Source organism: Paenibacillus sp. ClWae2A (assembly GCF_032452295.1).
Lineage (GTDB): Bacteria > Bacillota > Bacilli > Paenibacillales > Paenibacillaceae > Paenibacillus.
This window is the reverse complement of sequence record NZ_JAULSQ010000008.1, coordinates 1-57,671: the sequence shown is the minus strand read 5'-3', so window position 1 is coordinate 57,671 and position 57,671 is coordinate 1. Positions and strand designations below refer to the sequence as shown.

At 46.5% G+C, this 57,671-nt stretch carries 54 protein-coding genes and 3 tRNA genes (1 of these 57 running past the window's edge); 7 read left to right on the top strand and 50 right to left on the bottom strand.

The features are described 5' to 3' along the window. From QVE09_RS21530 to QVE09_RS21475, 12 genes are all read right to left on the bottom strand, one after another. Nucleotides 1-921 carry the 5' portion of a peptidase U32 family protein gene (locus tag QVE09_RS21530; protein WP_315938428.1) on the bottom strand. It extends 408 nt beyond the left edge of the window, so the window shows 921 of its 1,329 coding nt (coding positions 1-921); it begins with the start codon at nucleotides 919-921; the stop codon falls past the left edge of the window. A gap of 17 nt (nucleotides 922-938) precedes the next feature. Beyond that, complete coding sequence (locus QVE09_RS21525; RefSeq protein WP_315938427.1) at nucleotides 939-1,868, bottom strand: peptidase U32 family protein; 930 nt, start codon at nucleotides 1,866-1,868, stop codon at nucleotides 939-941. Nucleotides 1,869-1,882: 14 nt separating this feature from the next. Further along, on the bottom strand, nucleotides 1,883-2,923 hold the full coding sequence (gene mltG, locus QVE09_RS21520) for an endolytic transglycosylase MltG (RefSeq protein WP_315938426.1): 1,041 nt from the start codon (nucleotides 2,921-2,923) through the stop codon (nucleotides 1,883-1,885). A gap of 75 nt (nucleotides 2,924-2,998) precedes the next feature. After that, complete coding sequence (locus tag QVE09_RS21515) at nucleotides 2,999-3,313, bottom strand: DUF1292 domain-containing protein (protein ID WP_047844066.1); 315 nt, start codon at nucleotides 3,311-3,313, stop codon at nucleotides 2,999-3,001. After that, nucleotides 3,314-3,613: a DUF1292 domain-containing protein gene (locus QVE09_RS21510; protein WP_017686820.1), complete on the bottom strand. Its 300-nt coding sequence runs from the start codon at nucleotides 3,611-3,613 to the stop codon at nucleotides 3,314-3,316. Between the two features lie 12 nt (nucleotides 3,614-3,625). Next, the gene (ruvX, locus tag QVE09_RS21505; protein WP_062835871.1) at nucleotides 3,626-4,042 is read right to left on the bottom strand and encodes a Holliday junction resolvase RuvX; all 417 of its coding nucleotides are present in this window, start codon (nucleotides 4,040-4,042) and stop codon (nucleotides 3,626-3,628) included. 125 nt (nucleotides 4,043-4,167) lie between these two features. Beyond that, nucleotides 4,168-4,428 (bottom strand): IreB family regulatory phosphoprotein, encoded by a 261-nt coding sequence (locus QVE09_RS21500; protein WP_036616950.1) that lies wholly within the window; start codon nucleotides 4,426-4,428, stop codon nucleotides 4,168-4,170. A gap of 129 nt (nucleotides 4,429-4,557) precedes the next feature. After that, nucleotides 4,558-7,179, bottom strand: a complete 2,622-nt coding sequence (gene alaS / locus QVE09_RS21495; protein ID WP_315938425.1) for an alanine--tRNA ligase — start codon at nucleotides 7,177-7,179, stop codon at nucleotides 4,558-4,560. Nucleotides 7,180-7,614: 435 nt separating this feature from the next. After that, nucleotides 7,615-8,682: an AI-2E family transporter gene (locus tag QVE09_RS21490; RefSeq protein WP_315938424.1), complete on the bottom strand. Its 1,068-nt coding sequence runs from the start codon at nucleotides 8,680-8,682 to the stop codon at nucleotides 7,615-7,617. A 295-nt stretch (nucleotides 8,683-8,977) separates the two neighbouring features. Continuing rightward, nucleotides 8,978-9,187: a hypothetical protein gene (locus QVE09_RS21485; RefSeq protein WP_017686815.1), complete on the bottom strand. Its 210-nt coding sequence runs from the start codon at nucleotides 9,185-9,187 to the stop codon at nucleotides 8,978-8,980. 10 nt (nucleotides 9,188-9,197) lie between these two features. Continuing rightward, the gene (locus tag QVE09_RS21480; RefSeq protein ID WP_017686814.1) at nucleotides 9,198-9,719 is read right to left on the bottom strand and encodes a PRC-barrel domain-containing protein; all 522 of its coding nucleotides are present in this window, start codon (nucleotides 9,717-9,719) and stop codon (nucleotides 9,198-9,200) included. Between the two features lie 164 nt (nucleotides 9,720-9,883). Beyond that, nucleotides 9,884-11,035, bottom strand: a complete 1,152-nt coding sequence (locus tag QVE09_RS21475) for a cysteine desulfurase family protein (RefSeq protein WP_315938423.1) — start codon at nucleotides 11,033-11,035, stop codon at nucleotides 9,884-9,886. Nucleotides 11,036-11,169: 134 nt separating this feature from the next. Between QVE09_RS21475 and QVE09_RS21470 the strand changes: the two genes are divergently transcribed. After that, complete coding sequence (locus QVE09_RS21470; RefSeq protein ID WP_315938422.1) at nucleotides 11,170-11,586, top strand: hypothetical protein; 417 nt, start codon at nucleotides 11,170-11,172, stop codon at nucleotides 11,584-11,586. Between the two features lie 249 nt (nucleotides 11,587-11,835). Here the strand turns inward: QVE09_RS21470 and cymR are convergent, their stop codons facing one another. Next, on the bottom strand, nucleotides 11,836-12,255 hold the full coding sequence (gene cymR, locus QVE09_RS21465; protein WP_076212458.1) for a cysteine metabolism transcriptional regulator CymR: 420 nt from the start codon (nucleotides 12,253-12,255) through the stop codon (nucleotides 11,836-11,838). A 321-nt stretch (nucleotides 12,256-12,576) separates the two neighbouring features. On the opposite strand from cymR, the gene mnmA reads away from it, so the two are divergent. After that, nucleotides 12,577-13,701 carry a tRNA 2-thiouridine(34) synthase MnmA gene (gene mnmA / locus QVE09_RS21460; protein ID WP_315938421.1) on the top strand — a complete coding sequence of 375 codons (1,125 nt, stop codon included), beginning with the start codon at nucleotides 12,577-12,579 and terminating at the stop codon, nucleotides 13,699-13,701. A 131-nt stretch (nucleotides 13,702-13,832) separates the two neighbouring features. Here mnmA and crcB read toward each other — a convergent pair whose 3' ends face one another. From crcB to QVE09_RS21440, 4 genes are read right to left on the bottom strand one after another with little or no spacing between them, the layout of a single operon-like run. Beyond that, the gene (gene crcB / locus QVE09_RS21455) at nucleotides 13,833-14,192 is read right to left on the bottom strand and encodes a fluoride efflux transporter CrcB (RefSeq protein ID WP_315938420.1); all 360 of its coding nucleotides are present in this window, start codon (nucleotides 14,190-14,192) and stop codon (nucleotides 13,833-13,835) included. Beyond that, nucleotides 14,189-14,590, bottom strand: a complete 402-nt coding sequence (locus tag QVE09_RS21450; protein ID WP_315938419.1) for a fluoride efflux transporter FluC — start codon at nucleotides 14,588-14,590, stop codon at nucleotides 14,189-14,191. The genes crcB and QVE09_RS21450 overlap by 4 nt, the downstream gene beginning before the upstream one ends. A gap of 33 nt (nucleotides 14,591-14,623) precedes the next feature. Beyond that, nucleotides 14,624-15,931, bottom strand: coding sequence for a replication-associated recombination protein A (locus tag QVE09_RS21445; RefSeq protein WP_315938418.1), 1,308 nt, complete (start codon nucleotides 15,929-15,931; stop codon nucleotides 14,624-14,626). 42 nt (nucleotides 15,932-15,973) lie between these two features. Next, complete coding sequence (locus QVE09_RS21440; RefSeq protein ID WP_315938417.1) at nucleotides 15,974-16,864, bottom strand: LysR family transcriptional regulator; 891 nt, start codon at nucleotides 16,862-16,864, stop codon at nucleotides 15,974-15,976. Between the two features lie 136 nt (nucleotides 16,865-17,000). Between QVE09_RS21440 and QVE09_RS21435 the strand changes: the two genes are divergently transcribed. Together QVE09_RS21435 and QVE09_RS21430 are read left to right on the top strand one after the other, a co-directional pair. Then, nucleotides 17,001-17,744 carry an SDR family NAD(P)-dependent oxidoreductase gene (locus tag QVE09_RS21435; protein WP_315938416.1) on the top strand — a complete coding sequence of 248 codons (744 nt, stop codon included), beginning with the start codon at nucleotides 17,001-17,003 and terminating at the stop codon, nucleotides 17,742-17,744. Beyond that, nucleotides 17,741-18,643: a DMT family transporter gene (locus QVE09_RS21430; protein ID WP_315938415.1), complete on the top strand. Its 903-nt coding sequence runs from the start codon at nucleotides 17,741-17,743 to the stop codon at nucleotides 18,641-18,643. The genes QVE09_RS21435 and QVE09_RS21430 overlap by 4 nt, the downstream gene beginning before the upstream one ends. A gap of 123 nt (nucleotides 18,644-18,766) precedes the next feature. Here the strand turns inward: QVE09_RS21430 and QVE09_RS21425 are convergent, their stop codons facing one another. From QVE09_RS21425 to QVE09_RS21355, 15 genes are all read right to left on the bottom strand, one after another. Then, nucleotides 18,767-20,947, bottom strand: coding sequence for a HelD family protein (locus tag QVE09_RS21425; protein ID WP_315938414.1), 2,181 nt, complete (start codon nucleotides 20,945-20,947; stop codon nucleotides 18,767-18,769). A 136-nt stretch (nucleotides 20,948-21,083) separates the two neighbouring features. Next, nucleotides 21,084-21,254, bottom strand: coding sequence for a hypothetical protein (locus tag QVE09_RS21420; protein WP_315938413.1), 171 nt, complete (start codon nucleotides 21,252-21,254; stop codon nucleotides 21,084-21,086). Nucleotides 21,255-21,295: 41 nt separating this feature from the next. Then, a complete protein-coding gene (locus QVE09_RS21415) occupies nucleotides 21,296-22,087 on the bottom strand; it encodes a DUF4097 family beta strand repeat-containing protein (RefSeq protein WP_315938586.1) in 792 nt (263 codons plus the stop codon). A gap of 35 nt (nucleotides 22,088-22,122) precedes the next feature. Then, nucleotides 22,123-22,788, bottom strand: coding sequence for a TetR/AcrR family transcriptional regulator (locus tag QVE09_RS21410; RefSeq protein WP_315938412.1), 666 nt, complete (start codon nucleotides 22,786-22,788; stop codon nucleotides 22,123-22,125). A 146-nt stretch (nucleotides 22,789-22,934) separates the two neighbouring features. Next, a complete protein-coding gene (locus tag QVE09_RS21405; protein ID WP_315938411.1) occupies nucleotides 22,935-24,734 on the bottom strand; it encodes an ABC transporter ATP-binding protein in 1,800 nt (599 codons plus the stop codon). A gap of 85 nt (nucleotides 24,735-24,819) precedes the next feature. Continuing rightward, nucleotides 24,820-26,118, bottom strand: coding sequence for an NCS2 family permease (locus QVE09_RS21400; protein WP_315938410.1), 1,299 nt, complete (start codon nucleotides 26,116-26,118; stop codon nucleotides 24,820-24,822). Nucleotides 26,119-26,590: 472 nt separating this feature from the next. After that, nucleotides 26,591-27,349: a tRNA threonylcarbamoyladenosine dehydratase gene (locus QVE09_RS21395; RefSeq protein WP_076320351.1), complete on the bottom strand. Its 759-nt coding sequence runs from the start codon at nucleotides 27,347-27,349 to the stop codon at nucleotides 26,591-26,593. 18 nt (nucleotides 27,350-27,367) lie between these two features. After that, nucleotides 27,368-29,146, bottom strand: coding sequence for an aspartate--tRNA ligase (gene aspS / locus QVE09_RS21390; RefSeq protein WP_036616911.1), 1,779 nt, complete (start codon nucleotides 29,144-29,146; stop codon nucleotides 27,368-27,370). Between the two features lie 213 nt (nucleotides 29,147-29,359). Further along, entirely contained in the window at nucleotides 29,360-30,613 is a 1,254-nt protein-coding gene (hisS, locus tag QVE09_RS21385; protein ID WP_315938409.1) for a histidine--tRNA ligase, read from the bottom strand. Nucleotides 30,614-31,424: 811 nt separating this feature from the next. After that, nucleotides 31,425-32,693 (bottom strand): SEC-C metal-binding domain-containing protein, encoded by a 1,269-nt coding sequence (locus QVE09_RS21380; protein ID WP_315938408.1) that lies wholly within the window; start codon nucleotides 32,691-32,693, stop codon nucleotides 31,425-31,427. A gap of 624 nt (nucleotides 32,694-33,317) precedes the next feature. Continuing rightward, a complete protein-coding gene (locus QVE09_RS21375; RefSeq protein WP_315938407.1) occupies nucleotides 33,318-33,764 on the bottom strand; it encodes a hypothetical protein in 447 nt (148 codons plus the stop codon). A 104-nt stretch (nucleotides 33,765-33,868) separates the two neighbouring features. Beyond that, nucleotides 33,869-34,375 carry a type 1 glutamine amidotransferase domain-containing protein gene (locus tag QVE09_RS21370; protein WP_315938406.1) on the bottom strand — a complete coding sequence of 169 codons (507 nt, stop codon included), beginning with the start codon at nucleotides 34,373-34,375 and terminating at the stop codon, nucleotides 33,869-33,871. A gap of 266 nt (nucleotides 34,376-34,641) precedes the next feature. Next, on the bottom strand, nucleotides 34,642-34,809 hold the full coding sequence (locus QVE09_RS21365; RefSeq protein ID WP_156946186.1) for a hypothetical protein: 168 nt from the start codon (nucleotides 34,807-34,809) through the stop codon (nucleotides 34,642-34,644). Between the two features lie 76 nt (nucleotides 34,810-34,885). Then, a complete protein-coding gene (dtd, locus tag QVE09_RS21360) occupies nucleotides 34,886-35,347 on the bottom strand; it encodes a D-aminoacyl-tRNA deacylase (protein ID WP_315938405.1) in 462 nt (153 codons plus the stop codon). A 12-nt stretch (nucleotides 35,348-35,359) separates the two neighbouring features. Beyond that, nucleotides 35,360-37,537 carry a RelA/SpoT family protein gene (locus tag QVE09_RS21355; protein ID WP_062835889.1) on the bottom strand — a complete coding sequence of 726 codons (2,178 nt, stop codon included), beginning with the start codon at nucleotides 37,535-37,537 and terminating at the stop codon, nucleotides 35,360-35,362. A gap of 373 nt (nucleotides 37,538-37,910) precedes the next feature. Here QVE09_RS21355 and uraA point away from each other — a divergent pair, with 373 nt between their 5' ends. Next, nucleotides 37,911-39,227 (top strand): uracil permease, encoded by a 1,317-nt coding sequence (uraA, locus tag QVE09_RS21350; RefSeq protein WP_315938404.1) that lies wholly within the window; start codon nucleotides 37,911-37,913, stop codon nucleotides 39,225-39,227. Between the two features lie 154 nt (nucleotides 39,228-39,381). On the opposite strand, the gene QVE09_RS21345 is transcribed toward uraA, so the two are convergent. The 6 genes from QVE09_RS21345 to QVE09_RS21320 all read right to left on the bottom strand — a co-directional run bounded on the left by QVE09_RS21345 (nucleotide 39,382) and on the right by QVE09_RS21320 (nucleotide 45,892). After that, complete coding sequence (locus tag QVE09_RS21345) at nucleotides 39,382-39,894, bottom strand: adenine phosphoribosyltransferase (protein WP_017686780.1); 513 nt, start codon at nucleotides 39,892-39,894, stop codon at nucleotides 39,382-39,384. A gap of 37 nt (nucleotides 39,895-39,931) precedes the next feature. Beyond that, nucleotides 39,932-42,340 (bottom strand): single-stranded-DNA-specific exonuclease RecJ, encoded by a 2,409-nt coding sequence (gene recJ / locus QVE09_RS21340; RefSeq protein ID WP_315938403.1) that lies wholly within the window; start codon nucleotides 42,338-42,340, stop codon nucleotides 39,932-39,934. A 40-nt stretch (nucleotides 42,341-42,380) separates the two neighbouring features. After that, nucleotides 42,381-43,340 carry a cation diffusion facilitator family transporter gene (locus QVE09_RS21335; RefSeq protein WP_315938402.1) on the bottom strand — a complete coding sequence of 320 codons (960 nt, stop codon included), beginning with the start codon at nucleotides 43,338-43,340 and terminating at the stop codon, nucleotides 42,381-42,383. A 72-nt stretch (nucleotides 43,341-43,412) separates the two neighbouring features. After that, nucleotides 43,413-44,321 carry a protein translocase subunit SecF gene (gene secF / locus QVE09_RS21330; protein WP_091027615.1) on the bottom strand — a complete coding sequence of 303 codons (909 nt, stop codon included), beginning with the start codon at nucleotides 44,319-44,321 and terminating at the stop codon, nucleotides 43,413-43,415. Next, on the bottom strand, nucleotides 44,311-45,561 hold the full coding sequence (gene secD / locus QVE09_RS21325) for a protein translocase subunit SecD (protein ID WP_315938401.1): 1,251 nt from the start codon (nucleotides 45,559-45,561) through the stop codon (nucleotides 44,311-44,313). Before secD ends, secF begins: the two co-directional genes overlap by 11 nt. 91 nt (nucleotides 45,562-45,652) lie before the next feature. Next, a complete protein-coding gene (locus tag QVE09_RS21320) occupies nucleotides 45,653-45,892 on the bottom strand; it encodes a post-transcriptional regulator (protein ID WP_036617497.1) in 240 nt (79 codons plus the stop codon). A 227-nt stretch (nucleotides 45,893-46,119) separates the two neighbouring features. Between QVE09_RS21320 and QVE09_RS21315 the strand changes: the two genes are divergently transcribed. Further along, on the top strand, nucleotides 46,120-47,754 hold the full coding sequence (locus QVE09_RS21315) for a putative polysaccharide biosynthesis protein (protein WP_315938400.1): 1,635 nt from the start codon (nucleotides 46,120-46,122) through the stop codon (nucleotides 47,752-47,754). A 3-nt stretch (nucleotides 47,755-47,757) separates the two neighbouring features. Here QVE09_RS21315 and QVE09_RS21310 read toward each other — a convergent pair whose 3' ends face one another. Continuing rightward, entirely contained in the window at nucleotides 47,758-48,471 is a 714-nt protein-coding gene (locus tag QVE09_RS21310; RefSeq protein WP_315938585.1) for a YetF domain-containing protein, read from the bottom strand. Between the two features lie 228 nt (nucleotides 48,472-48,699). Here QVE09_RS21310 and QVE09_RS21305 point away from each other — a divergent pair, with 228 nt between their 5' ends. Continuing rightward, nucleotides 48,700-49,092 (top strand): TIGR04086 family membrane protein, encoded by a 393-nt coding sequence (locus QVE09_RS21305; RefSeq protein WP_315938399.1) that lies wholly within the window; start codon nucleotides 48,700-48,702, stop codon nucleotides 49,090-49,092. A 125-nt stretch (nucleotides 49,093-49,217) separates the two neighbouring features. Here QVE09_RS21305 and yajC read toward each other — a convergent pair whose 3' ends face one another. The 11 genes from yajC to QVE09_RS21250 all read right to left on the bottom strand — a co-directional run bounded on the left by yajC (nucleotide 49,218) and on the right by QVE09_RS21250 (nucleotide 57,641). Then, nucleotides 49,218-49,529 (bottom strand): preprotein translocase subunit YajC, encoded by a 312-nt coding sequence (gene yajC, locus QVE09_RS21300; protein ID WP_074096232.1) that lies wholly within the window; start codon nucleotides 49,527-49,529, stop codon nucleotides 49,218-49,220. 67 nt (nucleotides 49,530-49,596) lie between these two features. Beyond that, nucleotides 49,597-50,733 carry a tRNA guanosine(34) transglycosylase Tgt gene (gene tgt, locus QVE09_RS21295; protein ID WP_036616872.1) on the bottom strand — a complete coding sequence of 379 codons (1,137 nt, stop codon included), beginning with the start codon at nucleotides 50,731-50,733 and terminating at the stop codon, nucleotides 49,597-49,599. 43 nt (nucleotides 50,734-50,776) lie between these two features. Beyond that, nucleotides 50,777-51,805 (bottom strand): tRNA preQ1(34) S-adenosylmethionine ribosyltransferase-isomerase QueA, encoded by a 1,029-nt coding sequence (gene queA, locus QVE09_RS21290; RefSeq protein ID WP_315938398.1) that lies wholly within the window; start codon nucleotides 51,803-51,805, stop codon nucleotides 50,777-50,779. Between the two features lie 6 nt (nucleotides 51,806-51,811). Next, nucleotides 51,812-53,917, bottom strand: a complete 2,106-nt coding sequence (locus QVE09_RS21285; protein ID WP_397387077.1) for a SpoIID/LytB domain-containing protein — start codon at nucleotides 53,915-53,917, stop codon at nucleotides 51,812-51,814. Nucleotides 53,918-54,003: 86 nt separating this feature from the next. Further along, on the bottom strand, nucleotides 54,004-55,014 hold the full coding sequence (gene ruvB, locus QVE09_RS21280) for a Holliday junction branch migration DNA helicase RuvB (protein ID WP_062836164.1): 1,011 nt from the start codon (nucleotides 55,012-55,014) through the stop codon (nucleotides 54,004-54,006). Nucleotides 55,015-55,069: 55 nt separating this feature from the next. Then, nucleotides 55,070-55,684, bottom strand: coding sequence for a Holliday junction branch migration protein RuvA (gene ruvA, locus QVE09_RS21275; protein ID WP_315938396.1), 615 nt, complete (start codon nucleotides 55,682-55,684; stop codon nucleotides 55,070-55,072). Continuing rightward, a complete protein-coding gene (gene ruvC, locus QVE09_RS21270; RefSeq protein WP_017686765.1) occupies nucleotides 55,681-56,184 on the bottom strand; it encodes a crossover junction endodeoxyribonuclease RuvC in 504 nt (167 codons plus the stop codon). Before ruvC ends, ruvA begins: the two co-directional genes overlap by 4 nt. Before the next feature lie 308 nt (nucleotides 56,185-56,492). Further along, on the bottom strand, nucleotides 56,493-57,185 hold the full coding sequence (locus QVE09_RS21265; protein ID WP_076320342.1) for a BofC C-terminal domain-containing protein: 693 nt from the start codon (nucleotides 57,183-57,185) through the stop codon (nucleotides 56,493-56,495). A 203-nt stretch (nucleotides 57,186-57,388) separates the two neighbouring features. Further along, nucleotides 57,389-57,462: transfer RNA gene (locus tag QVE09_RS21260), tRNA-Pro, on the bottom strand. A 7-nt stretch (nucleotides 57,463-57,469) separates the two neighbouring features. Next, nucleotides 57,470-57,548, bottom strand: a tRNA-Leu gene (locus QVE09_RS21255). A gap of 16 nt (nucleotides 57,549-57,564) precedes the next feature. Beyond that, nucleotides 57,565-57,641, bottom strand: a tRNA-Arg gene (locus tag QVE09_RS21250). Nucleotides 57,642-57,671 lie beyond the last annotated feature (30 nt).

The window sequence follows — 57,671 nt, the reverse complement described above, 5'->3', positions numbered from 1 at the left end:
GTCAATGGCTTGACGGTATACGTTAACCACAGTTGCCACGTAGTGGATCGATTTCATACGTCCTTCGATCTTGAAACTGTCCACACCCACATCAATCAACTCGGGAATATGGCCAATCATGCACAGATCCTTAGATCCCATGGAGAATGAATTATCCTGTTCCTGGAACAGGGGAAGCTGGTTCTCACCTAGTTTGAATGACGCAGGTGCCTTCATCTGCATGTCCTCTTCGCTGACCCACACCGTATCTTCTCTCGCATCCTCGAACAGATCATACTTCCAGCGACAGGACTGGCAACAGCCGCCCCGGTTGGAATCCCGATCCGTAAAGTGATTGGAGAGTACACAACGTCCGGAATACGAGGAACACATTGCCCCGTGAATAAAGGCTTCAATTTCAATATCCACATTGGCCTTGATCTCTTCAATCTCTTCAAAGCTGGTCTCACGTCCGAGAACAACTCGCGGGAGTCCTTCATCTTTCCAGAACTTCACGGCTTGCCAGTTGAGTGTGGATTGTTGGGTACTCAGATGTACCTCAAGGCCTGGCACAGCACGAAGGGCTACTTCAATAATAGCCGGATCAGCTACGATGATCGCAGAGATTCCCGCATTATAGAGGTTTTGCAGGTATGTTTCGATACCCTCAACATCCTCATTATGTGCATAAATGTTCGTCGCTACAAACACTTTGGCTCCATACTTTTTGGCAAACTCCACACCTTCACGCATCTCTTCAAAGCTGAAGTTATCCGCGTTTGAACGCAGTCCATAGGCCTGTCCACCGATATATACGGCATCTGCACCGTAATGGATTGCAAATTTCAGTTTTTCCAGATTACCCGCCGGAGCTAGCAACTCCGGTTTGTCCAGACGGTTACGTTTACCCGAGAACTTCCGCTGTACCGCCACTGTTTCCATTCTGTTCACCTCATCTATTAATACACTTGTTCTTTATAGAAAAATCCAAATGACAATTCACGTTCAGGGTCCTGTAACTTCCGCACCTCAGCGAGCCACTCTTCAGAGAACGCATATGCTTCAGCATCGGCTACATAACTGTCAATCGCTGTCCGATATGCACGTACAACAGCTTCATTGTAGGTAAGTGATTTTAACATACCTTCAATTTTGAAACTGTGCACACCCGCCTCCATCAACAGATGAAGATCTTCTAGGATACATATATCCTCTGAGCTCATAATGTGTGTACCGTTAATATCCTCGTAGATCGGGAATTTCTCATCCCGGCGTTCAGCCTCAATCAGGAACAATCCACGTTCTTTGCCCAGATGACCCTCAACCGGCCGTCCTTGATGAGCCATATAACTTTGCACCAGACTGCGCTTGGAATGATAAATGTTCGTCATACCATGCACCTGAACCTGAGCTTCCACCTTCAAAAAAGGAACCATTTCCGTCAACTCGTCCATATTCAACTCACGGGCAAGTACAACGCGACTCGCTCCCTTGGTTCCCCAATAGTTGGCCGTCGCATAGTTCGTTGAAGTCATCTCCGCATTCCAGTGCAGCTTCACATGTGGCGCGTATTCCTTCATGGTAGCCAGCACGGATGGATCATTAAACTCCACACCATCAATACCGATTCTGCCAAGTGCTTGAACATATTCAGGCAATTCTTTCAACAGCTCGTTGGACATCAGATTAGTCATGGATACATACACACGCGCCTGATGTTTGGCTGCAATGGCAACTACCTCTGCTGTCTCTTCCACGCTAAAACTACCTGGGAGACGCATGCCGAATCGATCATCTCCAATGACCAAAGCATCTGCTCCTGCCTGGAGCAACACTTCTGCCTCTTTCACATTCGCTGCTGTAACGAGCAGTTCATGTTTCTTACTCATATAATCCCCTCCGCTTATTGCGCAGCCTTACTTTTGGCTATATTTTGCTGGTGTTCCTTATACGTTTTGGCAAATAGATGTCCAGAAGAGCCGTCCTTTTTTGTCACATAGAAAAGATACTCCGAAGCTTCCGGATTTAGTGCTGCTTCAATGGACGGAAGACTTGGACTGGCAATTGGACCTGGTGGCAAGCCTTTATTCAGATACGTATTATACGGACTTTGCACCTTTAGATCTTTGTAAAACAATCGTTCCTTTGGCCTATCGAGCAGATATTGCACGGTAGCATCAATCTCCAGCTTCATATCCTGATTGATCCGATTGTAGATTACACCTGCAACCAGAGCACGTTCCTCATCCACCACAACTTCTTTCTCCACAAGTGACGCAATCGTCAGCAGTTCATGCAGGGAAAGGTTCTTTTCCTTCAGCTTGGCTTCCAAATCAGGAATGGAATTGATCTTGGTCTGGAATTCTTCCAGCATCCGCTGCATCACATCATGCGTGGAACTTCCCTTTTTCAGTTCATACGTCTCCGGGAACAGATACCCTTCCAATACGTAGCGAAGTTCTTCATCCACTGGAATATCTTTGATGATATCTACATCGAAGGCCGAAGGATCATTGGCCAGCTTGATGAATTCATCCCGATCTACAACATGCTCATAAGAAAGCTTACCCGCCATTTGCAGAACAGTATAACCCTCTGGAATCGTAAATTTCACCATTTCCTCCGGTACAACTTCACCACTACTCAGCTTGCTAACAATCTCGTCATATGTCACGCCAGGATTCATAGAATATGTACCCGCCATGAAATTAGAACCTAGTTTTTTCCATTTTAAATACCCTTTAAAGGTTAACCCGCTTCGAATGAGCCCTTCTTCTTGAAGCTGATCCGCGATTTTCGAAGTTCCCGATCCGCTCTTAATCTCGAATACGACCGGTTCTGTAGAAGCTTCCACAGGACGCATCATACTCCATACGTATCCACCTGCGCCTCCGGCAAGAACTACAATGATAAGCAGTATGACTACTATTGCTTTCCCTTTCAAAAAAGAAACAACTCCTTTACACAACCAAAAAGAGCGGACTTCTCCGCCCTCCCGGTTTTTTCAATTTGAAGCTGATTAATCTTCGTCAATGGGGAGAGTACATTCATCATACAACTCCGAGATGTTCTCCCACTCATCATCATCGTCGATCGTAACTAACTCTGGCATGATCTGGTCTTCACTTCCAGGTGATACCCGCAGAAGTTCAACCTCGTCATAAGGTCGCAACGAACTGCGGAGCACCGCATATTGCTGACCGTTCACTTCGAACTCAGCCAGCAAGTCATACGGTTGTGATTTACCGTTCTCTTCCTCGAGCTCAACATGAGCACCGAATGCCAGACGCAGTGAATCTGTCCATTTCAGGTCTTTGCGGCTATATTCCGTCATTTAGTTCGCTTCCTCTTCATCTTCAGCAAGAAATGTATTAAACGTCTCCTCGACGATATCCCACTCGGCATCATCTTGGATGACGAAAAGTTTAATATCGTCGCCCTCTTCTTCATAACGGAATGCATATACATCCGTTTCGCCATCTTCAGGTTCAACCGGAGCAACCATCATATACTTGGCCTCCGAACCGTCTACTTCAAACTTCATGATGACTTCGAATTCCTCTTCATTACCCTCGTCATCCGCAATGTAAATAATTTCCGCTTCTTCTTCCATACCCAGTTGATCTTCAGCCATTGTTGATCCCCCTCACCTTCTACTATTGGCATCCAAATAATTTTGCAAAATCAAGCTTGCGGCCATTTTGTCCACAACCTGCTTGCGTTTTTTCCGACTGACATCCGCTTCGATCAGCGTACGTTCTGCTGCCATGGTTGTCAGCCGTTCATCCCAAAGGTGAACAGGTAAATTCAGTTCATCCCGCAGGCGTTCGGCAAAAGCAATGCATATCTCACCGCGCGGTCCTACGGTGCCGTTCATGTTTTTGGGAAGTCCGACTACGATCTCACTAATCTCATGCTCACGCACAAGTTCGGCAATCCGAGCGAACTCGCCTTCATCACGGCGGCGTTCTAGCACTTCCAATCCCTGGGCAGTCCAACCGAAGGCGTCACTCGCGGCAACTCCAATTCTTCGGTCCCCATAGTCCAAACCTAATATTTTCATCCATGCTCTCCCATCCTGGGGCCTGCTCAGGTCGATTCAACATCGCCTTCTCAAGCTTCAGGCTGTCTTCTGTCGGTTCATTTCCCGCTGCCTGCATAGCTGCAACACAGCGGAAGCGGCGTACATTACCGGTGATTGGCCAGATAGGAACGTACAAGCTCTTCAATCAGCTCATCGCGCTCCTTTTTACGGACCAGACTACGTGCGTTGTTGTGACGAGGAATGTATGCCGGGTCTCCGGAAATCAGATACCCAACAATCTGGTTGATTGGATTATACTCCTTATCGACCAATGCATCATATACCGTGAGAAGAATCTCTTTGGATGATGCTTCCTGTTCGTCACCTTTCACATTAAATTTAACCGTCTTATCCATGGAGTCCATTGATGACACCTCGCTCCTGCATGAACATGGGGACCATGTCCTGCCGAATTGATTTCTGTTTATATAATAACATATTCTGACTGCCACAAGTAAACAAAGGATAAGGCAATTGTGTTTTTTGCTTGTCCTTTACTGGCTAACCAGCGAAACCGCCAGTTTCAGCGCTTCATCCAGCTTGGTCGCATCCTTGCCTCCGGCTTGCGCCATATCTGGACGTCCACCGCCACCGCCGCCGCATACTGCTGCGACTTCTTTGACGATTTTACCAGCGTGTAGTCCTTGTTTTACTTGTTCAGCAGGTACAGCTACAACAAAATTCACTTTGCCGTCCGCTGGAGCACCCAATACGAGTACCGCGTTAGGCAATTTTACTTTCAACTCATCTGCCACTGTACGCAGCGCATCCATGTTCGGAGCATCTACGCGTGCTGCCAGCAATTGTGTATTTCCTGCTTGTACCACTTGATCGGTCAATTGACCAGCTTCCATGGCACTCAGCTTGCTTTGCAGGGATTCAGTCTCTCTGGCTGCTTCTTTCAGTTGTTGGTTCAGACCTTCAATCCGTTTAGGTACATCAGCCACATTTGCTTTGAGCAGTGCTGCTGATTGTTTGAGCAGTTCCAACTGGCTTTCCACATACAGATATGCGCCACGGCCAGTTACAGCTTCGATCCGACGAACGCCGGAGCCGATCCCGCTCTCGCTCACCAGTTTGAAGATTCCAATCTCTGAAGTATTATTTACGTGACAGCCGCCACAAAGTTCCAAACTGTAGTCTCCAACTTGAACGACACGCACAATATCTCCATATTTTTCGCCAAACAGGGCCATCGCACCCATTTCTTTGGCTTCATCGATAGCTTTCAGCTCGATGTTCACGTTCAGACGATTCCAGATCTGTTCATTCACCTGACGTTCAATCTCTGTCAACTCTTCCGGTGTGATGCTGCCGAAGTGAGAGAAGTCAAACCGCAGACGCTGTGGCTCTACGAGCGATCCCGCCTGGTTTACGTGTGTGCCGAGCACATCTTTGAGTGCCTTGTGCAGCAAGTGGGTTGCTGTATGGTTTTTGATAATGTCGCCACGTTTCGCGGAATCTACTTCGGCGTTGATCACATCACCTACACGCAGTTCACCGGACTCCACAGTCACCAGATGTACATGTTGTCCGAGTGGAGCTTTGAACAAACCTTGTACTTTTGCTGTTACACTAGCACCTCGCAGCAATCCCTGATCACTCACTTGACCGCCACTTTCCGCGTAGAACGGCGTCTTGTCCAGAACAACCTGACACGTTTGTCCTTCGCCTACAGATTCAACAAGGGCCTCACCAGCTACGATGGCTACCACTTTTGCTTCCGTCAACAGGTCAGTATAACCAACAAACTCGCTTTTAACCTCCAGGTCAGCAAGTGGTCCACCTTGGACTTTCATGCTCTCGTTCTCTTGACGCCCAGCACGTCCAAGCTCACGTTGTTTCTGCATGGAAGCATCAAAACCTTCACGATCCACAGTCAGACCATGCTCTGCAGCATAATCTTCTGTCAGGTCAAACGGGAAACCGTACGTATCATACAGCTTGAAAGCTTCAGGTCCGCTAATAACTGTGCGTCCTTCGGATTTGGCTGTGCCGCTGATATCAGCGAGAATAGCCAGACCATCTGTGAGTGTTTCATGGAAACGCTCTTCCTCGGTTTTGATTACTTTGGCGATGAACTCCTGTTTGTCTACTACCTCAGGATAGTACATTCCCATCACTTCACCAACGGTTGTAGTCAGTTCATACAGGAATGGACGGTCAAGTCCAAGCACTTTTCCATAACGAACTGCACGACGAAGCAAGCGACGGATAACATATCCACGTCCTTCATTACTTGGCAGAACGCCATCACCTACTGCAAAGGCAACCGTACGAATATGATCGGCAATGACTTTCAGTGCAACATCGATCTCTACGCTGTCGTTATATTTCACACCCGCAAGAGCGGCTGTTCTTTGAATCATCGGTTGGAACAAGTCTGTGTCGAAGTTGGAATCCACATTTTGCAGAATGGAAGCAAAACGCTCCAAACCTGCACCTGTATCAATGTTTTTGTTAGGAAGCGGTGTATAGCTGCCGTCCTTGTTATGGTTGAACTGGGAGAATACCAGATTCCATACTTCCAGATAACGTTCGTTTTCCCCACCTGGATACATTTCAGGATCACTCATGTCGTTTCCGTAAGCTTCGCCGCGGTCATAGAAGATCTCGGTACAAGGACCACATGGGCCTTCGCCGATATCCCAGAAGTTTTCATCCAATTTAATGATACGCTCAGCAGGCAGTCCCACTTTTTCGTTCCACAGTTTGAATGCTTCTTCATCTTCCGGATATACCGTTACGGACAGTCGCTCTGGATCGAAACCGATCCACTCCTTGCTGGTCAGGAACTCCCACGCCCATGTTACGGTCTCTTCCTTGAAGTAATCTCCAATAGAGAAGTTGCCGAGCATTTCGAAGAACGTATGGTGACGACGCGTTTTGCCGACATTCTCGATATCATTGGTACGGATACATTTTTGGGAGTTCGCAAGACGCGGGTTCTCCGGTTTCTCACGTCCGTCAAAATAAGGCTTGAGTGGTGCCATACCCGCATTGATCCACAGAAGGGAAGGATCGTTGTGAGGCACGAGCGATGCGCTCGGCTCGATTTTGTGACCTTTACTTGCAAAAAATTCTATCCATTTGGACCGGATTTCACTGGCTTTCATACTGGATGCCCCCATTAAATTATAATAGTCCGTTGCGTATTCGCTCCGGTTGGTCAACATTGTTTTTGTAAAAATAAACACAAAAAACGCCCCTGAATAATCAGGGACGATGTTATCGCGGTACCACCCTGGTTATTGCTGTTCATCCCTTGCTGCCCGGACAAACAAACAATCTCCTCGTTCATGCGAAATAACGGTCGCTCCCGGCAGGGTTGTCCTGCACTCCGAAATTAGCTTTCTGCCGCTTCATCTTTCAAGACTCTTCCAGCCATCAGTTCAGGCTCACCCTGATCCGAAGAAGTCTATTCTCTGAGGAAAGGAACCCTCGGCGTACTTTATTTCATCATCGATTTCATGTTCTAAACATACACACTCATTATATCGGTAGCACAAGCGGGTGTCAACGCGGGCTCGTTGATGTTTTAACCCTGTTATTTAGTCGGTCCTTCGTTTGATGTAATAGGCAAAAAAGTGTTGCACAATCACCTTCAGCACGGCAAAAACAGGTACTGCCAGAATTAAACCTACAATGCCTGCCAATTCACCTCCGACGAGCAGTGCAAATATAATCGACAGTGGATGCAGATGCAACGTACGTCCCACCACCTGAGGAGAAATAACGTTACTCTCCAACACCTGGCACAGTGTGTTCACAATGACAACAAGCAGCACCATTTTAAACGATACAGTTGATGCCATGACCACAGCAGGAGCAGCTCCAAGGAACGGCCCCAAGTAGGGCACAATGTTAAACACAGCTACAATGCTTGCAAGCAGCAGGGCATACGGCATATCAATGACAATATAACCAATATAGGCAAAGATACCGACAATGACACAGACAATAAACTGGCCCCGAATGTAGTTCCCCAGTGCAGTATCGATCTCTTTCATCACCGAGACAATCGCTTTACGACGTGAACGCGGAAGATACGCCACAATGGTGCGTTCGAACACTTCAAAATCTTTTAACATGTAGAAGATCAAGAAAGGCACGATAAACACATTGAATAACACATTGATGGTCGCCCCGATATTGTCCATTAGCACAGTAATCCCTTGAGTTAGTCGATCCTCCATCTGAAAGAACCAGCTGTTCATGCCTGTTCGCACACTTGGCGGCATTAATTTGTGATCCATATTGTTCATCAGGCTCTGTGCACGCATGGACAGTTCCGGCATATGCTCGTTGAGTTCCTCCAGCTGTTCAATCAATACCGGAATGACATTCATCAGAATGACACCGATGCAGGTCAGGAAAAAGGCATATATGAGCAGTACCGCAATCGTACGCGGCACCTTGCGCCCTCCCAACATGCTGACAATCGGATTAAGTACATAGGATATGATAAGGGCTACGATAAAGGGTGCCAGCACTGTTTTCAGGAACGCATATATGTGAAGCAGTAAAGGCCGCAGCAGCCAGATAAAATATAAAATAATCAATCCGAGCAGCAGCCAGATCGCGTAACGGAACAGCTTGTTTTTGGTTAATTGCTCCACTTTGCATCTCTCCTTTTGGACTGGCTCTGAGAGTCAGTATATGTAGGAAAGGTAATATTTATTAACACAGCGCAGAAGTGGAAAGGAGCAATCCGAACATTTTTTCTCAAACCCAAAAAACGCCTCCTTCATCAGAGAAGGAAGCGCATTTTGCAGTACAAGGTAGCATATAATCATACATACACCAGCCGAACTAATATGTAACCGCATCTATATACATCTGCCAACAATTAACGACAGCCTCCCATGACAGACATTGTCATGAAACCGCATATAGAGGAAGTTATTCTGCTTATTAAGAAGAAGCGTGAAGATGAGGGAAGTCTTGTGGCAACTCGTCCCCGAAAAACAGATCATCCAGGGAGCTCAGCGTACCGTCTTCTTCCACCTGATATACAGACATTTTCTCACCGTTCACCGTTAATTCGATAAAGCATCCCCAGCAATAAAACTGGTGGGAACCAATTTTCCCGATATCTTTGGAACTACAGTTTGGACATTTCATATTCATTCACCTATCCATTAACAGAATGAATGGCATTTTCCAAGCGTTGTTCACTCAGAGACGGCACCATAATGGCACTTTCCCCGATGGACATATCGCTTGTACATGGCAGCCATTTGCGGCCCTCGATCAGATCGGACACAAAACCGTCCGTAATTTCAATCCCTATTATTGTATTTCCCAACTCTTGGTCAAAATAAACATCGGAGACACGCCCAAGCAGCAAACCTTCTTCGGTGAGCACGGACATCTCCTTCAATTTAGACCGACCGAGGAGGTACGTGTATTTTATGTCGTCGGCTCCCGTCTTGCGGACAGCCTGTTGATTACGGATCATGACGGCATCTTCGCCGTAGGCAACGATATCTTGCCACTGCACGATTTTGACATGATTGGTAAACAGACCTTTGTTCTCAAGCTCAATGCCTTCGATCTCCCAATCATCATTCACAATGAAATCCTGGATTTTACCGACCTGCTTCCCGTCCTCAACATCAAAAACGGCAAGTCCGATCATTTCCTGAAGCTTCATCGCTGGGTCCCCCTCATCTTCTTATCATTAAATAGGCGCGGCGCTATTGCTAGGTATGCCCAAAGTTGATGAGTGGCAATCAGACGCCGATCATCAAAACCGCTTCTATCCAACCGATGAAATGGAACTTCTTCCCTCCTTCTGTTCCATGAGTAAAGTTCCCCTTAGGGTCTATTACGCAGTCGTCCAAGAATGGTTCCAATTTTTTCGGCGGTTATCATGATTTCTTCCGTAGTATTACCCAATCCCCAGCTAAATCGAATCGCAGAGTGTAAAAATGTTTCAGGCAATTTCATCGCTTTGAGCACATGAGAGACTTCAAGTGAACCGGAAGTGCAGGCAGAACCGCTTGCAACAGCAATCCCTTCCATATCCAGATTCATTAACATTGTCTCTGTGGACACTTCCGGAAAGCTGATATTCAGGATGTTTGGCAGCGTATGGTCCGGGTGTCCATTCACGTGAAAGTGCTCCGTTCCCACATGAATTTCAAGCTGTTCCAACAAAAGTTTGCGCAATTCCAAATCATGCTGACGATGCTCCTCCGTCTGTGCTGATGCAATCTTGAGGGCCTCTGCAAATCCGGTAATACCTGCGATATTTTCCGTACCAGCGCGACGCTGACGCTCTTGCAACCCACCGTGAGCTCTTGCTTCCAGCACAATTCCTCGCCGCACATAGAGTGCACCCACGCCCTGAGGACCGTTGATTTTATGCGCAGAGAAGCTGATCAGGTCCACAGGCAGTTCCTTACAGGAAATATTCTGGCTGCCCAGAGCCTGAACTGCATCGGTATGGAACAGAATATTATGCTGACGGGCAAGCTCACCCACCTCGCGAATAGGCTGAATCGTGCCCACTTCGTTGTTGGCATACATCATGGTAATCAGCACCGTATCTGGACGAATAGCCTCTCGCAACTCATCCAGATTTACTCGTCCATAACGATCAACAGATAGATAGGTTACTTCATAACCTTGACGCTCCAATTCCTGACACGTATGCAAAACAGCATGGTGCTCAATTGCCGTCGTAATGACATGTTTCCCCTTATCCTGCCTTGTTGACACTGCTCCGAAAATGGCCAGATTGTCGCTCTCCGTGCCGCCTCCGGTGAATACCAATTCGTCAGGGAAACAGCCCAAAGACGCCGCAATGACATCCCTTGCTCCGCTGACAGTCCGTTTGGCCTCACGCCCAAAGGCATGGATACTTGATGCATTGCCAAATTGTCCTGTCATGACGTTCATCATCGCTTCTGCGACTTGTGGATGCATAGGTGTCGATGCGGCGTGATCCAAATAAATTCGTTTCATTTATCTTCACCCCGTTATATATGTTAAATTTCTACCTCATGGCAAACTGTCAAAATTGGAAATTGAAACGGATGCTCTATTGTCGCATCTTCGTGTATAATGTTCTATATCCATTTCAAAAAGGAGAGAGAGACATGAGTGATCCCATTCTCGGTCAGATTCTGAATCAGCTCCAACAAATGGACAAACGGTTCGACAGCATTGATGGACATCTTGGAAAAATAGACAACCGACTCGATGTTATGGAAGAGAGGCTCGGTGCCGTAGAGAGCAGACTCGACACTGTTGATCGCACACTTAATGCTATTGACGACAGGCTCGATAAGGTAGATGGCAGATTGGACACCATCGAGGAACAAACTAAAAACATTCCGCTTCTTCAACAAGCTGTTCTGGAAACACTAACCGTTACGAAACGTCTTGACGCTTCCCACTCCGCCTCTGAACGCAAATTAACTACCGAATTGAATACACATCAGCACAGCATTGATATTTTGAATCGCCGTCAGTTACGCATGGAAGCTGATATAGAAACCTTAAAAAGTCGCTGATTCACAAGATATTCAGTTAAGTTCACACTTGACCAACATGTAAATCCGCGGCTGATTACATAGCCCCTGCTCCCCTGGAGCGATCTGTAGAAATTGAAGAACAAAATACCCATTCGGTGCTTGTTCAAAAAGTCTGGTTTTCAGTACCGAGAAGATCAATATTGGAGTTTTTTTGAACTACCTCTAATGGCATGTCTAAAGCCCCCAAGTTGGGGGCTTTAGTGTGTCTTCTGTGATGCGAATTAGTCTTTAAATATAAAACATGTAGCTATCTTTTTTGTCCTGATCCTGGAATGTAATCAGGTCTTTCAGTGTTGTGGAATCCAACACTTCCGCAATGCCGTCACGAATACGCAACCATAGATCACGCTTCGCCGGATCATCTTCCTCCGTGAAGTCTACTGGAGAGATTGGCCCTTCCAGTACACGGATTACATCGCCTGCAGTCACGGTTGCAGGATCACCTGCAAGGATATAACCGCCGTAAGCACCTCTAATGCTCTTCACCAGTCCTGCATTACGCAGTGGAGCAATCAGTTGCTCCAGGTAATGCTCCGAGAGCTGGTTGCGCTCGGCAATGCTTTTAAGTGATGTAGGACCTTCGCCTGTTCTGGCAGCCAGCTCCATCATGATTGTGAGGCCGTAACGGCCTTTTGTCGATATTTTCAAAGGAGTCACCTCTTTCAATTTTCAGAAACGATTGGAAACTTTATATTTTACCCTGTGGTCCATGACCGTCTGTTCCACGATCTGTCCACAGCAGAGATTCATAGAACTAATCTTTAACCTTCTAATTCTCCGTATTCCGATCATAACCCTCAGCTAATGTTAACATATCTGCATGCTTTATGGAAAAGAAAGATTGACGATATTCCAAAATGTGCGCCTGTGGTGGACACTATCCAAAATTGGCCGGGTGTATCGTATCTTGAGTCCGGTTATGCTAGAATAAGAAACGAAACACATTTATATATAGAAATGGTGATAACGATGTCCAAAACAATTGAAAATACACGGGTCGTCGTTGGCATGTCCGGAGGTGTCGATTCTTCCGTTACCGCGCTGCTGCTGAAAGAGCAAGGTTACGATGTCATCGGCATTTTCATGAAAAACTGGGATGACACCGACGAGTTCGGCCACTGTACCGCTGAAGAAGATTCAGAGGACGTACGCCGCGTATGCGAACAGATCGGCATTCCTTACTACACTGTCAACTTCGAGAAAGAATATTTTGATAAAGTATTTACCTATTTCCTTGATGAATATAAGTCGGGTCGTACGCCAAATCCGGATGTCATGTGTAATCGTGAGATCAAATTTGGTGAATTCCTGAACAAAGCTCTGGATCTCGGCGCAGATTATGTAGCTACAGGACACTATGCTCGTCTGATTGAAGAAGATGGCACATTCAAGCTGCTGCGTGGTGTGGACAACAATAAGGATCAGACCTATTTCCTTAACGCACTCAATCAGAACCAGTTGTCCAAAGCCATGTTCCCAATTGGTCATCTGCCCAAACCGGAAGTACGCAAAATCGCAGAAGCGGCTGGCTTGTATACCGCCAAGAAAAAAGACAGTACAGGTGTCTGCTTCATCGGTGAGCGTAATTTCAAAGAATTCCTGAGTAACTATCTGCCTGCCAAAGGTGGAGACATGGTCGATATCGCGACCGGTGAAGTTAAAGGCCGCCATGACGGTCTGATGTACTACACACTTGGACAGCGCCAAGGTCTTGGCATTGGTGGTTCCGGCAATGGTGAACCCTGGTTCGTTGCAGACAAGAATCTGGACAAAAATCAACTGCTTGTTGTTCAGGGCGATGCCCATGCAAGCCTGTACTCCACTGGTCTTACCGCAACGGGTGTAAACTGGATTGCTGGTGTAGAGCACATCCCTAATGTGCCATGCCGTTGTACTGCCAAGTTTCGCTATCGTCAACCGGATCAAGGTGTAACATTGACCTGGCAAGAAGACGGAAGCGTGGGTGTACAATTTGACCAGCAGCAAAAAGCCATTACGCCAGGACAAGCCGTTGTTTTCTACGACGGAGAAGTCTGCCTGGGTGGGGGGACGATCGATCAGGTGCAAAAAGTACCTGTACCCGCAATGCAATAATAGAGCTTGTCCATTAAAATGAGGATTATACACAATACCGTGTATCCCTATTAAAAAAGCCGTCTTTCATGTATACCATGAAGGATGGCTTTTTTCCTGCTTATTTTTGCAAAAAATATAAAAATAGTTTGTTATGCAGTCAACCAGACTCCTGCCCAGGCGGCCAACACCCCAACTACAACTGAACTGATAACGTAGAGCGCCGCGCTTGTGTATCGTTGTCGACCCATAAGTCCTAAGGTTTCATAGCCAAAGGTGGAGAATGTGGTGTACGCACCGCAGAACCCGGTTCCCCAGATCACCCAGATACTATCTGAAATCATTGCAGATTGATGCCACCCGTATAACAACCCAAGCAACAGTGAACCACTGACGTTGATGATCCATGTTCCCCATGGAAAAGCCGTTCCCAACAAGCCAGAGACCCATTTTCCCAGACTGTAACGCAGTACCGCACCCAGCACACCTGCAAAACTAATCCATAGGATCATGAGGCATCACCCTCTTGTCTTGGTGCTCCCAACATACGGTGTCCAAGGCTCATACCCAGCGCACATAGCATTAATCCTGCCAACAGACTTACGATCATATAAATAGCGGCATGGACCCATTCGCCCCATTCGGATAAACGAACAATATCCAGTGTAAACGTGGAGAATGTCGTAAATGCGCCAGTAAAACCTGTGCCAATCGCGAGTCGAAGTTGTGGTGTTATTTTGCCTGGAACGGCTATGGTAAAGAACCAACCCAAAAAAAGGCTGCCCATCGCATTGATTAACAACACTGCCCAAGGGAACCCCCCATTGACAGTTGGTATCGCTAACTGTATGGCATATCGGGTTAATGTACCGAGAAATCCACCCGCCCCTATATACAAAAGCTCTTTCATGTTGTGTGCATCTCCCGAATGATCTGTCTGTTCTTACAATTCCCTGCGCCGCTGTTGGTTCAGCCTGATCTTCGATTCGTTGCCTTGCTCCGTTGCCTCATAGAATACTCTACGTGAGAGCTGCTTTGGCAAATATTCCTGCTTCACATAATGCCCCGGATAATTGTGCGGATATTGATAGCCCTCATGTCCAAGCTTCGCGGCACCCGAGTAATGCGTATCTCGCAAGTGAAGCGGAACTTCTGCCGATTTCACCTCATCAATCGCGTTCATGGCTTTGGAAATGGCGGTGTACACCGCATTGGATTTTGGACTTTCGACCGCAAACAGAATCGCTTGTGCGATGTTCAGCTTGGCTTCGGGCCAGCCGTTATTCCGGTACGCATCAAGTGCTCCAATTGCCTGAGTCATGGCTTGCGGGTTCGCAAGTCCAATATCTTCACTGCTCGCTGCAATCAGACGCCGAATGAAGGTCATCGGGTCCATGCCGAGCTTCTCCACCGCGTATAAAAACCAGAACAACGCCGCATCACTGGAACCCCGAATACTCTTGTGAAATGCAGACAGCACATCATACTGTGTGGATTCATCCGCCTTAACAATCGGTCGCCGAATAGACTCTTCTGCCACACCAAGCGTAATATGAATGGACCCATCTTTCTCCGGTGGCGTGGTCAACGCAGCCAGTTCAAGCGCATTAAGCGCACGCCGAATATCTCCGTTGGCCATCGTGGCAATATGCTCAAGCGCCTCGTCGTCCGCATGCAGTTCCATGAACCCCAGACCTTTGTCCGCATCACTCAATGCTCTGCGCATCGCAATAAGCGAATGCTCCTTGTTCAGTGATTCCAGCTGGAACAGGGTGGATCGACTCATCAAGGCTCCATTGACATAATGAAAGGGATTCTCTGTTGTCGCGCCGATAAAAATAATCGTGCCCTTCTCTACCGCTGGCAATAGCGCGTCCTGACGTGAACTGTTAAACCGGTGTACCTCATCGAGAAACAGAATGGTTTTTGTTCCATACAGCTGTTTGTTCGTTTGCGCCTGTTCGATGACTTCACGCACATCCTTGACGGAAGCTTCCACTGCATTCAGACGTACGAACTGTCCTTGCGTTTGCTGGGAAATAATATGTGCCAAGGTTGTCTTGCCACATCCCGGAGGACCGTATAACAAGATGGACGAAATCTGATCGGCCTCGATGGCGCGCCGGAGTAATTTCCCTGGTCCAATAATATGTTCCTGTCCAATATATTCATCCAGATGCTCTGGCCGCATGCGGTCCGCGAGCAATCTAGCTTGCGGTTTTGAGTCCTGTTGAAACGAAAATAAATCCATTGCTCATCACTTCCTTAACGGATTGCCTTGCCTTGATTACAATTACACCTCTGATGGTTTTCCACTCTCTATCATATCATACTCTCGCGGTAACATAGCCATAAATGCATGTAGTGCACTGCTGACAAAGGCATCCTTGCGAGTAATAAAATGAGTCATCATGCGATTCATACCTACGGGGAGTGTATGCGTGCGCAGTAATCCATTTTTGATCTGATGCCTAATCACAATCTCTGGTAATAAGGAAATTCCCATGCCGGACGTAACCCCACTAATAATCGCTTCAAGGGTTCCAAATTCCATAATTACTGGGCGGGTAACACCACCCACCTCTAACCATTCCTCCAAAATCTGACGATAGGAACACCCCATGCTGTAGACAAGAATGGGTTTACTCTTAAGATCTTCATCCGTAGGACCCATACCAGAATAGACAACAAATAGTTCCTCATCAAATACGGGAATAGAAACGATGTCGGGATGATCACAGGGACAGCCTATAAATGCCCCTTCCAATTCATACCCAATCACTTGATCAATAAGCATCTGCGAATTGCCAGTAACCAGTGACAAGGAGACATCTGGATACTGTTTATAATATCTGACGAAAAGTTCAGGTAGTCGCACGGCCGCCGCGGTTTGGGTAGACCCTATTCGCATTGGACCCGATGGTGTGCTCGTCGCCCGAAGCGCCTTGGAAGCATCATTCAGCAAACCAATAATTTTATCTGCATAGGTCAGCAGCATCTCTCCGGCTGGAGATAACGTCATGCCTCGGTTATGACGAATGAACAGCGTTGTACCCACTTCTGCTTCCAGATGCCGAATTCGTGCCGTTACGTTGGATTGAACATACCCCAGTTTAGAAGCTGCTTTGGTCAGATTTCCTTCCTGTGCAACACACTGAAATATTCTAAGATCCCCGCTCTCCATGGTCCCCCCACTCTGACATCATTCAAAATGATATCCACTTCATTACCAATCATTATACTTCATGTGTAAACCGGACTACAATTCATGTAGATCCCAAACCAGTCATCTGACTGGATGATGATAAGGAGTGTTCAGCATGACATACTGGAAAAATAGAGTTGCTCTGATCACAGGTGGTGGAACAGGTATAGGCCGTGCTGTAAGTGAGATGCTCGCTGAACGCGGAGCATTGGTCGCTGTCAACTATTCCCGCTCACAAGATGCAGCAAGAGAGACTGTTCAACACATTTTGGATACGGGAGGCCATGCATTCGCCGTTCAAGCTAATGTTGCCAATGATCTTGAGGTCCGGCGGATGGTCACTACAGTAACTGAAACCTATGGCCCGATCACTGCACTTGTAAATAACGCCGGAATCACGCATCATATCCCCATGCACGATCTGGAGTCTGTTACAGATGACGTCTGGAATGAGCTGGTAGATGTGAATGTGAAAGGCATGTTTCATTGCGCTCGTGCCGTGACGGAAGGCATGAGACAGGCTAGCGGTGGTTCTATCGTAAATCTGGGCAGTATCGCAGGTAGTACGGGTTCGGGCTCCTCCCTCCCTTACGCCGTCTCCAAAGCGGCAGTTCATGGTCTGACCTTATCACTTGCGCACGCACTCTCACCCCACATTCGGGTGAATGCTATCGTCCCTGGCGCAGTTGCTACAAGGTGGTGGGCTGGAAACGAGGAGCGAATGCACCGTCTCGGCGGAGAATTGTTATTACAGCATATTGCCTCACCTGAAGACATCGCACACATGATCTGTGCTGCGCTTGAACAGCAATCCATGACCGGGCAGCTCATTACTGTAGATAGCGGACAGACGTTATGAGCTCCAGTCATGATAAAGATACCTGGATCATCAAACCATTGAAATATACACTATTAATCATTTTGACAACGCTAATCATGGGTACTTCTTTTCCAGTTGGCAAGATCGGCATGTTATATGCCCCACCTTTCCTGCTCATGGGTATACGTTATGTACTGGCTGGTGGATTGATGGCCTGGTTCCTACGTAAACGTCCTTTACCTACCGAGTGGCAGTCTTGGTTGAAAATAATCCTCATTGGCCTGTTCCAATCCGCAGGAGTGATGGGCTGCGCCTACTACAGCATGAACTGGATTACATCCGGTGAATCCGCCATTATTACGTTTACCAATCCGTTGCTGGTCATTATCCTCAGCGCTCTCTTGTATAGAGTGACCTACCGTTTCAGTCAGTGGATCGGTGTTGTGCTCGGTTTCATGGGGATCATGTTAACCTTTGGATGGCAGATGAGTTTTAGCCCTGGAACCTGGATTGGATTTGGTGGTGCGGTCTCCTTTGCCATGTCCACCTTGCTTATCAAACGCTGGGGCGATGGCTACGATACTTTTGTCTTAACAGCCTATCAGATGCTCGCGGGAGGTGCTGCGCTACTTCTACTGAGCGTATGGACTGAACATCCTCACTTTATAGTGAATACCACCTCGGTTATGGTGCTGCTCTGGTTAACGCTTGTTTGCTCCATCATTCAGTTCTCACTCTGGTTTTATCTGCTGCAGAATAGTGACCCAGCCCAAACCAGTTCGTATCTGTTTCTGGCACCGTTCTTTGGTGTATTATCGAGTTGGATTTTACTAGGAGAACACGTTCAGTGGTTTGCATTGGCAGGCGGTTTATTCATTGGTGTTGGCATATTCCTGGTGAATCGTCGCTCATCCAGAATGAGAAATAGCTTAACATAAACTTGAACTCCCCGCGTTCTTCGTCCGAAGATTAAGCAATTCTCGCACAAAAGCAAAAAAAAGGCATGCGCTTATGGGACTTTCCCATGAACGCCATGCCTTTGTTGTATAAGTAAACTCTATCTAACCAAGCTCTGGCCAACCCTGAATGGTTACGGACTCGCCATCGGGATTATGTGTTGCAGCCGCATAGATCGGCAGTACACCGTCGTGGAACAACCACAATTCGTGCAAGGCCCGTGTACAACCAACGTACAACAGCTTTGCATCACCCGCATTCGGCAGATAATGCTTCGGGTCTACGTCTGCCACAATAACAGCATCAAACTCCAACCCTTTGGACAGATAGACAGGCAAAACGGAGTGTCCACCCGTGTACTGCTTTTTGCCACCATCGATCAGGTTCAGATCCCAGCCTGCAGCCTGTAGTTCACGATGAAGTTCCTCTGCTTCATGCAGTGTACGGGTCAGGATGGAGACGGTTCGGTAGTCTTTGACCGTTAACACCTTCAAAGCCTGCTCCAGACTCGCCGTCCGCCCTTCGCCTCCATAAGCCAACGTCCGAACCGGATCACCACTACGGAAAACAGGAATCGCCGTAATCCCACTCTTGACGCCACGTTCCAGAATCGTGTTAGCATAGTCGATAATTTCCATCGTTGAACGATAACTTCGAGTCAATGCAAAGTATGCATTCTGTTCCTCAGGAAATAGAGAACTCATCTCTTCCCACGCATGAACACCACGGTACTCATGAATGCCTTGAGACAAGTCACCCAGTATGGTGAAGGAATGCCCTTTGACAAAACGATCCAATAACGCCACATGGAAAGGTGAAAAGTCCTGCGCTTCATCAATCACGACATGATCAAACCGCTCCGAACCCTCAATATCATGGACCAATGTATGAATGTATACCAATGCAGGCAAATCCTCTTCACGGACGATATCCTGCTTCAGATCTGCTGCCGTTTGTTTCATGACTAGTTTTGGAATAAGCCCGCTGAGCGAGGCTGGCACAGAACCACCCTTTGCAGCTTTGAACAGCTGTTTGTATAACGTAAGCGGCTCGTATTGAGGCCATTTTTTGGCATAGGCCTTCTCACGAGTAGACGCTTTTTTCTTGCGTTCTTTGCGCACAGCTTCTGGCATCGGTTTCTTAAGTTCCATCTCAATCCAGCGGTGAACCCGCGCCATGACCCGTTCTTTGCGTTTGGCCAGCGGATAATGTTTGTATTCCTCACCGAACCAGTTCTCGATCTCCGTCTTGCTGAGCACCTTACCATCCCATGGACTGAAGTCCATATCCGGTACGGAATCCGCTTCCATGCCCGACAGCCACTCTCGAATAAGCTCCATGAAACGGATTGATCCTTTGTAACGTCCAGGTACATCATCATTCAATTCAGGCCGCGCATCTGGTGTTTCGAACCAGGTGTTCAATGTATCCGACGTATTCGCCAAAGGCATTTCCAGCCCCAGCAGGTTCATCGCCCAATCCGGGAATGTCCGCTGTTGGATGTCCCCTACTCCAAGTTCCGGAAGCACATCCGAGATGTAGTCCAGGAACATATGGTTGGGTGCAAAAATAACCATTTTCTCCGCAGATACCTGCTCCTTATACTGATATAGCAAAAAGGCAAGCCGATGCAGGGCAACCGTTGTTTTCCCGGATCCAGCTACACCCTGAATGATTAATGCGGTGTTTCTCGCCGCACGAATGATCAGATCCTGCTCCGCCTGAATCGTAGATACGATGTCACGCAGTTTGTTATCCTTGTTCTCTCCCAGACGATAAACGAGGAATTCATCAGATACCGCTGGCTGGTCGCTGTCACGGTTATATGTATCCGCCACACGTTCCAATATCCGCTGCCGAATGACAACGTTTCGTTTCAGGTACACCAGACCTTCAATAAGCCCTTCCGGGGCTTCATACGTAGCGGAGGCTTCGCCTCCTGTAAATGAGTAAAACAGGCTGGCGACAGGAGCACGCCAATCGATGACGAGCGGATGCTCTCCCACCTCTTCGCGGTCTACGCCGATTTTGCCAATATACAGCGGTTTCCGTGCACCACTGCCCTGTTCTTCGAAATCCAAGCGTCCGAAATAGGGTTGCTGCGCGCTCTTGGACAAGGCGGTGCGGCGCTCTTCGCGTCCAGCTTCCAGCACTTGTTCTGTGAAGTCGTGGCCGGTATACACCGGAATATTTTGCAGTCGTTTCAACTGACTGTCCACTTCCTCCATCGTTCGCTCTAACCTGTACTCTTCTTCTTGATAGGCACTTTGAAAGCTGTCTGACATGTTTCAGTTACCTCCTAAGAATATGTTTTGCTCTGCATCGCCTAGATCTGGCAATACAAAAGGATACTTACTATATCACATAGGGCAATTGAAAGCCACATCCTTTTTGTAGGCTTACTTTTGCAAAGCATGAAGCTCATCTGAATTGATAATTAATGATGGCACTGACAAGCGCACAACAACCGAACAGAATAAACCACCAGGCCCACTTGTTTCTGGACTGCCTGCGCCTGCTGTTCAATGCGCCGTAAATCCCAATTAGCAGTACGACGGTGGAAAAACTAATCCCTACGATCCAACCAGCCATTATATCTGTCCCCTTTGTTTTCACTACACACGAACAGTCTCTCATTTCCTAGATTTCAGATGAAAAGCTCCTCCTCGAATATCCACTTGGAATTCACTTTTTCCACTTTTGTGTATTAGATAGTTGCGGTCCTCATGAAGAGGAGTCAAATCAAATTCACTTTTAAAGGCTCCTGATCTTTCTTTAAGTATAATTTGGAAACCTTCGTTATCTGGAATGGAAACCACTGTCTTTGCCCCTGTTGATACGGAATGCAATCTCTCTGGCATCTTGAAACAATCCATATGTATTCCTCTGCCTGTTGTGATCATTTGCAAGTGACGAAACTCCCCCGAAATGTCGATCTTGGCTGAAATGGATTGAAGATTGAGCTTATCTGCACTAAGGTGTTGTACTTTCACTACGGATGCCACTGCGCTCAGTTCAAGCTCCTCCATCCTTCCTGATAGAACTACACTACCTGAGGTGATCTTGCATTGACAGCGAGTGGCCAGAAGCCGATTCAACAGGAGTTGTCCTCCTGTGGAGTTTAGCAAAACACGATTAAAAACCCGAGCAGGTAGATGAATCTCCAATGCTGTTCTACCGACATTTATTCCAACGAGACCTCTCCTTTTTCTCCCGTCCACAATGCTTAAGGTATCCCCTCGTATGTTAACTTGCATCAGCCTTCGCTTGGAAAAGCACGCATCCGCATACTGCATGACGTGAATCAGTGCATCCACACTCGGAAGAACCCTGATATCTCCTGACAACCAATTTAGCTGTATATCATGAATCGATTGATCAATGTCTAGGCTCTTGCATATGGCAAGCTCACTACTTTTCAACATCTTTTCCCTCTCCATTTCAAACAATCAGGTGTAGTTTATTCCGCCTCCGCATATCCTCCCGTGCTGGCATGCCGATTGATAATACGTTGAATAAGCTGTTCACTTACAATATCCGCGCCCAGAAGTCTCATCATATGCTGTAAAAATCGAAGTCTTTCCAACGTCTGTGCCTGATCCCGCCCAAAAAGAAGAGGGTTAATCCAGATATTAACGAGCAGCATGAAGATTTCAGCGCACTCCAGCGGATATTCGACTGAAATGGACCCATCCTCCTTGCCCTGTTCCATAATGTTGGCAATAATTCGGGCATCCTTCAGAACACCCTTCCTGATTCCACCAAGTACAAACTGTGGATTCTTGATCTGAGTGCTTAGAACCTGATCAATTGAGTTGGACTGGATTCCAGGATCAACGATAATATTTTCCAAAATACTGATGAGCTTCTGTCTGGCATTCGGAGCATGCGTGTTCTGGATGAGTTCCATAAACATGTCTTCTGCCCGCCCAAGCTCTCTCTCCATCACTGCACTAAGGATATCCTCCTTGGATTTGAAATGATGATATATTGCACCTTTGGACATACCTAATTCATCTATAATGTCTTGAATACTGGTCTTTTCATATCCCTTTTCGGTAAACATTTGAGTTGAGACTGCCAGAATCAGGTCCAGTGTCTGCTCAGGGTATTTATTTCTGGCCATAAGCTCCTCCTTATACATACCAACGGTCGGTATCTATAATATAGAGTATGTTGGTCTTACTGTCAATATGAGGAATTTAAGAAAAAGAAAAAGGATCTCCGTTGAAATACCTCATGGGTATAACGGAGACCCTGCATTAATGAGAATTACTCTTCGTTTTCTACTGTAGCTGCATTTCCTTCCTGTGCCACAAATTGTTTCTGCGCTAATTCACGGTATACCGGATGATTGCTAATTAATTCCGTATGAGTTCCTGTTCCGGTAACATGCCCATGTTCCAATACAACAATCTGATCGGAGTCCACTACTGTGGACAATCGGTGCGCGATCACGATCGTGGTTCTGCCTTCCATCAGGTTGGACAAAGCCTGTTGTACTTCATACTCCGAGGTACTGTCCAGACTGGATGTCGCTTCATCCAACATGAGAATATCCGGACTGCGCAGTAAGGCACGAGCAATAGCAATCCGTTGGCGTTGTCCCCCAGATAACTTGATTCCTCTCTCGCCCACTTCCGTGTCATAACCCTGTGGCAGCTTGTCGATGAAGTCGGCAGAATAGGCCATCTCAGCAGCTCGCCGGATCTCATCCATCGTGGCCTCACGATCCAATCCGTACGTGATGTTGTCTTTGATCGTACCCGCCATAAGCGGACTTTCCTGAGATACATACCCGATCTTGCTACGCCAGGAGGATAAGGAATAATCCGTTATCGCTTGTCCCCCATACGAAATATAGCCTGAATCGGGCATATAGAACTGCTCCATCAAAGAAAACAGTGTTGATTTTCCGCTACCGCTTGGACCGACAATGGCAGTCACCTTGCGCGTGGGAACCGTCAGATTGATTCCGTGCAGCACTTCCTCACCTGTGACATAGGAAAAGTGTACATTATGGAATGCAATCGTCTCATTTCCTTTTGGCGCTACCTTGATGCTGTCATGTGGCTCTTCTTCATCAGCAAGAATAGCTTGTATGCGCTCCGTTGCACCTACGACCTTCTGTAAACGGGAGTATAACGTCGTGAATTGCCCCATTGGCATAATGACCTGGAACAACAGCAATATGAACGCGACCAGTTCACCCGGTGACAGCATGCCAGACGCTACACGCATTCCCCCTACACCCAGAATAACGACCAACACGGCAGTCATGACAAATGTAAACAAGGGACCGATCAGAGCAAGAATACGCGCTTCCTGTAAGCCAAAAGCAAACATTTTACGAATCCGGGAATCCCCTGCTTCTGATTCCTGTTTCTCCGTTCCATAAGCCTTCACCAAGCGGATCTCACCAATAACTTGACTGAGTACGGATGTAAGACCTGCCATCTCATCCTGCTGTTTCTTGGAGATCTTGTACATCTTTTTACCCACAGGCAGAAGAATCAACAGCGTAAGTGGCACCAGACTCAGAATAATGAGCGACATCACCCAATCCAAGTAAAATAGTAATGCCACTCCACCCACAACCACACCGATGTTGGACACAAAGGAAACCAAATAATCCGCGATCAACGTCATGATCTGGCTTGTATCATTCGTAATCCGGCTCATCGTATCGCCTGTCCGATTGCGATCGAAATACGGCATCCGCAGTGACAATACCTTGTTCCACAGCTTGGTACGAAGCGTTGCGACCACGCGTTGTCCGGCGTAATTTAACATATAAATGCTGATACCCGAGGCAATCGCTTGAATCACAAATGCACCGAGCAACAATAAAATAACAGATTTGTTCAGTGCCGAAGTGGTAAGTCCATCAATCAGACCTTTGGTCATCAGTGGCACAATCAGTCCGGCTGTTGTCTGAATCAAGGTCAAAATGAGGGCCAGAATCAGGATCAGTTTTGGCGGGTTCGTGGAAGCGATAAGCTTGACGAAATCCTTAAATCCCTTTTTTCCTACCTTCGGTTCATTCTGTTCTACTTGTTGCTGTTCTTCCATTCCCGTTCCTCCCGTTCTCCATCTGCTCACCAGAGATCATACGTATGAACTTACATGACGTTGCCTTTTGTTGTATAACACAGCTTTACAAGATACCATGTAACACAAAATTGGCTAAAAAGAGAATGGAAATGCCATACATGACCACAGGTACCTGTTTACCTTGACCTGCTGCCAGCTTCGCTAATGGATAGGCAATAAATCCAAATGCCATACCGTCCACGATGCTATATGTAAATGGAATCATGACCATGATCAGAAATGCTGGGAATGCCTCTGTGAAGTCACCAAAATCCATATCTTTCACACCTTGCACCATCAGGCCACCAATAATGATCAATATGGGAGCAATCGCACTGTCCGGAATGTAACCAAGTAGCGGGATGAAGAAAAAAGTAGCTCCGAATAACACGGCTGTAACGAGCGGAGTTAAACCTGTGCGACCACCTGCCGCAATTCCAGCTGTAGTCTCTGCTGCAGCAACTGGAGGACTGCTTCCGAATATGCCTGCCAACACGGTACTAATAGATAGTGCGCGCAGACTACCTTTGAACCGCTCTGGACGACCAATCATCTGTGTCTGAGCCGTAATTAATCCGATATTTTCGAACACCACAATGAGCAGTAGCAAAAATACCGCGATCCAGAAGGCAACATCAGCCAGCTTCATCAAAGACAATTCGCCAAACAACCCACCGTATTGACGCAGCGCATCCATCGCTGATACGGATTCACCTGGGCTCACTGCTCCAAGTACATAGGCTAGACCTGTCCCGACCAGAATACTGATCAGAAGTCCACCCTGTACGTTCCGTATAAATAAAATCAAGGCAAGCACCAGCGTAACGCAGGCTGTAATGACATTCGGATCATTGAAATGCCCAATCGCCACAAATGTGGTCTGGTGCGCGATAACAATTCCACTTTTTTGTAGACCGATAAATGTCAGAAACAAACCAATTCCCACCGTAATGCCATGCTGCAGATTTTTCGGGATTGCTTCGCTGATCATTTTGTATAGTGACGTAAACGCAACAATGGCAAACAGTATACCTGTAACGGTTACAACGGCCAGCGCTTCTTGCCAGCTTAATTTCATGGAATGTACAAGTGTATACGTGAAAAATGCATTAATCCCCATTCCGGGTACTACGATAATCGGTGATTTTCCTCCAAATGCCATGAGCAAACAGCCTGCAATGGACGTCAGCAGGGTTCCAACCATAGCTGCTTGTAAGGGCATTCCGGCATCGGAAAGAATTGTAGCATTGACCATAACGATATAGACCACGGCAAAATAGGAAATGGCTCCCGCCACAACTTCCTTCTTCCACTGGTCTCCTGGCTCCATGCCAAGACGTCTGGTCATCCATCCGTGTTTCATTTCGTTCTATTCCCCTCTCTCTATTTATAAATTCAACTAAAGAATGTTTACACTTGCCACTCCGATGACAGAATAACCTTTCGATCGCTGTTATCCCCAGATTTTTTGTTTAAATTTTTTAAATGTACGAATCCGGTGATAGCGTATGCTTCCGATGTAGCTTTCTTTCAGAAAGCTTTTAGGCGAACGCTTCGCTTCTCCAGCTTTTTTCTGTCCTCTCCGTTCTCGTGTAAAAAGTTAAGTTGAACCTATATGCCGCAAATCTTTATGTATGTATCATCATTTCGCGCAGCAGTGAATATCATACACGGTTTTGACTTTGAAGTACATGACGTAACTCTGACATTTATCTAGGAATACAGTTCGGCTATCATAGATGATTGAAGTCATATCTCTCCGTCATTCGACGTATCACCTACACAAAAAAGCGTGGATGCCTTATCGGCATCCACGCTGTTCTGTTGGCAGCAAGTTACTGCTGCTTGTTCTCTGCAATTTCTAACAAATCCTTAATCGCAACACTGACCATAATCAGTCCGGCTACCGGAGGCACAAATGAGTTACTCGCAGGTGGCTGTTTGGCCTTGCGAATTTCCGGAGCATTCTCGGGAACAATTTTTTGTGTTACGTCCTCGCGTGGTTTCATCGGCTTTTCAGTCGAGAAGACCACCTTCACACCTTTTTTAATGCCGTCTTTACGAAGTGTGGTACGCACAACACGGGCAATCGGGTCCATGGTCGTTTTCGAAATATCCGCAACCTGGAATTTCGTTGGATCCATTTTATTTGCCGCACCCATGCTGGAGATCATCGGAATTTTACGTTTCAGGCACTCTTTAATGAGATGGATTTTGTAGATAATCGTGTCGGATGCATCCAGCACATAGTCCAGTTCATATTTGAACAATTCCTCATACGTCTCTTCTGTGTAAAACATATTTAGGGCAATCGCATCACATTCCGGATTGATCAGTTTCACACGTTCCACCATCAGGTCCGCTTTTTTCTGCCCCACTGTCGTGGTCAGGGCATGAATCTGGCGGTTAATGTTGGTGATGTCCACTACGTCTTTATCAATCAGGATGATACGCCCAACGCCGCTACGGGCAAGAGCTTCTACAGCAATTCCACCTACGCCGCCAATACCGAGCACAGCGACTGTACTATTCTTCAACGTGTCCAGACCTTCCGGTCCGATCGCAAGTTCTGTTCTTGAAAATTGATGGAGCATTGAGAATCGATGCCTCCTTTATTTCTTTTCCGCTACCGGTTTACGGGCTACACGGATATGAAGTTGTTCCAATTGCGAGTCATCCACTTCGGAAGGTGCATTCATGAGCAGATCCGTTGCACTTGCCGTTTTCGGGAAGGCAATCGTTTCACGCAGATTTGTGCGGCCCGCCAGCAACATGACGAGACGGTCCAGACCAAAGGCAATACCACCATGCGGTGGAGTTCCATATTCGAATGCTTCCAACAGATAGCCGAATTTCTCATTCGCTACTTCTGTAGAGAGTCCAAGGGCAGCAAACATTTTCTCCTGAACATCACGTTTGTAGATACGCATTGAACCGCCACCTACTTCATAACCATTGAGAACAAGGTCATAGGCTTGAGCACGGATTGCACCTGGATCTGTGTCAAACAGATGTACATCTTCGTCTTTTGGACGAGTGAACGGATGGTGTTCTGCCACATAACGTTTTGCATCTTCATCATATCCGAGGAGCGGGAAGTCCACAACCCAAGCAAATTTGAATTTGCTGTCATCAATCAGACCGAGTTGACGGCCGATTTTCAGACGCAATGCGCCCAGAACGTCAGCAACTACTTTTTTAGTGTCTGCGGAGAAGAGCAACAAGTCGCCATCTTCAGCACCAGTACGTTCTTTGACAGCTTCGATTTCTTCAGGCGTGAAGAACTTCACGATTGGCCCTTTGAACTCGCCGTCTTTTACTTGAATCCAAGCCAGACCTTTCGCACCGTAACGTGCAGCAAATGGTCCGAGATCATCGATCTCTTTACGGCTCCATGTGCCACAGCCTTTAGCGTTCAGCACTTTCACTTCTCCACCTTTTTCGATGACAGAAGCAAATACTTTCACACCACTGTTCGCTACGATATCGTTCATTTCAACCAGTTCCATACCGAAGCGCAGATCTGGTTTGTCTGAACCGTATTTGCCCATTGCATCTGCATACGTAATCCGTTGGAAAGGCAGTTCCAGCTCAATACCTTTCGTTTCACGCAGCAATTTGGCCATCAGTTCTTCCATCATTGGCAGCAGGTCATCCTGTTGCAAGAAGGAAGTTTCGATGTCGACTTGAGTGAATTCTGGTTGACGGTCTGCACGCAGATCCTCATCCCGGAAACAGCGAGCGATCTGATAATAACGCTCAACGCCACCCACCATCAGCAATTGTTTGTAGATTTGTGGGGATTGTGGCAAGGCGAAGAATTCACCTTCATGCACACGGCTCGGTACGAGATAATCACGCGCACCTTCCGGGGAGCTCTTAGTCAGGATTGGTGTTTCCACTTCAACGAACTCTTCTCCATCCAGGTAGTCACGGAACACTTTGGATGCTTTGGAACGTAGTTTCAGTGTTTCGAACATTTCCGGACGACGCAGGTCCAGGTAACGATATTTCAAACGAAGGGATTCATCAACTTCGACACCATCTTCAATGAAGAATGGAGGTGTTTTGGCTGCGTTCAGCACTTCGATTTCTGTGATTTGAACTTCAATTTCGCCTGTAGGCAGGTTTTTGTTAACTGTTTCTGCATCACGTTTAACAACTTTACCCGTTACAGCGATAACATACTCGCTACGTACGCGATCTGCGATTTGCAGAGCTTCACCGGAATAAGCCGGGTTAAAGACAACTTGTACAATCCCGCTGCGATCACGCAGGTCGATGAAGAGTACGCCTCCCAAGTCACGGCGGGTCTGAACCCAACCGTTCAATGTTACTGTTTCACCGATGTGTGCGGGTGTTAATGCGCCGCAATGATGACTTCTTTTCATAACCAAACTCCTCATTATGTGAATTTCCGTTCTGTATGGGCAGTTAGTACCTGCTCTTCAACAGTCCGGTTACGTGTAGACCATGTATTCGAAAAGGCATCTTACCTCTGGCTCGCCAACTTCCGATTAATTGGAATCGTCGATGAGCCTCAGTAATTTTGCCGGATCAATTGTTTTACTTGAATGTTTAAGATTTAATGTAACACTTCGTGCTTATTTACCTTCGCGAATTGCCGCTACCAGATCATCAAGCTTCACGGTTTGTTGCTCACCCGTATCCATCGATTTGAGGGCGATCTCACCACGCTCCAGCTCGTCATCACCAAGGATGGCAGTGTAGCGGGATTTGAAACGGTCAGCTGATTTCATCTGTGCTTTCATCTTGCGGCCCAGATAATCACGTTCCCCAGACAGTCCAGACTGACGAAGTTTGAACAACAGACGGTTCACTTCACGATCAGCTGCCTCTCCCAGAGCAACAAAGTATACATCCAGTGGAGCCAGTGTAGTAACCTCAATTTTTTGGTGCTCCAGAATCAGTTGAATACGCTCCAGACCAATACCGAAGCCGATACCCGGCTGATCAGGTCCGCCGATATCTCCAACGAGACCATTGTATCGGCCACCGCCGCCAACCGTATCTATTGCTCCAATACCTTGAGCTTTTAATTCAAAAGCAGTCAGTGTGTAATAATCCAAGCCCCGTACCAGACGATTGTTCACAGCATAATCCACTCCGAAATCATCCAGGTATGCCTGCAGCTTGGCAAAGTGATTCAAAGACTCTTCATCCAGGCTATCCAGTATGGACGGTGCCCCAACGAATTTGTCCTGATCGACTTTGCAGTCGAGTACACGCAGCGGATTACGCTCCATGCGAGACTGACAATCCTTACACAGGCTGTCTTTCATCGGTCTGAGGAACCCAAGTAACGTCTCGCGGTATTCTGCACGGCTAGTAGAGTTACCAACGGAGTTAATCTCCACTTTGACATCCTTCAAGCCGAGTTCCACGCACAATTGGTAGCCCAGTGCAATTACTTCGGCATCAATCGCCGGGTCCAGCGCACCGATGGCTTCTACACCAAACTGGTGGAACTGACGCTGACGGCCTGCCTGCGGACGCTCGTACCGGAACATCGGACCGATGTAATAGAGCTTGCTCACATCCGGTTCGCCGTAGATTTTATTCTCTACATACGCACGGACAACACCCGCTGTTCCCTCTGGACGAAGAGTCATGCTGCGATTGCCTTTGTCATCAAAGGTATACATTTCTTTCTCAACGATATCGGTAGTCTCTCCCACACCGCGTACAAATAAAGAAGTCTGTTCGAAGATCGGTGTACGAATCTCACGGTAATTAAACCGTCGACACAGATCTCGTGCTTTTTCTTCTACGTACTGCCATTTCTCGACAACTCCAGGCAGTAAGTCCTGCGTTCCAGTCGGTTTTTGAAAAGCCATCTTGATCCCTCCAGCATTGATTTTCTCTGTGAAAGTTAAAAAATTCTACACGTGATCACTGCGCGGGCAGAACAACCTTACAATCGCTGTTATCCCCAGATTTTTAAAATTTTCATTCTAAATGTGGAAATCCGGTGATAGCATATGCTTCCGATGCAGCTTTCTTTCAGAAAGCTTTTAGGCGAACGCTTCGCTTTTACAGTTTTTTTCTGCCCTCTCCGTTTTCGTGTAGTTCTTTTAAATCAACTTATATAACAAAAAAATCCCTCGCCCTGTCGCTGTGTATACAGCAAACAAGGGACGAGAGATTGTGTAATATACATTCACCCGTGGTACCACCCACATTCCGGAAACCTGACACTTTAGCCGTTCAGGTGATCTCTGGTGATTCAGGTTTGCCTAAGGCATTCTGATCAAGCAGATATTCCGCTCTACGTGTAACGCACGTCCTGCGCAGGCCGGCTACTGGTCAACAGATCATCTCTGCTGTGTTCGCCGTCTGTTCTCGGGGAAGTCATTCGTCCGCTCATCAAGAGAATCCTTACAGCCTTGGGATTCCTCTCTGGTCATGTGGGCACGGAGTACTTGGTCCCGTCATCAAATCAGTAATATTTTTAAATAGTATTATTTTATCATCATTACTTTTTCTGATTGTAATGAACCGCAGTGCTAAAGTCAAGGGCTAACACGAAAAGATAGCTCTAAAAAATTTTGCTCACACGCTGCACGGGATGGGACGTCCACAAAAATCACGGATAATAGAAGCTGAATTCATCATATGAATTCCAACTTCTATTCGCTTCTTATTCCTCTATTGTTTCAGCATCCACTTCAACAGATCCGGCGCGCTCGCCCATAAACGGGAATGCATAATGACATATTCAATCGCTTCGTCGGAGTCGCCCATTCCGACAAAGTCAGGGAGGTTATGCGGCAACCGTTTCAAACCCAACAGGTAATCAGGCACATGTTTGTTCACACCCCGGGCCACACGGTACAGCATTTTGAGCTGGGAGGTGATTCCGTTTTTCTTATACTCCAGAATAATCTTGTCATAGGCAAAGGCCGCTGCGGCGTCACCTCTTCCATACTCCTCCAGCAATTGCTCTGCCTGATCCAATTGGTTACTGTACAAATACACAGCAGCGAGCAGGTAACGTGCTCCGGTATTGTCTTCCGTATTAAGCTCTAGCATATGCTCAAGGATGTGTGCCGCTTCTTTTGTATCTCCGCCAAACCAGCAGGATTCGGCATAGCTTTTGCATATCCGGATATAGGGACGAGTCTCATGAAGCCCCCAGAAGTCCCCTTTGTTCTTCTCAAAGAACAGTTCGCCCAGTTCACGTTTGCCAGAAGCGATTCCTTCCTTGAGGTAAGATCGTGCATCATTCTCATTGTCCGATTCCTCAGCCAAAATGAGATACGCATCAGAACTGTCAGGATACATCTCCAGCGCTGTTTCCGCCAAATGTACTCTCCGTTTGGAAGAGCTCGCTTCCCTCGCCTTAGACAGCAGAGCCTGTGCTTTGTCTTTCGATGTGCCTGGACCGTTCAGCATCAATAGCTCGTCCGTTTCACCGCCCATGCCGTATTCTTCGATGTAACTATTCATCTCCTTAACCTTCCGGGAGATCGTGCCTGTCGTTACCTCATATTTATCAGCCAGCTCAGCCTTTGAGACATTGAAGCCGTATTCCTCGGACAGCAAATACTCAATTGCAGCAGAGAACGAGCCTGTCTTCTTCACAGTAGGGCGGGTCTGACGGGAGTAGCCGTTCCATAACACCAGAGCTTCCAAAATCACCTCTGGCTCGTATTGTTTCCTCATGTTCTCAATAGTCTGCAGTGCCAGCTGTTCGTGAGCCGGATGCTCCCATTTCAAATCGCTTGCCACCATTTTTTTCAGCTTGGTCAAGGTCAGTTTGCTCTCAGGCTGAATGGAGGCTTCCCGAACCGGTTGCTCCGTTGATATTATCCCCAGTATGGATTCTACTGCAGAGGACTCCTTGTTCAGACAACATTTCTTATATTTTTTCCCACTACCGCATGGGCATAGATCATTTCTTCCAACCTTACTCAAAACTAATTCCCCCTTAAATCTGTCTCTAGCCATTCGCATGAGAACTCTGTTGCTTTAGCATTGTAGGTGTCATTCCTCAAACGAGGCATTCTATATAACTTTCAATTTCCATCGCTCAAGCAGAAACGGCTGCCTCGCACTTATATAAAAAAGGCGGGGCCGTCTCAGCGAGTATATGTTCATCTGGAATATGACGGATCACTCTGGCCATGAATTCCTCATACTCTCTGTCATAGGATTGGATTCGCCTGACCCCAATCGCTGGAGCTAGATTTACCGTCCAATGTAGCCCAACTATGAAAGCTGTAGAATATATAAACCCATCTCTCTATTCTAGCAAAAATTGAATAAAGGGGTAAGCTTTGCCCAAAACATACACATTCTCAGCTCAAAAAAAATAGCCTGCACACGGTGTGCAGGCTCAAAGGATATATAAAAAAAGGGGGTCATGTGTGTTATTATAAGCCCACTATGTTAAAGGCTTATGTATCTAATATTACAGTAATATTACAAAAATGATAGCGCTTTATAAATTAGTTTTTTAATATCCTCCTGATTAAAAAGCCCTTGCACATCACACGACTGTGTGGTCGAGCAGTGCAAGGACCAAGAAGTATCTACACTTTAATTCAACTCTTCCACATAGGCATGGTTGGAACGAAGCTTATGAACAATCTCCTCATAGTCCTCATCTCTTACTTTGGCAGACAGAACATAATGCAGATCATCATAATCGGCCGAAGACACATCCGCAGCATTCAGCATGTCTCCATCCTCATTCACTCTGTCACGAGTATCCCGTTCTGCATCACGGTCCACATTGGCTACCACAGGGATCACATTTTCGCTGGCTGGAACACCAGGAGCTGCACCTACACCCATTGCTCCGTTGGTACCTACCCCACCTGCTGTATTATAAGGCACCAGTGGCACCATAACACGCGTGTCTCTACCTATCGCACTATCGAGTTGACCTACTTCCAAATGCTCTGTACGGAACGTCTGAAGTGAAGTTCTTGCTCCCTCTGCCTCGTCCTCGGTTCGAAAATACGCCTGAATATGTTTTGTCATGTCAAACCCTCCTTTTTCGGAATGAAATGCTACGTGAGGTTTCGTAACCCCACGATGTAACGTAGTTAAGATACATCAATATATGTCAGTGGCACTGGCTGAAATTATATAACTTTTAGCAGTTCACGTACAAACGCTGGCTCATCTTCAGGCGTTCGGGATGTAATATAGTTTCCATCCACAACAGCCTCATGATCCTTGAACTCTGCTCCTGCATTTACCATGTCATCCTTAAGTGGTGGGTAGGATGTAATCGTACGGCCTTTCAACAGACCGGCACTAGCCAAAATCTGCGGACCATGACAGATCGCTGCAATTGGTTTCTTCGCACTGTTGATCTCGGTGACAAACTTCAGGATGTGCGCATCACTACGCAAATTCTCAGGGGATGATCCACCAGGAATCACGACTGCATCATAATCTGAAGCGGATGCATCGGAGATCGCCTTATCTGTAGTATAGGAGGCCTTTCCTCCCTTACCTTTAAGAGTCTCACCGGCTTTTAATCCGATAATCTCCACTTCATGTCCAGCTTTTTTTACTTCGTCATACGGAACCTGCATCTCCGAATCTTCAAAGTCATTCGCCAATAAAAAAGCAACTTTACTCATAACGTATGTTCTCCTTTCCGTGTTCGAACTTTCTTTATAAAATCGGGTCTTGCAGTACATTGGCACTTCGTTGTGCCTCGTTTTGTTATTACCCTCACCAGAGCAATTTATAACAATTCGATGTAATTTCATTTTGTAACGAAGTCGTCAAACGAATACTTAAAAAGATCAACTCACGACAAAAAGTCCTGATTCGGTAAGGAATCAGGACTTTTTCAGAATCTGTATAATCCAAATATCGGATATTTATATCCCTGTGTAAACATTCAAGATCGCGGAAGATGACTTTGCTTCCCTTTGTCCGAATCCTGAAGTGCCCAGATCGTTGCAACATACTCAGCAGCCGAACGGGCAAGGTGCAATGATTCATACAGGTTGCCAGGGAGTAACAAAGGTTCTGTACGGGTACGTGTTTCTTTCGCAGATTGGCGCATAATTGGATGGATACTCCTTTGATCATGAAATAGTCATCAACGAATTATCCCTCATTATGGCCTGAACCCCATGAAATTATGCACGTGGTTCCTGACGAACCGGACTTTCAAGCATCAAAGTCACGGGTCCCCAGTTGGTAAATGTTACATCCATCATCGCTCCGAAACGACCGGTTTCAACCTGAATACCTTTATCCCGTAATAGTTGATTAAACGTTTCATATAACAGTTCTGCCGCTTCAGGTCGGGCCGCAGCCGCAAAGCTTGGACGCTTTCCTTTGCGACAATCTCCGTACAGGGTGAACTGGGAAACAGACAATACAGCACCGTCTACATCAAGCAGGCTGAGATTCATCTTCTCCTGATCATCCTCAAATATCCGTAACCCACTAACTTTGTCAGCCAGATACTGGGCATCCTTCTCGGTGTCCTCATGGGTAATGCCTACGAGCAGCATTAATCCGGATTCGATCTTACCTGTCAGCTCGTCTCCCACGGTCACCTGAGCCTCTTTACAGCGTTGTACAAGCACCCTCATCTTACAGGCTCCTTACTGCATAATCCGATGCACCGAATAGACATCTTTCACACGTTTGATCCGTTCTACAACGGATTGCAGATGATCCGTATTACGAATCAGAATTGTGACGTGCACCAATGCTAATTTATTTTTATCTGTCCGTCCTGTAACGGCAGATATATTGGTTTTACTTTCAGATACAGCCTGAAGTACCTCGTTGAGCAAGCCATTCCGATCATGGCCTGTAATCTCAATATCCACACTGTAACTCGCTTCAATATTCTCTTCCCACTCGACCTCAATCACACGTGCTGCTTCTTCTCCGTCTGCACTTGTCGGGATATTCGGACAGTCACTACGGTGTACGGAAACGCCGCGTCCGCGTGTAACGTATCCGATAATGTCATCCCCAGGTACAGGATTACAGCATCGTGCGAATCGGACAAGCAGATTATCAATGCCTTTGACACGAATACCGTTGGTTGGTCGATTTCTGCGCTCAGGTGCAGGTTTCAGCTCACGCATCTCGGAATTTAATTCCAGCAAACTGGACTCTTCCTGCTCTTTACGCAGTTTTTCCGTTGCTTTGGTTACAATCTGTGCAGCAGTAATCCCACCGAATCCAACAGCCGCAAGCATGTCATCAATATCGTTAAACGCATATTTTTTGGCAGCTTCCATCAACTTGTCATCCGTCATCCACGCAGAAGGATCAAGCCCCATGCGTTTCAGTTCACGCTCACAGCTATCCCGACCTTTTTCAACGTTTTCTTCACGGCGTTCCTTCTTGAACCATTGCTTGATCTTCGCTCGTGCATGAGATGATTTCGCAATTTTTATCCAGTCCTGGCTCGGTCCGTAAGAATGTTTGGACGTCAAAATTTCGATGATATCACCTGTCTTCAGGTGGTAATCGAGCGGAACAATTCGACCGTTCACTTTAGCACCAATGGTCCGATTACCAACCTCCGTATGGATTCGATAAGCAAAATCCAAAGGAACAGAGCCAATCGGCAATTCGATGACTTCTCCTTTTGGCGTAAATACAAATACCAGATCCGAGAAGAAATCCATTTTGAGTGACTCTACGAATTCTGATGCATCCTGTGCTTCATTTTGAAGTTCAAGAATTTCACGGAAAAACGTAATCTTATCTTCAAAATGATTTCCGTTCGCAGCGCCTTCTTTATAGGCCCAGTGGGCAGCAATACCAAATTCAGCAGTCCGGTGCATATCCCATGTCCGGATCTGTACTTCCGTTGGTTCGCCATTGGGACCAACTACTGTTGTATGCAGCGATTGATACATATTCGCCTTCGGCATCGCAATGTAGTCTTTAAAGCGTCCAGGCATCGGTTTCCATAACGTGTGTATAATTCCCAGGGTAGCATAACAATCCTTGATATTATCCACAATAATACGAATGGCAAGCAGATCATAAATTTCGTTAAACTGCTTGTTTTTGGTGGTCATTTTCTTGAACACGCTATAGATATGTTTCGGGCGGCCCGAAAGGTCTGCCTGAATTCCCATCTCATCGAGCTTGTTCGTAATTCCATCCATAACCGTATCAATATATTGCTCACGTTCCGCACGTTTTTTGTGCATCAGGTTTGCAATTCGGTAATACTGCTGCGGATTCAAATAACGGAGGGCGATGTCCTCCATTTCCCATTTGATTGCAGAAATACCCAAACGGTTTGCAATCGGACAGAAAATCTCCAACGTTTCGTATGAAATCCGACGTTGGCTTTCTTCCGACTGAAACTTGAGTGTCCGCATATTATGCAGACGGTCAGCCAACTTAATCACGATGACACGGATGTCCTGCGCCATGGCGATGAACATTTTGCGGTAGTTCTCGTTCTGCTGTTCTTCCTTGGAGCGAAACTGAATACGTTCCAGTTTCGTCAAGCCGTCAACAAGCATGGCACACGTATTGCCGAAATGATTGCGGATCTCTTCAAGTGAGACCGTAGTATCCTCTACTACATCATGAAGAAGCGCTGCTATTATGGAGATGGTGTCCATCTGCATATTCACAACAATGTCGGCAACCGCAAGCGGATGCAGAATATACGGTTCTCCCGATTTTCGCGTCTGTCCATGGTGAGCCTGATCAGCAAATTCATAAGCTTCTCGTATGCGCACCAGATCGGGTTCTTTGATATATGCCCCGGCCTTCTCGAGTAATTGCTCTATGCCCATTCTGATCTGTTCCGTGTCCTTTCTATACCAAATGGAACCCGTGACAATGCTGCAACACAGGTTCCCCGTAAAAGTAATTTCCTATAATTATGACGCTTCACCCGTTTCCCGTCAACTGCTGACGAATAAGAGCGCTTATCCAATTTTTATATTCGTGATCTGTATTACTTCTAACCCATTTCCCTATGACGCACAGGGGATTGAATGTATTTCTTATTTCTTATGTATTATTGCCGTTATTTGCTGAAATAGAAGGAAAATTCATGAAAATATAAATCCCATCGCTCTGCTACGTCAAAAATGTTATTGCTTAATTAAGAGAAACTCTGTAATCTATTGAAAGTTTGTGTTTCGGAAAAGGAGATGAAATTCATTGCAACGCGAAATTCAGGTTAATCAAAAGATGCCACTTGGCTCAGGTTCACTGCTTAGCCTTCAGCATTTGTTCGCCATGTTTGGCAGTACGGTGCTTGTACCGAATCTGTTCGGTGTAGATCCAAGTATGATCCTGCTGATGAACGGAATTGGAACATTGTTGTACATACTGATGTGTAAAGGAAAGATCCCCGCATACCTTGGGTCCAGTTTTGCCTTTATTGCTCCTGTCACAATGGTATTAAAACAACATCCAGAGAATGGTTACTCCATGGCACTTGGAGCTTTTATCATAACAGGACTTGTTTTCTGTCTCGTGGCCCTCATTATTAAATTTGCGGGTACCGGATGGATTAACGTAGTCTTCCCACCAGCGGTAATGGGCGCCATCGTTGCTCTGATCGGTCTGGAGCTTGTACCCGTTGCAGCGCAAATGGCCGGATTGATTAATTCTGATCCTATTGCTAACCCCAACTGGGCACCTCAGGCCAAACCCATTATTTTATCCATGGCCACGCTCGGAATCACTGTCATTGGGGCCGTAACGTTCCGTGGATTCCCCAAAATCATTCATATTCTCATCGGGATTGTAGTCGGTTATATCCTTGGCTATTCTATGGGTCTGGTTGATAAACAGGCTATTGGCAACGCAGATTTCATCTCACTACCTACCGTAACAACACCTACATTTGACTGGTCCGTTATTTTCACCATTTTACCTGTAGCGCTCGTGGTTATTGTAGAACATATTGGACATTTGCTTGTAACGAGCAGCATTGTGGGCAAAGATCTCTCGAAAGACCCTGGCCTTCATCGTTCCCTGCTTGGTAACGGGGTCTCCACCATTCTGTCCGGGTTTGTAGGATCTACTCCCAATACAACCTATGGTGAGAATATCGGTGTTATGGCACTGACTCGTGTCTACTCCACATATGTCATTGGTGGTGCAGCGGTTATTGCAATCGTACTCTCCTTCTCAGGAACATTCTCGGCACTTGTAGCCAACATTCCTGTGCCTGTTATGGGTGGGGTATCCCTGCTTCTGTTCGGGGTTATTGCAGCATCCGGTCTGCGTATTCTGGTTGAACAGAAAGTTGATTTTGCCAAACCGACCAATCTGCTGCTTACTACACTTGTACTGGTCATCGGACTAAGTGGTACAGAAGTTACTTTCTACGGCGTTCATCTAAAAGGGATGGCACTGGCAACCATCGTCGGAATCCTGATGAGCTTGTTGTTCAAAATGTTTGAAGTACTGGGTTGGTTGAATGACGATTCGCAAAAACAGCCTATCACTGAAAAAACGCCTGATTAATTTCCATCGTATACACATCAAAAAGCCTGTTCTCCCAAACCTTTACGGTTGGAAGAACAGGCTTTTTGATAATCATTAATGCTGTATATTATTTCCCGGGAAACGGAAAAAGCAATTCATGTTTCATCACAGCGGTACATGTGGAGATTTCAGCTTAATAGTTCATCAATGTGAATACATCGATTTCAGGCAATTTAGCACGACCATTCAGATCAGACAGCTCGATCAGGAAGGCAGCACCGACAACTTTCCCACCCAATTGTTCAATCAAATTGATGGAAGTTGCAATCGTTCCACCCGTTGCGAGCAGATCATCTGCGATCAGGACATTTTGACCTTTTTCAATCGCATCTGTGTGCATCGCGAGTGTATCCTTGCCATACTCGAGATCATAACCAACTTCAATCGTCTCTCCAGGCAGTTTTCCACTTTTGCGAATCGGAGCAAAACCGACACCAAGAGCATATGCCAGAGGGGCGCCCACAACGAAACCACGTGCTTCAGGTCCAGCAATGACGTCAATTTTGAGATCAGAAACCATCACTTTCAGTTCATTGATCGCATTGCGGTACATTTCTCCATCTTTCAACAATGTTGTAATGTCCTTAAAGCTGATTCCCGGTTGTGGAAAGTCAGGAATGACACGAATATAATCTTTAAAATCCAAAATAATCTCCTCCTAAAATAAATACACAAACTTCCATCTAAGATACGCCCTTCATCCGGGATATCATCCATTGTGTCAGTTGCGGTGTGGCTGCATCCAGCATCACCTGTTCTATCTCGGCCATGTTTTCGAGCGCCTGATAGTGACGTGAAGCGGTTAGTTCACGCTTAGGCGGGTTATCCACAAACGCAATTTTGCCGTTATCACGGGTAATGAAGGATAACTCTTCGAATACATCCAACATCATCGTAATCATGCGCGGCGAACAACCACACTGACGACTGAGCACAGGAGTAATCTCTTGTTCCTCCACGGGTTCAGCTTTCCATTTCAACACCTGCATATAAATACGCTTAAAGAGTTCTCTGGAAGGCATCTGAAGGCGATCTCGGCGGTTGCCTGATCCGTGCAGAAGGATGATATTCTCAGCCCCACTGAACAAAGCCAGCATGGCATCAAGTTGTTCCGGGGTTTCCGGCGTATCAAACACAAATAACGTCCGGACTTGTTCCTGTCCATAATGCTCTGCAGCAGCATTACACGGAAATAACCCGACCTTTCTATCATATACCCAAAGGCAAGGTTCATACAATGAATTTCCCTCGGAAACATCTGTTTCTTTCCGAACAATAGCACCAACAGAACCTGATTTATATCGCAGATGCACCTCAAGTGAGCTCAAGAAATGCTTCATTGCATTCAATGGCTCGGCATTACCACGCAGATCAAACACTTGGACCTGAGGAACATGAATGTCCTGAAGCATCAGTTGAGGTTTTCTCATCCCATTCCATTCATTGATGGACAGTTCTCCCATCACATCAATAACGGAACCTGGGAGAAGAAACTCTGCTAACGCTCCCTTGCCAAAAGCGACGGTTTCCAGTTGCTGACCATCCTGTTCCAGAACCAGTTTCAGATGGCGTTTCTCCCGTCCCATTGTTCTGGTTTCCTTCACAGTCACACTCCTCAATACAAACCGCGGCGAAGGATTGCTCATCCCGAAAGGCTGCAATCTGTCGATCTCCTGGATCACTTTCAGCGGAACATCACTGATTCTGCATTCATCATCCGCAAGACGCTGAGGTACAAAATCCTCTTCAGTCAACACAGATGCGGCAAACTCATTCAAGCCAGCCTCAAGTTCTTCCAGCTGATCCCGATGCAAGGTCATACCTGCTGCTGCAGGATGCCCCCCGTAATGATCCATAGTGTGTTTATTAACTGTGAGCGCCTCATAGATATCCAAGCCCTCAATGGAGCGCGCAGAGCCCTTGCAAATACCGCTCTCTGGATCGATCCCAAGGATAAGTGTAGGTCGGTAATAACGCTCCAGCAATTTGGAAGCCACAATACCAACCACTCCGACGTTCCAGCCCTCACCAGCCAATACGATTACATCTGGAACGGATCCTGAACGAAGCTGTATCTTTTGTTCCAGCTGTGCAGTTGCTTCTTGTAATATGCCCTCCACGACTTGCTGCCGCTCTCGATTCAATAGATCAAGCTGGCCGGCAAGCGTATGAGCTTCATCCAGATTCTCGGTGGTGAGAAGGGATACCGCTCTCCCGGCATGATCCAAACGTCCACTGGCATTAATACGAGGTGCCATGGCAAAGGCAATATTAATTGAAGTCACCTGACTCTGATCCACACCACTGATTTCCAGCAATGCACTTACACCAGGAAGACGTGAACCACGCATCGATTCTATTCCATAACTGACGATAACCCGGTTCTCCCCTTCCAAAGGCATCAGATCGGCAACGGTGCCGATGGCTGCAATCTCCATCCATTCACCGGGCACTTCCCCGATTAATGCCTGAGCGAGCTTCAAGGCTACTCCCGCTCCAGCCAAACCTTTAAAAGGATACGGACATCCCGGAAGTTTAGGGTTAATCAGAGTAAAGGCTTCTGGCAAAATTTCAGGCGGCTCATGGTGGTCTGTCACAATGACTTCGATGCCCAGCGTTGCCGCATAGGCAATCTGTTCAACAGCACTGATTCCGGTGTCCACGGTAATTATCAATGAAACGCCTTGTTGATGCGCCCAATCCAACGCATGGTTGTGCAATCCATACCCTTCATTCGAGCGATGAGGGATATATATATCGTACGAAGCCCCAAGATGACGCATCAAATGTATCATGAGCGATGTGCTGGATACGCCATCGGCGTCATAATCCCCGTAAATCAAAATATGTTCTTCCCGCTCCAATGCCAGCTTGATTCGTGGCACAGCTTCATTCATGCCGAGTAACAGATAGGGATCATGCATCTGATTCAGGTCAGGATGCAAAAAACGTTCTGCCTCCTTCTCATTGTGCACTCCTCGACTCACAAGCAAACGTCCAACAAGGGGGGAAACGGAAAGCGCCTGCGAGAGTCCCGCAGCCGCCTCCAAATCGATATTCGGTGTATTCCACCGGTATTGCGAATAAAGCAATGATAACGCTCCTTTCCTGATCTACTGGACCCGCGCTTCACTACTGAATTAATGTCGCTTCGTGATCGGGCAGTTCATGATTGGATTTATAAGGATAGCCTGGATCATAAGGTATCGCTTGGATCTGTACTTCTTTCACATGACTGAAACGGGTGAGCAGTAGTGTCTTGGCCCGATTAGCAATCTCCTGTGCTTCCAGTATAGAGATCCTCGGATTGACACTAATGACCAGCTCAATCGTAACGTCATGTTCCTGTTCACGTGCAACCAAATGCTCAATGGTAATGATGCCATATACCCGCTGTACGGTCTCTTTGAAATCTGACGCTTCTTCCTGCTCCAGTTCCTGAACGAGTGAACCATAAACTGTGTCCACAATCATTCGGTAACCCTTGTGAAGCACAAAACAGGAAGCAATCAACGCTGCCGTGGGGTCCAGGTAAAGCAGCATGCTCAAACCCGTCTCTTCCCCAGCCATTGATCCTATAATACCGATTAACACGGTGAGGGAGCAATAGAGTGCACGGCGATGTTGCTGTGCATAGGCCAGCGCCTGAGACTGGTTTCGTTTACGGAAATATCTGTACTGAAATTGAAAAATCGCTTCTTTTACAGCCAGAGCTGCAACAGCCACCAAAAGTACCGACTTGCCGGGTGCTTCCGGTTCACTTCCGGAGAGACTACCCAATGCGGAGATAGCAAGCTGTAATCCACCCATGAGGATCAGCACAGATAACAATACTGAGATTCCGGGTCTAGCAACACGTGAATGTTCTTTAAACCGTTCCCTGCGAGCCTTGCTCTTATCGCGTACAGACTTGGAGGGAAAGAGACCAGCCAGGGCAGAACTAGCTTCAGAAGCAGAATACAAGCCGTCAGCGAGCAATGATTTGCTGTTTGCCATATAACCTACTCCCGCTTTGATCACCGCAAGTCCCATATTACCAGCAATACCACTCCATGTGGCAGCCTGAGCAGATGGGATATGTTCTCTGGTCATGAATATTCCCCCTTAATTCTGTACATAAAGTTGCAAAACCGCGCCTGGCAGACGCGGCTCACAATAAGATGTTTAGTTAGATTCTTTAGCTACTGTTTTTGGCTTTTCCACTTGTTTACCTTTGAGCATCAGCCATAGTGGAGCGGCGATATAGATTGAAGAATATGCGCCGAACAGTGTTCCGATAACCATCGCAAGCGAGAACATGCGAATGGATTCTCCACCAAATATGAACAAACAGATTGAAGCTGCAAACACGGTGAATGTTGTATTCAGGGAACGTGTCATCGTTTGAGCCAAACTGCGATTGACTACCTCACGTAGGTCGGCTTTGGTTGTCTTTTTGGCAAAACGCAGATTCTCACGAATCCGGTCAAAGATAACGATCGTATCGTTGATAGAGAACCCGACAATGGTCAATACTGCAGTAATAAAGGTCAGATCCACTTCCAAACGGAAGATGGAGAACACACTTATTACAACAAATGCGTCATGGAAGAGCGCGATAACCGCAGCCAAACCAAAGCGCCACTCGAATCGGATCGCAACATAGATCATGATCCCGATACTTGCAATGAGTACCGCGTAGATCGCGTTGCGCTCCAATTCTTTGGCCATCTCTGGATCAACAGTATTTACTTCATAGGAAGCCGATGCATCCAGTTTGGTAAATTCCTGTTTAAATTTGCTCTCTTGGGTCTCATCCAATTCATTGGAGAAACGAACATTTACACGGTCAGCCCCCGGTGTAATGGTAACATCACCCTCATCAACACCGATGTCCTTAACGATAGGTTTAATCTGCTCCGCTGTGATTGCTTTGGATACCGAGATATCCACATTCGATCCAGCACGGAAATCAACCGCGTAATTCAAACCCAAAGCCAGAATGCTGATGATCCCCGTAATCGTCAGAATAATCGAGAAGATATAGGCAATCTTACTACCTTTAACGTAATCAAAATTCCAATTAAAGCGCACGAATTTCACTCTCCTTCACTCCGAAGTACTTAGGCTTCTTCAACACGTTACCCCGTACAAGCAGGGTCAACAGGAAGCGGGAGAAGAAAATATTCGTGATAATACTGGTGACGATGTCAAAAATCAGCACGAGTGCAAACCCTTTAACCGCACCTGTTCCCAAGAAGAACATAACAGCCGCAGCAATAATGGTTGTGATGTTGGAGTCAATGATCGTACGGAAGGAATGTTTACCACCCGCTTTAACTGAAGACAATATCGACTTACCACTGCGCATCTCTTCTTTAATCCGTTCGTACGTGATGATATTGGCATCCACCGCCATCCCTATACCCAGGATAAACGCCGCAATACCTGGAAGGGTAAGCACGAATTCTCCTAAATAGAAAATCGCAAGTACCAGCCACGTATGTGTGATCAAGGCAAAACTCGCAATAATACCAGGAATGCGATAAAGCCCAATCATGAACACTAGAATAATAACGGAACCAATCAATCCCGCTTTAATCGTCTGATCCAGAGAAAGCTTACCAAGTGTTGCACCAACACTTTGTGAATACTTCTCTGTAAGTTTCAGTGGCAATGCACCCAGGTTAATGGTGTCACGAAGCTGGTTTGCTTCATCACGTGTGTAGGCACCCGAAATCTGAGCGGAACCATCTGTCAACTGTTGTCTAACGGTTGGAGCAGAGAGCAGCTCATCGTCCAAATAAATAGCGAGAGGTTGTCCAATCAAACGTTTGGTAATCTCGGAAAATTTGGCTTTGTCTTTCACTTGAATGTCAATCATCGGCTCATTCAATTGAGTGAACACAACTTTGGCTGCATTCTCAACAAATTCATTTCCGCGAAGTTCGATTTTGGTGTACTCGCCTTCCTTGTCATTATCAGCTTTACTACGGAAGGTCAAAACAGCCGGTTCTTTCATTTTGGCTCTAACTTCAGCCTCATCCGTAACCCCTGCCAACTTCAATCGAATCCGGTTGCTTCCTTCAGTGGTTACCTCCGGTTCACTTGTTCCGAGCGCATTGGCGCGGCTTTCAAGGCTTTTGGCCGTTTGCACCAAAGATGCTTTGGTGACTTGTTGACCTGCTTCGAGCGGCTCTGCTTCATATAAGATCTCGTAGCCTCCCTTTAAATCAAGGCCCAAGCGTATATTTTTGAGCAGTTCCGGGCTTGTTCCCACCATTACCCCTGTGGTGACAAGCACGACCAGAATGAAACTGATAATTCTTTTCATGCCGTTCCTAGATCCCCTTTCGTTCTCAATATTCCTATTATAGCGATGCCGTAAAAAGCAGTCAATTTTCAACAAAAAAGATCCCTTTCGTCTAGAAAGAGGACCCCCGGTATGCAGACACGGTCATAAAGTTCATAAAGCTTGTTGCTTTCAGTGACAAAATGTCGTTCACCAGCTGGTGAAGCGGTGGAATGCCCTGTTTTTCATATTTATGACTGACGCAATTCCAGACATCTTTGCTGGTGACATATTCGTAACCGACAAGCCTTAATTCCTCCGCTTTGCTACGGCAGAGCATCTCTATTGACTGTTCCAACTCCACATCATTCATTTCTTCCAACGGGGAGCCTCCCTTCGTACATCCAAGCCTTTATGCGGCATCAATATTACATGATTCGACTTCGCCTGATCATATTCCTTCTTGCTGATTATGGTTCTTTTTGTTAATCGTGTCCAAGTTGTCATGAGAAGATAAAGGACTGGCATAGGATGAAGAACAACGGCTTTGTCCCGTTTATGTTGATAGCCTGTACTTTCAACCGGGAAAGAGGGGTAGTCTTGAAGAAACAGACATTTATCCAGGGGGCCATGATCCTGCTCGCGGCAGGCATAATTAATCGAATACTTGGTTTCATCCCGCGCATTGCGCTGCCACGAGTCATCGGTGCAGAAGGTGTTGGCATCTACCAATTGAGCTATCCCTTTTTTATCGTACTGGTGACATTAATTACGGGTGGTATTCCGCTCGCCGTAGCCAAGCTCGTAGCCGAAGCTGATACCGGTGCCAATCGTTATTCCCCCCAGCGAATCCTGCAAGTAAGCTTAAGCTTTACGTTGACCCTGGGTGTTGTATTCATGTTTTTGTGCATCCTATTTGCACCCTGGGTTACCAAGTACGTGCTCACAGATGAGCGGGTGTACCATACGTTCGTTAGTATGAGCCCCATGATTGCCATTATCGCCGTATCTGCTGTCTACAGAGGGTATTTCCAAGGTAAGCAAAACATGATGCCTACTGCGATTTCATCCATTGTTGAAACCATCATTCGTATCGTCTGTGTCATTTGGTTTGCCTGGCTTCTCCTCCCCCACGGTATTGCCCAAGCTGCTGCTGGTGCCATGCTGGGCGCGCTCGTTGGAGAATTTGGCGGTATGCTTGTACTCTTGTGGAAGTATAACAAGCAAAAGAAAGAGTTACCGCTCGCTATGCAACAGAACATGTCTAATCTCACAACCACGCCTTCAGCCAAACCTTTAAACCCAATACCTTCAGTTCTTAAAGAAAATGGTACTCCACAGCCCGGATTAATCCGGCGTTTGCTTGCAATCTCGATTCCTGTTACAGCAGGCCGATTGGTTGGCTCCTTGTCCTATCTCGCCGAAACCATCGTTACTGCCCAAAGTCTGGCTCTGGCGGGCATATCCAAAGGACTTGCTACAGCACAATATGGTGCATTACAAGGTATGATTATTCCTCTACTGCTGCTACCGGGAGCACTAACCTCATCGCTCGCGACATCACTTGTGCCTTCACTGTCTGAAGCTTCTGCTCAGGGAGATCGCGCACTGATTCACAAAAGAATGCATCAGGCATTACGTTTGGCACTTGTGACAGGTGCTCCGTTTTCTGTGTTTATGTATGTGCTTGCCGAACCGATGTGTCTTGTTCTGTATAATGATGCATCGATTGGAAGCATGCTGAAGCTAATGGCTCCTTTTGCTTTGTTCATTTATATTCAAGCCCCTCTTCAAGCTGCATTACAAGCTCTTGACCGTCCAGGTAAAGCATTGCTAAATACGTTTATCGGTGCTGTTATCAAAATCACGTTAATTTTAACGCTTGCTTCCCGGCCTGAATATGGCATCTTTGGTGCAGTCATCGCCATCTGTGTGAATTCTACTGTAGTTACCCTGTTACATGCCCAAAGCGTACGCAGTTTGTTACAGTTCCGCTTCAAAATGATGGATTGGGTCAAGACGGGTGCAGGAATGTTTATCATGGGAGCAGCGACCCTACTCATATACGAAGAGACTGCGATGATATTGCCCTTCTGGTTCCGGATGCTCCTCGCTCCTTTGGTCGGGCTTATCGTGTATTTTATCGTCATGGGCTGGACCAAAATGATTGATTTTCATGATTTATCCCGTGCTCCTTTGATAGGTTCATGGTTCAAGCGTCGGTCAGGCAAATGATTTTTATTTTTTATCATCTTTTGGGCTGACATATATCTTCCCATTGTGGTCAATAGAGCATATAAATACATCTTTGAAATCCAGAATTCCGTTATGTTGAATTTGATTTTTCAGCCAAAATCTCGTTTTCTGGATGATCTCCAGATTCTGATCTTGGACCTTTCCGTCCATAATTAAGGGGAGTGGCAGACCTTCATATTTGATATTTGGAAATCCGTCAATCTGATTTTTTCCTGTTTTGGATTTACTGGAAGAAGCCCCTTCTGAATCAGAGCCAGAAGAATTGCTGTCGTTGGAAGCATTCTCATCCTTTGGAAAAACGGTCAGCTTACCTGTGGTCTCCAAAATGGCGAAATCAACCTCACCGATACTGTCTATATTCTGTTCACGGAGTTGTTGTAATAGATCATCCAGATTATATCGTTGCTTTCGCATCTCATCTCGGAGAAGAACACCTTTGGAGATCAAAACAGTAGGTTTGCCATCAATCATTAGACGAAGACGCCGACTTTTAAGACCAATAAAGGCCATTCCGATCTGTACAATGATCAAGGTAAGCATGGGTGCAATCCCGTGAGAGAGCGGTTTATCAATATCTTCAATGACAAAAGCAGCCATTTCAGCAAGCATGATGGACACAACAAGATCAAACATGGATAGCTTACCTATCTCACGTTTACCCATAACCCTCATTGCACAGTACACCAGAAAGTACATGAGAATGGTTCGAAAGATATGTGATCCGACATCTGGGAAGTTCACAACAGGGGTCCTCCTTCGAAACTGAGTTTTTAACAGTTAGCTGGGTAGTGCAATCCCTATTTTGACCTGAACCTTACAGGCTCATGCAGAAATAATCCGTTCATTTAATGGAAAACAGTTCATAAGTCCGAAGGCTTGACCATACACTGTATTAACTTATAACTTGTACAAGGGGGTTGCTTCATGCAATTGATCCGCCGCTTGGTTTCGTTTCGAGTGTCCAATCCGATTCTGTCAGGCCTCTGTCAGGCTTTTGTATGGATGTTTATCGGGGCATTAATTCTCTCCTTTTTTCTCTGGATGAGCGGAATGCGGGAACAGGACCTCTCGTTGTATACCTATGTTGTTCATGGCTTATCGTTATTGGTCGGTGGTTTTGTCGCAGGCAAACGCTCTGGTGAAAAAGGATGGTACTACGGAGGGATTACCGGAATTGTATATGGACTCCTTGTTCTATTGATCGGATTTCTCGCGCTGGATGCTTCGATTAATTGGAAAGATAGTTTACAACTGCTTAGCGCTTTCTTCATTTCAGCTCTCGGTGGCATGTTCGGCGTTAATACGCATCGCTCCTAGCTGACTGGTAAAGAACATCGACCTTCTTTTATAAAACAAAAAAGAGAACCGGGTCTCCAGGGAGATCCGGTTCTCTGCTAGGGAATACGCCACAAACGTATCCTCATTATTCTATGTTACAGTAACTATTCAACAGCCGTATCACGAGCTACAGCCGTGCTGATTGCATTACGGTCAAACGTAAGCTTAGTTACATCGTTTACACGCAATACAACCACATCGTCCGTAATCTCAGCGATCGTACCGTGAAGGCCACCAATCGTTACAATTTTATCGCCTTTTTTCAATTGGCTCAGCATCGAATTCCGTTGCTTTTGCTTTTTGTTCTGTGGACGAATCATCAAGAAGTAGAAAATTGCAACCATGAGTACCAAAGGTACAATCAAAGATACGATTCCACCGCCTTGCGCTCCTGCTAGAGTCATTCCCTGAAACATTCAAACTCCCCCTTATCGACTATACATACAGATATTGCTTGTTACGCCGGTTTCCTTAGAACCTCAATCAGAAACCTTTGTCATTGTCATGAAGACCATATTGATCGAAAAATTCATCCCGGAAATCAAGCAAACGATCTTCCATAATGGCTTTACGTACATTACGCATCAAATTCTGCAAGAAATGAAGATTATGGATCGTTGTCAAACGCAGGCCAAATGTTTCATCTGCTTTGATCAAATGACGCAGATAAGCTCTGGAATAGTTGCGGCAAGTGTAGCAATCACATTCAGGATCTAATGGTCCAAAATCAGTTGCAAACTTGGCATTGCGAACTACCAGACGTCCTTGACTGGTCATCGTTGTTCCGTTACGGGCAATCCGAGTAGGCAGAACACAATCGAACATGTCCACTCCACGAATAGATCCCTCAATCAACGCATCGGGCGAACCTACCCCCATCAAATAACGTGGTTTATTGGACGGCAACAAAGGTAACGTATAATCCAATACACCATACATCAAATGTTTCGGTTCTCCAACACTCAGTCCACCAATAGCATACCCCGGGAAATCCATGGAAGTCAAATCTGCGGCGCTCTGACGGCGAAGATCTTCATGCATGCCTCCCTGTACGATGGCAAACAAACCTTGGTCATGCGGACGAGCGTGACTTTCGAGACAACGTTCTGCCCAGCGGCTCGTTCTTTCGAGTGATTTTTTGACATATTCATATTCAGCCGGATACGGTGGGCATTCGTCAAACGCCATCATAATATCGGAGCCAAGTGCATTCTGGATTTCCATCGCCACTTCAGGAGAAAGGAACTTCTTGTCTCCATTCAGGTGGGAACGGAAGTTAACGCCTTCTTCAGTAATTTTGCGCATCTCGCTGAGAGAAAACACTTGGAATCCGCCGCTGTCCGTCAGGATTGGACGATCCCAGTTCATGAACTTGTGTAATCCGCCAGCTTCACGAATGATTTCATGTCCTGGTCTCAGAAACAGATGATACGTATTACTCAAAATAATCTGAGCATCCATTTCTTTCAACTCTTCAGGGCTCATTGTTTTTACAGTCGCCTGTGTACCTACAGGCATAAAGGTTGGTGTCTCAATAATACCGTGAGGTGTATGTACACGTCCCAGACGTGCACCGGATTGTTTGCAAGTTTTGATATGTTCATACGTAATTGCTGCCATTGGTTTTAATCATCCTCTAAAAGTTAATCGTTATACCGTTATACTAATATATCAACATGGCATCGCCGAAGCTGAAGAACCGGTATTGCTCTTGGATGGCTTCCTCATATGCCTGCATAATATGTTCCCTGCCTGCTAGTGCACTAACCAACATAACCAACGTGGATTTCGGGAGATGAAAATTCGTAAGCATCCCATCGATTACTTTAAAGGAATAGCCCGGATAGATGAAAATGCTGGTCCATCCGCTGCTCGCTTGCAGTAATCCATTCTCGAATTTACTCCCCACCGTTTCCAAAGTCCGGCAGCTCGTTGTCCCAACCGCAAAAACACGGTGTCCATTCTCTTTGGTCTGGTTAATCAGATCTGCCGTTTCTTGTGACAAAGAGTAATACTCCTCATGCATGACATGATCTTCAACAACGTCTACCGACATCGGTCTGAACGTTCCCAGTCCTACATGCAGCGTAATGAAGGCAACATTAACGCCCTTGGCACGAATCTGATCCAACAATTCATCCGTAAAATGAAGTCCCGCTGTGGGTGCAGCCGCCGATCCCTCATGCTTGGCATACACGGTCTGATACCGTTCGCGGTCATCCAAAGTCTCTTTGATATAAGGTGGCAACGGCATCTCACCAAGACGATCCAGAATCTCTTGGAAGATTCCATCATACGTAAACGTGAGTGTACGTGCCCCCATCTCGCCCTCTTCTTCAATGATTGCCTTCAGTTCATCACCAAATACGATGACTGAACCGGCTTTCAGCTTTTTACCCGGCTTAACCAGTGCTTCCCACTTGTCGCCTTCCACATTTTTGAGCAATAACACTTCCGCTTTTGCTCCGGTATCTTCTTTTGTACCGAATAGACGGGCTGGTAGAACACGTGTGTCATTCAGAATCAATGTATCGCCGGGATTCAGAAAATCAATAATATCGGGAAACGTTTGATGATTAATCTCACCACTATCTTTGTTCAAGGTAAGCAAACGGGATGCCGTGCGATCAAGCAATGGCGTCTGTGCTATCAATTGCTCTGGTAATTCAAAATCATATAAGTTCACATTCATTTAGTTTCATTCCTTAACAATAGTCGCATTTTGATAATAGTGTTTCAATATTGCCTGGTAATCATACCCTTCATCTGCCATGCCTTTGGCTCCCCATTGGGACAAGCCCAATCCGTGGCCATTACCCTGACCGATGAACATGTAGGTCTGACCCTGCGTCACCGCTCTCGCTTGACCATCACCACTCATAACTACAAGTGCATTACCGGATGATGTTCCTGCGCCAGAAGAAGACAATACAGAGGCACCATTTGAGCCGGTTTTACTGGCTGTTTTGCCGTCAGCGCCTAATACAGTATAACTTCCGGTCCCTGCAATATCAAATAAAGTGCTCGGTAATCCACCGAGCGCAGAGCGGTATGTATCGGCATATTTCACCGTCATAGCCTGTCCATTGGCAGTGACTTCAAGTGCTCTTCCGGAAGGTCCACGCTTGGTTACTTCCAAGGTTGAGATTGAAGCAGGAACAGACGCTGTCGTTTTACCCTGAAGGGATTTAACCAACTGGGCAGACGTGAAAGGCCCTCTCACCCAAGCATAGTCGTTGGATTGAGCCACTTTTGCCAGCACAACAGCTTCGTTGCCTGGATTCATTTTGGCTACAGGTTCAACAGTGGATTGAATTAACGGAATGGGACGTACATTGGTATTCTGAGCCGTTACCGTCACTTTTGCCAGTCCCGCATTGGTCTTGGTCGTTAATTCTTTGATGTTATCCTCACGAATGTACCCGCTAACGCCTGAACTGAGCAGCACATGGTACCACGTATGTAATCCTGCCTGGGCTGATGTATCCCCCGAGCTAACTACATTAGTGAAAACACCTGCTCCACCATTCCATACCTCAGAAGGATGAGCCGTCTGGCCGCCCGCATTGGAGGAGAACACAGCTTCGATGATTTTACCACCGCTCTTGACCACTTCTCCCGCAGTTGCATCCACTGCGCTGGTTACTTTATCGTTCTCCGAACCAATCCCGTTATAGGCTTGGCTGAGAGTTGTATCCACGACATTGGCAATTTTGAAACGATCACCCTGTTGAAGCGCATAGGATCGAGCGGCTACGGCTTGAACTTTCAGAGCCTCAGCAGGCCAGGAGGAATACACCTCTGCCCCTACGACAGAGTACAGGTATTGCTCCAATGGAACGACGTTTACCAACGCAAGATCACCACTTACGATGCTAATTTCCATATCTCCACGATACGTTCGCTGGGAACGTTCCACTACTTTGATCCCATTGCCATTCCCTTGTACCAATGCTTTGGATTCAGTACCTGCAATGGTGTAATGCGGAGCTGTTTTGAGTGCATCCGTACTTAATCCTGCATCTTGGCGGATGATGAGCCCTGCACTATTGTTGACAGGCGTAAGGTTTACCCCCGGAGCTTTGGCTTCCACACTGTTCTTCAATACAGATAATTCCGCATCTGTTGAAGCTTCACCCACCCATACCGCATATGCTTGGCTTCCTCCACTCAGTTGAAGGACTGGATAGACACTACTAACTCCTGCTGATAAAAGGTTGGCTTGTGCTGCCTCTGCTTCCTGAATCGAACCATAGGTTCCAGCAGACAGGCGTTTACTTCCCGTTACAGCTGGCTTTTGACCAGCCAATTGAGCTGCTGCTACCTTTTGTACTCGTGTAACAGCTTGTCCTGCCAGTGCCTCCGTTGCATAGTTGCCTGTGTAGAGCTGGTAAATGGCATTTCCATTCACAGACGTTGTGAACAGCAACGGTTTATCTGCGGTTGCCTGCAACAATTTTGCTGCTGCCGATGCTGCCTTGAAATCCGCTGTTTCCAACACCTTTACTCGAAATCCATCTGCACTGAAACGGACCTGCCCTGCCGGAAGGCTTACATTTGCGCCACTCTCTGATTGGATGCTCCATTGTCCGGCCGACTCAAGCGTAATGAGTGGTGTAGTTGATTTATACGTACTGCCCAGATTCGCAAACATGGCAATCCGGATCGTCTGTCCATCATTTCCTGCTGCGTATGCAGACACTTGCAGACAACCCACTGTCAAAAGAGCTGCCGCCAGTACCTTCAATCGACGACTCCACTTCTTCGTTCGTATTGCTTTTCCCACAATCAGACTCCTCTCCATGCATTTCTTTCACTTTATATCGGGTTAACCCGTGATTATTTCAATGTTTATGGTGAACGTTCAAATGGCATGTTCAACAGGTTCGATTATTTCCCATCTCTTGGTGGAACAGGAAGACCCAAATGATGATAGGCGAGATCTGTTACGATCCTGCCCCTTGGTGTACGCTGAATCATACCAATCTGAAGCAGATACGGTTCATAAACATCCTCGATCGTCTGACTTTCTTCACCAATCGTAGCAGCAATGGTATCCAACCCTACCGGACCTCCCCTGAAACTGTTGATCATCGATTTGAGCATCTTGTGATCAATCTCATCCAGGCCACGCGGATCAATCTGGAGACGTTGCAACGCTTCTTCCGCCAGTGTCTGCGTTATAATCCCATCACCACGCACCTGTGCAAAGTCGCGTACTCGTTTTAACAAACGGTTCGCGATCCTCGGTGTCCCACGTGAGCGCAATGCAATCTCTTCTGCTGCATCTCCCACAATTTCCACACCCAAAATTTCGGTAGAGCGTGAGACGATATAAGCCAGCTCGTCAACCGTATAGAATTCCAAGCGACTGATAACACCAAATCGGTCTCGAAGTGGAGCAGACAGCAAGCCAGCACGCGTTGTAGCACCAATCAGAGTGAATGGCGGCAGATCCAGCCGAACAGAACGTGCACTTGGACCTTTACCAATCATAATATCCAATGCCGAATCTTCCATAGCAGGGTACATGACTTCTTCAACGGTACGATGCAAACGATGAATCTCATCAATAAACAGGACATCGCCTTCCTGCAGATTGGTTAACAATGCTGCAAGATCACCCGGGCGTTCAATGGCCGGGCCTGACGTCGTTCGTAAATTAACGCCCAATTCGTTGGCAATAATATTGGCAAGTGTTGTTTTACCCAGTCCAGGTGGTCCATATAACAAAACGTGATCCAGTGCCTCATTACGAAATTTAGCAGCTTCAATATATATCTTTAAATTTTCCTTCACCTGATTCTGTCCGATATATTCATTCAGATACCGGGGACGAAGACTCAACTCAACATTTTGGTCCTCCATCATCAGGTTCGCGGAAATAATCCGATCATCCATGTTCATCCCTACCTTTTTTTGCAGGCTACAGCTATATTATAATATGCAAATTGTATTATCCCGTAAACAGCATTTGCAGCGCTTTTTTCATCAACACATCAACAGAATCCGCTGTAGTAACATCCTTTTTCAATTTGAGCCATACTTTATCAAGCTCACTGTCAGTATACCCAAGTGCCTTGAGACCTTCACGTGCCTCATCCCAGGCTGAACCACTTCCCGACTCTTCCGATGGAGGAGCAAACAAACCTGTTGCATATGCTGCTACGCCAAAACTATCCAGCTTATCCTTGAGATCCAGAATCATGCGTTGTGCAGTCTTCTTGCCGATGCCTGGCAATTTGGTCAAGAACGTAAGGTTCTCCTGGTAAATCGCCGTAACCACATGTTCTGGTGTACCTCCAGCGAGTATGCCCAGAGCTACTTTTGGACCGATACCAGATACTTCAATCAATTTACGGAACAAACGCTGCTCATCCCGTGTCACAAATCCAAACAGCAACATTGCATCCTCACGTACATGATGGTGAGTGTACACCGTAATTTCGCCTTCTTGCTTCGCAAACGCAAATGGATTTGGACAGAATACGCGATATCCCACACCATGAACATCCAGCACAATATAATCATTCTCTACATGAATGAACTGTCCTCTTAGAAAATCAATCATTTTCGCAATACCTCATTCAACTTGGAATTTAATGTATAAGAGTGTGCGTGGCACACGGCTACAGCCAATGCATCCGCTACGTCATCCGGTTTAGGAACGACTTGAAGACGCAAGAACATTTTGACCATCTCCTGTACTTGCTTCTTCTCCGCCTTACCGTACCCCACGACGGCCTGCTTGATCTGCATTGGGGTATACTCTGCAATAGGCAAACCCTTCTGTGCGGCAGCGAGTACCATGACTCCTCTAGCCTGACTGACAGACATCGCTGTTGTAACGTTCCGATTGAAAAAAAGTTTCTCCAACGCTACTGCGTCCGGTTTGTATTTATCAATCAATTGCACCATACCTTCATATACGTGAAGCAACCGTTCCTCTTCAGGGGTATGAGCTTCCGTCTGAATACATCCATATTGTACGGGTACCACCTTACTGCCGATTTTATCCACAAAACCAAAACCAACAATCGCAATCCCCGGGTCAATTCCCAAAAAACGCAAAACCATCTCTCCCTCACAAAAGCGAACATATGTATCGTTCATTTCATTATAACAAAAGATAGACCCTGCGGCAGGAAAAACTTTGTCTAACTGATTACTCGCCTTTATTCGTGAATTTTTTACATGTTTATACGTATTTTCATGTATTTCAGTTCAAACGACAAAAAGGACATCTCTTCGATGTCCTTCATCACATTCCACGTATTTTAGATTCTATCGCTTGGTTACGTAAACCACCAATGTTATTGCTATTGCCACCATCTTTTCAGTACTTCACAATCTTAATACTGTAGGTGAGGACGTTTGGATTACCCGCCATTGCGGATTAAATGATGATCTTCATCCACGGCATAGTCACTGAACGTAGAGATCACGCTATCATATTCATCCTTGTCCTGAATCCGAATACCCTGCTGCAGTTGCTCCAGCACCCCTTCAGGCAAAGAACTCTCCAACGTCCCAACATCCAATTGAAAGAACGTACGAATAACCTTCTCTTCTGCAGGCTTACCCTCGTACAAATTAAGGTTCCCTACAGCATCTATGCTGATATAAGCCTGCTGTTTACAAAGCGGTGAAAGGTCATCCACACGTTGCTTCAAATGCAACTCATCTGATGTTCCAACGGTAGCATCCCATTCCGGATGTTGAGCCAGTAACATCTTCAACTGCGGTCTAGCCATCTTGCCTAACTGCTCTGTCTCCACTCCGCAGATGTACTGTGTTTCCAGAACCACACTCGTTAAATGATCCGGATCAGAATCAAGTTGCTCCACTAACGCCTGAATCTCCTGTTCTGATCTTGTTTCCTGCGTAACAGGGCCCATCACACTGGTTGCCTCACTAAAATTAGTTGTCAGCAAACGCTCAATCGCCGATGAGATGGACAACCCGCTGTAAGCCAATATCGTAACTGCAAGCAAAGCCGCCGTCATCCATACTGTTCGTTTCCACCGTCTCCAGCGTCTCTTGAATTGTTTTCTGAAGTTAAACGTGTTCACATGAACCCCTTCTATCACTTTTTAAACCTATTGTGACCTAAAGAACAAGGCTTTATGCACAACTAACTTGTCATCTGAAGAAGGAACCCACATGTGTTAGGTTAGAGAACTTGTCATAGCGAATACCGGAACCTGTATTTATAGAATCTTATATAGATAAATATAAAAAAAACACTATCTAATTAAAGATAGTGTTTTAGAGATCGGGATGACACGATTTGAACATGCGACCCCCTGGTCCCAAACCAGGTGCTCTACCAAGCTGAGCTACATCCCGTTATATATACCGGCGAGAGGACTCGAACCTCCACGGTTTCCCACTCGATTTTGAGTCGAGCGCGTCTGCCATTCCGCCACGCCGGCAAGTTTCAAGTTATAATGGCGCGCCCTGAGAGATTCGAACTCCCGGCCTTTTGATTCGTAGTCAAACGCTCTATCCAGCTGAGCTAAGGGCGCAAATATTGGAGCGGAAGACGGGAATCGAAC

What these genes read in the sequence shown, in the direction of transcription:
- QVE09_RS21510 (WP_017686820.1), bottom strand. Translation starts at nt 3,613, where the DNA reads ATGGCTGAAGATCAACTGGGTATGGAAGAAGAAGCGGAAATTATTTAC.
- alaS (WP_315938425.1), bottom strand. Translation starts at nt 7,179, where the DNA reads ATGAAAGCCAGTGAAATCCGGTCCAAATGGATAGAATTTTTTGCAAGT.
- QVE09_RS21525 (WP_315938427.1), bottom strand. Translation starts at nt 1,868, where the DNA reads ATGAGTAAGAAACATGAACTGCTCGTTACAGCAGCGAATGTGAAAGAG.
- QVE09_RS21475 (WP_315938423.1), bottom strand. Translation starts at nt 11,035, where the DNA reads ATGAAACGAATTTATTTGGATCACGCCGCATCGACACCTATGCATCCA.
- QVE09_RS21515 (WP_047844066.1), bottom strand. Translation starts at nt 3,313, where the DNA reads ATGACGGAATATAGCCGCAAAGACCTGAAATGGACAGATTCACTGCGT.
- hisS (WP_315938409.1), bottom strand. Translation starts at nt 30,613, where the DNA reads ATGGCTTTTCAAAAACCGACTGGAACGCAGGACTTACTGCCTGGAGTT.
- QVE09_RS21410 (WP_315938412.1), bottom strand. Translation starts at nt 22,788, where the DNA reads ATGGCCAGAAATAAATACCCTGAGCAGACACTGGACCTGATTCTGGCA.
- QVE09_RS21440 (WP_315938417.1), bottom strand. Translation starts at nt 16,864, where the DNA reads ATGGAGAGCGGGGATCTTAGAATATTTCAGTGTGTTGCACAGGAAGGA.
- aspS (WP_036616911.1), bottom strand. Translation starts at nt 29,146, where the DNA reads ATGAAAAGAAGTCATCATTGCGGCGCATTAACACCCGCACACATCGGT.
- QVE09_RS21405 (WP_315938411.1), bottom strand. Translation starts at nt 24,734, where the DNA reads ATGGAAGAACAGCAACAAGTAGAACAGAATGAACCGAAGGTAGGAAAA.
- QVE09_RS21430 (WP_315938415.1), top strand. Translation starts at nt 17,741, where the DNA reads ATGAGCTCCAGTCATGATAAAGATACCTGGATCATCAAACCATTGAAA.
- ruvA (WP_315938396.1), bottom strand. Translation starts at nt 55,684, where the DNA reads ATGATTGATTTTCTAAGAGGACAGTTCATTCATGTAGAGAATGATTAT.
- QVE09_RS21485 (WP_017686815.1), bottom strand. Translation starts at nt 9,187, where the DNA reads ATGAAATGTCCAAACTGTAGTTCCAAAGATATCGGGAAAATTGGTTCC.
- QVE09_RS21500 (WP_036616950.1), bottom strand. Translation starts at nt 4,428, where the DNA reads ATGGACTCCATGGATAAGACGGTTAAATTTAATGTGAAAGGTGACGAA.
- crcB (WP_315938420.1), bottom strand. Translation starts at nt 14,192, where the DNA reads ATGATCCTATGGATTAGTTTTGCAGGTGTGCTGGGTGCGGTACTGCGT.
- QVE09_RS21320 (WP_036617497.1), bottom strand. Translation starts at nt 45,892, where the DNA reads ATGAATGATGTGGAGTTGGAACAGTCAATAGAGATGCTCTGCCGTAGC.
- QVE09_RS21370 (WP_315938406.1), bottom strand. Translation starts at nt 34,375, where the DNA reads ATGAGTAAAGTTGCTTTTTTATTGGCGAATGACTTTGAAGATTCGGAG.
- QVE09_RS21365 (WP_156946186.1), bottom strand. Translation starts at nt 34,809, where the DNA reads ATGCGCCAATCTGCGAAAGAAACACGTACCCGTACAGAACCTTTGTTA.
- QVE09_RS21310 (WP_315938585.1), bottom strand. Translation starts at nt 48,471, where the DNA reads ATGTACTTTCTGGTGTACTGTGCAATGAGGGTTATGGGTAAACGTGAG.
- QVE09_RS21395 (WP_076320351.1), bottom strand. Translation starts at nt 27,349, where the DNA reads ATGCTCCATCAATTTTCAAGAACAGAACTTGCGATCGGACCGGAAGGT.
- QVE09_RS21285 (WP_397387077.1), bottom strand. Translation starts at nt 53,917, where the DNA reads ATGGAGAGGAGTCTGATTGTGGGAAAAGCAATACGAACGAAGAAGTGG.
- secD (WP_315938401.1), bottom strand. Translation starts at nt 45,561, where the DNA reads ATGAAAAGAATTATCAGTTTCATTCTGGTCGTGCTTGTCACCACAGGG.
- QVE09_RS21445 (WP_315938418.1), bottom strand. Translation starts at nt 15,931, where the DNA reads ATGGATTTATTTTCGTTTCAACAGGACTCAAAACCGCAAGCTAGATTG.
- QVE09_RS21450 (WP_315938419.1), bottom strand. Translation starts at nt 14,590, where the DNA reads ATGAAAGAGCTTTTGTATATAGGGGCGGGTGGATTTCTCGGTACATTA.
- QVE09_RS21480 (WP_017686814.1), bottom strand. Translation starts at nt 9,719, where the DNA reads ATGAAGCTTCAGGAAATGATCGGACTTGCCGTTTTTGATGTTGAGGAC.
- QVE09_RS21335 (WP_315938402.1), bottom strand. Translation starts at nt 43,340, where the DNA reads ATGACCAGAGAACATATCCCATCTGCTCAGGCTGCCACATGGAGTGGT.
- ruvX (WP_062835871.1), bottom strand. Translation starts at nt 4,042, where the DNA reads ATGAAAATATTAGGTTTGGACTATGGGGACCGAAGAATTGGAGTTGCC.
- yajC (WP_074096232.1), bottom strand. Translation starts at nt 49,529, where the DNA reads ATGTTTCAGGGAATGACTCTAGCAGGAGCGCAAGGCGGTGGAATCGTA.
- QVE09_RS21400 (WP_315938410.1), bottom strand. Translation starts at nt 26,118, where the DNA reads ATGAAACACGGATGGATGACCAGACGTCTTGGCATGGAGCCAGGAGAC.
- ruvB (WP_062836164.1), bottom strand. Translation starts at nt 55,014, where the DNA reads ATGGATGATCGGATTATTTCCGCGAACCTGATGATGGAGGACCAAAAT.
- QVE09_RS21415 (WP_315938586.1), bottom strand. Translation starts at nt 22,087, where the DNA reads ATGTTGAAAAGTAGTGAGCTTGCCATATGCAAGAGCCTAGACATTGAT.
- QVE09_RS21305 (WP_315938399.1), top strand. Translation starts at nt 48,700, where the DNA reads ATGCAATTGATCCGCCGCTTGGTTTCGTTTCGAGTGTCCAATCCGATT.
- QVE09_RS21425 (WP_315938414.1), bottom strand. Translation starts at nt 20,947, where the DNA reads ATGTCAGACAGCTTTCAAAGTGCCTATCAAGAAGAAGAGTACAGGTTA.
- tgt (WP_036616872.1), bottom strand. Translation starts at nt 50,733, where the DNA reads ATGGCAGCAATTACGTATGAACATATCAAAACTTGCAAACAATCCGGT.
- queA (WP_315938398.1), bottom strand. Translation starts at nt 51,805, where the DNA reads ATGAATGTGAACTTATATGATTTTGAATTACCAGAGCAATTGATAGCA.
- QVE09_RS21435 (WP_315938416.1), top strand. Translation starts at nt 17,001, where the DNA reads ATGACATACTGGAAAAATAGAGTTGCTCTGATCACAGGTGGTGGAACA.
- mnmA (WP_315938421.1), top strand. Translation starts at nt 12,577, where the DNA reads ATGTCCAAAACAATTGAAAATACACGGGTCGTCGTTGGCATGTCCGGA.
- QVE09_RS21420 (WP_315938413.1), bottom strand. Translation starts at nt 21,254, where the DNA reads ATGGCTGGTTGGATCGTAGGGATTAGTTTTTCCACCGTCGTACTGCTA.
- QVE09_RS21470 (WP_315938422.1), top strand. Translation starts at nt 11,170, where the DNA reads ATGAGTGATCCCATTCTCGGTCAGATTCTGAATCAGCTCCAACAAATG.
- QVE09_RS21375 (WP_315938407.1), bottom strand. Translation starts at nt 33,764, where the DNA reads ATGACAAAACATATTCAGGCGTATTTTCGAACCGAGGACGAGGCAGAG.
- dtd (WP_315938405.1), bottom strand. Translation starts at nt 35,347, where the DNA reads ATGAGGGTGCTTGTACAACGCTGTAAAGAGGCTCAGGTGACCGTGGGA.
- QVE09_RS21355 (WP_062835889.1), bottom strand. Translation starts at nt 37,537, where the DNA reads ATGGGCATAGAGCAATTACTCGAGAAGGCCGGGGCATATATCAAAGAA.